This is a genomic window from Maribacter flavus (genome assembly GCF_008386635.1).
GTDB classification, from domain to species: domain Bacteria; phylum Bacteroidota; class Bacteroidia; order Flavobacteriales; family Flavobacteriaceae; genus Maribacter; species Maribacter flavus.
Genome location: NZ_VUOE01000002.1, coordinates 403,701 through 461,371, shown reverse-complemented (window position 1 = coordinate 461,371; position 57,671 = coordinate 403,701). Strand labels below are relative to the sequence as shown.

Sequence of the window (57,671 nt, the reverse complement as noted above, 5' to 3'; positions counted from 1 at the left end):
GCGAAAAGTGCACAAAACTATTTTAAGAACCCACCCGAACGTACAGTTAGGTACAGGCGGGGTCAGTGGCTTGTGAAACGGTTACCGTTGTTGGTAAACGTATTTATTTTATTTGAAATCAGGAAAGGTCTCCATTATTAATATTTCTTCACAACCCTTCATAAGCTCCTTAATTTCCTTCTCATCATATAGAAGCTGATGTTCTCTTGGAACTAATTCGTTAATAATATCAATTGCTGGGCTAAGTTCTTCATGAAAGTAATTTTCAACTAAAACATTTTTTAATGTGTCTTTCTTTTTGTAGGTGAACAACTTTATATCCCCATCTAGCACACATTGATTTGAATAGACTGCTTTTAGATTGTCGAAATCGATTTGAGAAAGCCTTTTTAAGTTCTTAGTTGGAATATCAATTGATGTAAATAAAATTCTATCCGATTCATTTTCTAATTCACCTTTGAAAACAACCTTCATTCCTTCATTTGATATTGAATATACTTTTGAGTAGGCCGAAGCGTAATTAAAATCTTGAAGTGACAATTCAAATGGCTCTATCGGTTCTGAATTGCAGCTCCATAATAATAGACAAACACTTAATAATGCTGAAAGTCTCATGTAATATGTTTGCTAACGGTTTGGGTATGTCCAGTGTCCCGAAGGGTATTGCGTATAGGTGTTGTTGGCATTTCGTTATTTTAAGAATAAACCCCAAAGTTCTCTTTCAGATGAAGAGGGAACTTCCTCCGTACTTGTTCCCTGACGATGGTAAAACTTTCCATTAAGTTTCAATGGATCATCTTTCGATTCAATTTTCAAAATCATTACTGATTTATCTCGGTAGGTAAATAAATCAATGTTTTTCAGAATCTGCGATTTATAGTATTCTGGTTGAATATCACTTGACCTAACTAGTTGCTCAAACTTAGTCCGGTATTCGTCCAGACTTTTATATCTTTTTTGGCATTCAGCATCAATTCCATTTATGAAAAAGTCATTGAATTGCAGTGATTTTTCGCCATAATACTTTTCAAATTGACTTGCCATGTGTTTGGTGTCAGCCACTCCAATAACTACATATCCAACTGCATTTCTTCCAAGGTTGACGAATGAGCAAAGAGTTCTTAAAACCTTTTCTTTAATGTTCTTATTCTCCTTGTCCATCTGATAAAACCCTTGTTTAAAGTCATAGGATGAGTTTTCTGTTTTTGATGCGGATAACAAGCTTTCTAGTTTAACAACTCCATTAGACAATGCAGGGTCAGTTTCTTCCCTTTTTGAGAAGTGTTTGCGAAGAACACCTGAAATGGAATCTATTACTCTCTTCCTTGCCGCTCTATGTCTAATTTCTTCAATATGTGGAGTGATGTATTTGTCACCAATTCCATTAAGTTCTTTGTTTAATTCTCTATAGTTATCAATTTTCAATTGCTCTTTAACCAAAAGGTTATGGAAGGACAAAAATATTGCCTGAAATGCATTATTCATGTATTTGCTAGGCTCACGAAATAGTAGTGTTCTGAAATTGAATTTGTATGCGTCCAAAGTGTTCTGAATTTCTTGAAATATTGATTCAAACTGGAGTTTTATAAACTCTGGCCCACCATATCTTTTAATTAGCTCTGAAGTATCGATGTTCTCCTCGTTGTCATCGCTTAAGCCATAAGCTCTATCTAGTGATGTAGAACTAATATTGATGTCATAATCCAATAACATCGCAATTACTAAATGAGCAATTATTTCTTCATCCCGAGATGCTCGAATATTGTTTTCTGTTAGAATACTTTGTTTGTGCCAAAAGACATCCCTAAGGTCTATGCCATATTTTAAACCTCGATTACTAAGGCTTATTCTCCGCATGTTGCCAAGAAGAATTTTATCTGAAGGCGATACATCTTTTCTTATATTCTCGGCTAAATCTCTAACTATTTGAGTAAAAGTTCCAGTTGATCCGGCCTGTCTTAGTTCATGGCTGGATAAAGTTTTTCCGTAAGAGTTAATACGCCTAAAAATTTCTTCAATATCAGCCTCCTTGTCATATGATGATATAGAAAATGGTAATTGATATGAGGTTATTTCAAGACACTCTTCAATTGAAAGTTTCGGCTCTTTCTGTTCGATTTTCCCTTTGTCTTTTAGAGCTTTTGTTAATGCTAGGGTTTCAAGATTAAAGTATTTTCCTCCTAAGTGGACTTCATTTTGAATAAATGAAACAATTGCATTTAATCTTTGCATGCCATCAATTATCTCGTAGACAGTACTGTCTTTATATTTGGTAACTGCTACTAATATTAAAGGGATGGGTAATCCATTGTAAATGCTATCAATAAATTTCTCTTTCTCATCGATTCCCCAAACCAGTTTTCTCTGATATTTCCTATTGACAAGGAGCATTTTCTTTCTGTAGTAGCCGTAAATCGATTCAACGGATTCAGGTCTGATATCTAGCTTTCTTAGTATTGCCATAGTTTATTTTTAATGAATGCCAACAAATGTATATAGTAACAAGTTGATATATTTCTAATTTAGAGGGATTACCCTAAAAATCCTACAAATTATTGGTTTTGGCAAGAGAAAGGTAAATATGTAGCGTTTTGTTTGAAATGAACGGGGAGGATCGGTCAATAAAGAGATGCTTCTTCCTCGCTACGCTCGTCATCAGAATGACAAGAAAATGGGAGGAATAGGAATAGAATTAAAGTTCCTTCACCATGTACACGGAACTGGAAGGGCATATTTCAGAGAATTCGGTAGTTCCAAGGATGGCCGTAGGAGCGGTGGACCGTTCCGTTACAGCAAAACCATAACGTTTAAAATAGGCATCTGCCGTAGTGGTCAGAAGGTGCAATCGTTGTATACCTTTTTGCCTACTGGTTTCACAAAGTTCGTCCAATAACTCCTTACCCACCCCTCTTCCTTTATGGGCATCGTCTACCGCCAAGGAACGCAGCAAACCATCCATTTCGTATGTTTCGATGCCAATACATCCAATAAGTTCGCCATTTTTTTCCTTGGTCAAAAAGGCCACTTTGGATTCTACCAAATCTTCAAAGGGCAGGTCGTTCGCTTTCAAAAGTTCCTGTATAGACTTTAGGTTGGTCACTGGGTTCATAGTACGCGTTTAAAAGTGGTAAGTTTGTAGTTGTTCATTCATTATGGCACCAAACCCAGGACTTGATGGTATTTTAATAGATTCTTCTTCTTGGCCATGCGCGTGATCAGAATAACTTACTTGTACGTTATATGGCCAGCCTACTTCACCTGCCCGATCAAAACCTCAATGGATTTTTCCAATTGCTGATCACGGCCTTTGGCGATGACCTCGGGTTGGTTTTTGACAAGGATATCTGGGTCGGTCTCATTGTTCTCCATCCACTCCCCTGCCTTGTTCTTGGCACTAACGGGCACCACGCCCCAAACGCCTCCGTTTGGCAAACGCTCCCAACCTGCGAAGCTACAGGTCCCTGGAACCGGCATCCCCACCGTAGTCCCAATTTTCAATTCGGTATAACCGCTGGCAAAGCAGGAACCGTCACTGTACATGGACTCGTTGTATAGGGCCAACGTTGGTTTGGTCCAGCGCGAAGTGGGCTCCCCTCCTACCACCCGATCTTCTGTCTCGTAGGATAAAAAGGCCTCGCCGGTAAAGAACATGGCCAGATCGGCCACCAGGTCGCCCCCACCATTAAATCGGGTATCCACAATAACCCCTTTTTTGTCGAAAAACTTGCCCATCATTTCCTCGTAAATGGAGCGGTAGGGTCCGTCGCTCATTCCTGGAATGTGTACGTAGCCCAAAGTACCTTTACTTTTTTCAAGTACTTCCTTTTCATTGGTTTCCACCCACCGATTATATAACAAATCGCCCTCGGCATCCAAGGAAATGGGCTTAACGGTAATTTGCTTTTGGGTTTTGTTCTCACCGATGATATCCAACAACAAAAATTCGCCTTCCTTGCGGTTCAAATAACTGGCTACATCACGATCGGACAGTAGGGTTTCCCCATTTATTTTTTCGATGATCATCCCCGGCTTTAAATTGAAGCCGGCCTTGTCCAAAGGCCCGCCTTTGATGATCTCAGCGATTTTGATTCCGTTGCCTGTATGGGCATAGTCCATAAAAATGCCCAAGGATGCAGTTTCATCGCCATTATCGATAGTGTCGTTATACCTGCCTCCGGCATGTGAAACATTCAACTCACCTAATAGTTCCGATATCATTTCCGCGAACTCATAATTATTCCCAATGAAGGGCAGGTATTTTTCGTATTCGGTACGCATAGCGGTCCAATCGATACCGTGAAAGTTGCTGTGATAGAAAATACCATTGGTTCGCAACCAAATATGGTCGAACATATACCGGCGTTCGGCATCAGCATCCAAGACCATTTCCGATTTCAATTTTACAGGTTCCTTCTTCCCGGCTTTTACATCGATTTTGGATATGCTGCCATCAGCCAACAAAAAGAGGTTTTCCTGCTTTTTATCCCATTGCAAACCTCCTGATTTTGCGCCTAGGGACAGTAATTTTTTGGTCTCCTTGGTACGGATTTCCGTTTCCCAAAGGTCCAGATCCTCCTCAAAACGCGTGAGATAATACAGTTTTTCACCGTCCTTGGACAACACGGCATCGCTCAATTTTGAGGAGTGGATGGTGAGTCGGCTTTTCCTATCCTCGGTGCCCTCCAAATCGAACTTCAGGGGTTTTACGGGTTCCTCCTTAGTGTCTTCGTCCTTCTTCTTTTTCTTTTTTTCGTCCTTATTTTCTTCTTTGTCCTCTTCCTTTTTATCGCCTTCCTCGATCAATTTCATCAAATCGTATTCGTCCTTGGACAGATTGAACTTGTCCCACGCATCCTTGGTAAGGAACATGGTATAGACATCGAATTCCGACTGCCCACTGGTGGCATAGCTTTTTAAGCCGTGTCTGTTGGAGAACCAAATGATCTGGTTGCCTTCACCAATCCACTTGGGCTGCATGTCATAGTAGCCACTTTCGGTAAGGTTCTTACGGGTCTTGCCATCGGCAGAAATCAAAAGGATTTCATTGTTGCTCAAAGTAACGCCCCAATCCACCAACAACCATTTGCTATCCGGGCTCCATTGATAGTATTGGTCCCCATCGGAGAAATGGTACAAATCCTTTGGCGTTAGTAAGATAACGGTCTCCTTTGTTTTTAAATTTTTGACTTTCAAGGTTCTACGCCCTTCCACATAAGCGACTAGATTACCGTCTGGCGAGAATTCAGGCAAATAGACATCGGTACTATCGGTTACCAAGGTATCCTCCTTTACCAAGGTGGAAGCAAAAAAATAGGTTTCCTCGGTACGCTGTTTTACGGTCTTGAAAATAGACCATTTACCGTTTCGCTCGCTGGAATAGGCGATGGCCTTGCCATCTGGCATATATTTTAAAAAACGTTCCTGCTCCGGCGTATTGGTCAATCGCTTCGTCATGGTGCCATCTACCGAAGTGGCAAATACCTCGCCCCGACTAATAAAGGCGATTTCCTTCCCATTGGGCGAAATGTCCATTTCCCTGACTCCGCCATTGACGGAAACGTATTCCACCGCATTGGAGGCCGATTGTGTGCGGATGATCACATCCACCCTCTGAGGTTCGCCACCTTCCTCAAAAGTATAGAGCTCCCCATCATAACTGAAGGCCATAATCCCGTTCCCGATGCTTAAAAACCGAACGGGATGGGTCTTGAAGGAGGTCAATTGCTCCTTATTTTCGGGATTTTCCAGATTCAATGTATGGACGTTGAAAGACCCGCTTTCCTCACTGAGGTAGTAGAGGGAATTACCATCGTCACTGAAAACAGGATTACGGTCCTCCCCGTTAAAACTGGTTAGCTTGGTATGTGTGCCGGTCGCTACATCGTATTTCCAAATATCGCGCGTAATGGCAGATGTATGGTGTTTTCTGAACGTATTTTCATAACCTTTTTTATCGTGATAGACCATCAAAGTGCCCTCGGAATTTACCTGTACATCTTCCGCAGGGACGGTCAATACCTGGTTAACCCGACCACCAATGACGGGAACACTATACAGCTCCGGTTGTTGTCCCATGGGATACTGCCGATGTTTCACATCATCCTGACGTGCAGCTCCAAAAATGACGCTTGTATCATCCGCCGAAAACGAGTAGGGCGTCTCATCGTTGCTGTGGAAGGTCAATCGGGTCGCTTCGCCCCCTTTGGCGTTCATTACGTAGATATCAAAATTCCCGAATCGGTTGGAGGCAAAAGCCAGCGAGTCCCCATCCTTGCTCCATACGACCTGATAATCGTGCGCCTTGTGGAAGGTCAATTGCTGCGCAACACCCCCTTCTTTGGGAACCCGGTAAATATCTCCCTTATAGGTAAAGGCGACGGTGGAACCATCAGGGGAGATAGCCGGATACCGAAGCCATTTGGGGTCTTCCTGGGAGAATACACTATTAAAAAGAATGATGGAAAAGAAAAGCAAATACAGGTAATTTCTCATGTTTGGTCCGCTTGATTTTAATCCGCCGAAGATAGGTAAATTGTGTATAAATGGACACCGAATTTGTATGATCTGCACCCACAGCGGCATGGCTATCAAAAATGTCCTTATTTTCGTCTTTCTAAGCACGCCGCTATGGACGACAAAACCTATTGGACCCAACGATACGAGGCCGGTACCACGGGCTGGAACATTGGCTACCCTTCCACCCCCATCAAGGAATACGCGGACCAATTGACGGACAAAAACCTAAAAATCCTGATACCCGGTGCCGGTAATGGATATGAGGCCGAATATCTTTTTGAAATCGGCTTTAAAAATGTGCACGTACTGGATGTTGCCGAAATTCCGTTGACCGAGTTCAAAAAACGCAACCCGCATTTTCCCGAAGCCCAAGTGATTCATGCCGATTTCTTTGCGCATGAAGGAAGCTACGACCTAATTCTGGAGCAGACCTTTTTCTGTTCCATAGTACCTACGGATGCCAATAGGAGCGCATACTTTAAGCAGATGCGCCGGTTGCTCAAGCCTGATGGCATCCTTGCAGGGCTCTGGTTCGATTTTCCCCTGACGGAAGATATGGAAAAAAGGCCCTTTGGCGGCAACAAGGAACTTTATTTGGGCTATCTGGACCCCTATTTTACCGTTCGTACATTTGCACGGTGTTACAATTCCATCCCGCCCAGAAAGGGAAACGAACTGTTCGGGATTTTTGAGCGAAAATAACCAAGTGCCCCAAAACTTCGGGCCTTAAAAACTTAGGGGGACTTTTAAGTAGGCCTTACATTTCATTTACCGTATCTTTAGGCACATTGGTTTTTAGCCGATATGTTCACATTCAAAAAAATCAATCCCATGAAACGAACACTATTAAAATGTATGCCTGTAAAAGGTTTAGCCCTGGTTGCTTCTATTACCATGATTGCATGGAGCTGCAAGGAAACTCCCAAAGAAAACCCGGACGCTGCCATCACTAAAACGGTGAAATCCTATACCATTGAGCAAATGATGGACAACGAGGCCATTGGCGGTGGTAGTTTTTCGCCGGATAATAGCAAGCTCTTGATTTCAAGTAATAGGTCCGGCATCTACAATATGTACACAATTTCAACAGAAGGTGGTGAGATGATGCCCGTAACGGAATCGGACAGTTCCTCGGTGTTTGCCATTTCCTATTTTCCCAAGGACGAGCGTATGCTCTTTAGGATGGACGGAAACGGCGACGAAATCTACCATATCTATATAAGAAACCTCAATGGCAGCATTACGGATTTGACCCCTGAGGAGGGCGCAAGGGCGAGTTTCCATGCGTGGGCAGCCGATAAAAAGAGCTTCTTTTTCACGTCCAACAAACGGGATGCCCGCTATATGGACCTCTATCAAATGGATTTCTTGGATTACAGACCCCAACTCATATATCAAAACAATGAAGGTTATGACATTGGGCCTATAAGCAAGGACCAAAAATACCTGGCCCTCTCCAAATCCCTGAATACGAATGATGCCAATCTCTTCCTTCAGAATTTGGAAACGGGTGAAAAGACACAGATCAACGAAGCGCAGAGCGCCAATAGCGGTCAGGATTTTACTCCGGACAGCGGTGCGTTGTATTACACGACCGATTTGGGTAACGAATTTTCCTATGTAATGAAATACGATATACAATCTGGCGAACGCAGCAAGGTCATGGAGCGCGATTGGGATATTATGGGCAGTTATTTCACCGAGAACGGCACCTATCAGGTAACCTATATCAACGAGGACGCAAAGAACGTTATTGCCGTTACGGAGACCGCAACGGGAACGAATATCGACCTTCCCTCCCTACCCAATATGGACATCACCAATGTAGGTTTTTCGGATGACGAAAAACTAATGAGTCTCTACGCAGGCGGGTCGCAAACACCCAGTAATATATATGTGTATGACTTAGAGACCAAAGAGCTGAAACAGCTTACCAATGTACTGAACCCGGAAATAGAACCAAGCGATTTGGTCTCGGCGGAGGTGATCCGGTATAAATCCTTTGATGGATTGGAAATTCCTGCCATTTATTACAAACCCCATCAAGCTTCCGAAACCAACAAGGTGCCGGCTTTGGTTTGGGTACACGGTGGTCCAGGCGGACAATCCAGGCAGAATTTCAGTTCCTTCATTCAATACTTGGTGAATCATGGGTATGCCGTGTTGGCGGTGAACAACCGGGGAAGCAGCGGTTATGGCAAGTCGTTCTACAAAATGGACGACCTCAACCATGGCGACAAGGATTTAAAGGATTGTGTGGAGGGCAAGAATTGGTTGGCCACCCAACCAGAAATCGATGGCGACAAAATCGGGATTATTGGAGGTTCCTACGGAGGATATATGACCATGGCGGCCTTGACCTATACACCCGAAGAGTTTGCCGTGGGCGTCAACTTATTTGGGGTAACGAACTGGATCAGGACCTTACGAAGTATTCCACCTTGGTGGGAATCCTTTAAGGATGCCCTGTATTTGGAGCTGGGAGACCCCAACAGTGCGGATTCCGTTCGGCTTAAGGCCATTTCCCCGCTTTTTCATACCGATAAGGTTACCAAACCCCTGATCGTGCTACAAGGTTCCAAAGATCCTAGGGTGCTTCAGGTGGAATCGGACGAAATCGTGGCCGGCGTCAAGAAAAATGGCGTTCCCGTGGAATACGTGCTCTTTGAGGATGAAGGCCATGGATTTGTAAAAAAGGAAAACCAGATCGAGGCCTACAGCAGGGTACTACAATTTTTGGATGTCTATCTCAAAGGCGACGCAGGCACGCCCATTGAGGACGGTGAATCCATGGAAAGCGATATTTAATCAAAGGTCTAATTTCAAGACTTGAATTTTTAAATACAGAATTAGGCATATTTATGAGGAGATTACTAGTTGTTGTATTGGGTATTGTTGTGAATTCGGCCTTGGGCCAAGAGATTGGGGAAGACAAACTGGGAAGCTGGCACATGTATTTTGGCACCAATCAGATTGCGGAGAAGTGGAGCATCCATACAGAAGCACAACTTCGATATTTTGAACAGGCAAAAAACTTCAATCAATTGTTACTTAGGACAGGTCTCAATTATCACATTGATGACAATGCCATTGCTACTGTGGGGTACGCCTATATAAAAACGGATCCAACTTATTTTGAGGCGGCCCTGATTGATTTGGATGAACCAGCTTCCGATAATATTTCGGAAAACCGAATTTTTGAACAGTTCATTTTGAAGAATAAAGTATGGGAACTTTTATTTGAACATCGCTATCGATTGGAACAACGTTTTATAACTCTTGAAAATGAAAATAGTCCATTTTTTGATGAAAGAGTTGAACACCGTGCCCGCTATCGGTTACAGATGACAGTACCCCTAACGGACATTTTCTTTTTGAATTTCTATGATGAAATTTTTATCAATCTACAGAACGAGGCCTTTGACCAAAACCGATTGTATGCAGCAGTGGGACTTAATGTGACCCATAATCTAAGTGTACAGGCCGGTTATCTTAAAAATCATTTCAGAACCGTGAATTATGACAGGCTACAGGTGGCTGTATTCTATAATCCAGATTTACGTGGGCTTTTCAATAAAAAATAGGATTGCCGGTATTTTCCTTCGCAGCTCCATCAAATTTCCCAATCCTGTTAAAATGATTGGGATATGAGTTCATATAGCGCACGAAATTTCGTAATTTTAACAAACTCAAATTTTAAAACCAGAAAAAATGAAACCCTCATTGAGGGATTTGTTATGGTGAGTTAAATACCTCTACAAAAGGAAATATTTAAGAATCAAGCTATTAATTTAATTTTAAACGTATGAAAAAAGTAATAAAATTACCACTGGCCGCATTGGCTCTTTTTGCAGTCTTTAGTTGTAAAGAAGTTAAAAAGGAAACCAACGATGCTGCAAATGAAGTGGAAGAAACCATGGAAGAAATGACCATGGAAGAGGAAGAAGTGGAATCCGTTAAATTTATGATGGAGCCAAAAAGTGATAGTGGCGTTCAGGGCGAGGTCACCTTTACCGAAGAAAACGGAGAGGTAAAAATGATGGCGTCCTTCACAGGACTCTCCGAAGGCGAGCATGCCATACACATACACGAAAAGGCAGATTGCTCCGCGGATGATGGAACTTCTACGGGAGGCCATTGGAACCCTACCAACGAACCCCATGGAAAATGGGGTGCCAGTGAAGGCTATCACAAAGGGGATATTGGCAACTTTATGGCCGATGCAGACGGTAACGGAATGGTCGAATTTTCAACGGCTGAATGGTGTATTGGTTGTGACGACCCCAATAAAAATATTGTGGGCAAGGCGGTAATCGTACACCAAGGTACGGATGATTTCACCAGTCAACCGAGCGGTGCGGCCGGTGCCAGAGTAAGTTGTACCGGAATTATCCAATAGGATTAAAAAATAATATGATAAAAGCCACCTGATAGGGTGGCTTTTTCTATTTTTAATAGCTAAATTCAGCCCTATGCAATTGGAACAACTGGTTGAGAGATTTCGGGAGAAGGATGTTTCCGCCTTCGAGACACTTTATGGCATGTATTCCGAAAATATCTGCGGGGTAATCAACACCATTGTCAAAAACGAAGTGCGCTCCCAAGAAATCTGTCAGGATGTATTCGTCAAAATATGGGACAATGCGGACAGTTATAATGCATCCAAAGGCCGATTTTTTACCTGGATCTTGAACATTGCGAGAAATGCGGCCATCGATGAAATACGTAGTAAGTCGTATAAAAATGAAAAAAAGAACCTTTCCGCAGATTACTTCGTACGTATTTTGGAAAGTAAGGAAGAGGAAGTTGTTGCTACAGTAGAAACCGAAGGACTCTTTAAGTTAGTCCGGAGTCTAAAGAAAAAGTGTATACAACTAATTGAAATGCTTTACTTTAGAGGGTATACACAAAAGGAAGCGGCCGAAGAACTGGCCATTCCCGTTGGAACCGTTAAAACTAGAAATAGAAGCTGTATTTCCAAGCTCAGGGAAAACATGGAGATAAAATAAATGGATGTTCAAGAATACATAGCGTCTGGAATTTTGGAACTGTACGTCGCAGGGGTCCTTTCGGAGAAAGAAAACCTGGAAATACATAGATATGCACAGGAATATCCAGAAATAAAGGCAGAAATTGTGGCTATAGAGGCGGCCATCCTAGAGATTTCACAAAAAGCGAATACCGTAACCCCTGTCGGTTTTGAAACCCTAAGATCACAATTGAATGCTGGGGATACATCGAAGGTTGTTCCACTGACCAAAGAATCAAGGCCTTGGACGCAATACCTGGGTTGGGCGGCTTCCATACTTTTGGCCATTGGACTTTTTTGGGTCTATAATCAAAATAAGGAATTGAAATCCCAGTTGGAATTGGTAGAAAGTCAAAACCAACAGTTAGAACAACAAATAGCCGAGTCTAATTCCTCCTTGGAAAAATCGCGGGAGCTCCTCAATACGCTGAGGGACCAAAATATTTTGGTAATCCCTTTAGGTGGGCAACAAGTTTCTCCGGATTCCTACGCAAAGGCGTATTGGAACAAACAAGAGGAAAAAGTGTTTATTGACGCGAAGGGTCTTCCGGAACCACCGGATGGTTTTGTTTATCAAGTTTGGTCCTTAAAATTATCGCCCTTAACCCCTACGAGCATGGGTCTTTTAGAAGATTTTACCGAGGATGAAAACAAGGTGTTTGCGCTGAACAATCCAAATAATTCCGAAGCCTTTGGGATAACTTTGGAACCTGCCGGAGGTAGTGAGACACCCACATTGGAGCAACTCTATGCACTTGGAGCGGTTGCATCCTCCTAAATTATTTGAATCCCACTATAGATTGCTTACTGGAAAAATTAGTATTTTTCGACCATGGATATAAAGAAACTCTTTGGTACCATTCTCACCCTGTTAGGAATTGGGGGGTTGGTCTACGCCGCCATATTATTTGGCAATAGTACAGGAACAACAAAGGCCTTGATCGTATATGCCGTTCTGGGCGGTATATTTTTCTTCTCGGGAATCGGGCTTTTGAGAACAACAAAAAGTTAAATGATCTACTGGATTTAGATATCCTTGGAGACCTTATGAAATCGCAATGTTCGTACCATCCATTTAGGTAATGGTTTATGCGGATTTCGTTTTTTTAAATCAAGGTAGATACCCAATGGTTTTAAAATAGGTACTTTATGGGTTTCCACGAATTCTATTAAGGTTCCATCTGGGTCTTCCACATAACTAAAATGGCCCGCCGCGTCGCCCATATCAAAACTTTGGGCGCTATCTACGGTAAATGGATAGTTTAAGGAGGCTGCACGGTTCCTTAATTTTTCCATCCCTTGTACATCAAAACATACGTGGATATATCCTAAATCACCCCATAACCTATCCTCGAATATTCTATTTGGTTTTCTATCCAATGCTTGCAGTAATTCTATTTGGGTTGGTCCCAACAACTCCCCAAAACCACCAAAATTAGGTCGGGAATGCGCTAGTACCACTTTCCTGAATAAACCAAAATTTGTATCAGGTGTGTTGTTAAGGGGCAATTCTAAAGTTTGGTCCGATACCAAAATACTATAGCCCAACAAATCACTGTAGAACCGTATCGATTCCGATATTTGTGAAACCCCTATCACGACTCCCAGCACGCCACCCGTGCTCAAACTTGTCTTATTAAAAAAGTATCTATCCTGTACAACTTCGACCAGATTGTCCCAGGGGTCCTGAAAATAGAAAGAAATTCCATTCTTCACAGTTTTATTTATACCTGTCAAATATTTTAATTCCAGCCCCCTCAACGAATCATAACTCTTCTGAATATCGTTGCTCCGTATTTTCATAGCATTTATCCCTAAATCACCAAGAATTATTGGGAATTTGGGTTTTTGGGGAGTTCTGCTCAAAAACTGCCAGATTTCCAAACCACCCCCTCCCAGCATATTTAAGGACAAATAAGCATTTCTATGGCATATCTCACCACTTGTATACCTTTTCATGAGTGCTGCCGGCGCTTCGTCCTTGAAAACAAGAATATCAAAACCCAAGTGCTTTCTATACCAATTAAAAACTGCCTTGGTGTCCGACACTCCTATACCTACTTGTTGTATGCCATTTATGATGTCAGGTGTTGTAGGGCGTTCTGATGAGTTTGTCATGAATCGTTTTTAGTTTTTTACTTGGATATCCCAACCTAAACAGGATTACAAGCAAGAGGTTGGAAAGGTTCACCCGTAGATAGGAGTTGGCTTCGTACTTTCTAGCAGATACTATCAAATCGTTTTTTATGATCTTGTAGCGTATCCCATTCTTTTTCATGCGCTCAAAAAACTCGAAGTCCTCCATCAAAACCTGGGTTTCCTTAAAACAGCCCAAGGTTTCAAAAACTTGTCTTATTATAAACAAGCATTGATCACCACCACCTGTAAATATGCCGTCCTTAGCCGTGAAATATGAATTGATCTTCAATGGCAAACTTTCCCTATCGAACCTGTATGAAAAGAATCCGGCGTCAAATCCACTCTTTATAGTCTTCTGGATATCGAACAAGAAGGAGTCCGGTGGTTTTACATCGGCGTGCAAAAAAGCCAAGACCTCCCCTTTTGCCAATTTGGCCGCTTCGTTCATCTGGCATGCCCTACCCTTCTTAGTGCACCTTATAATATCGGCCTTATCCAGGGTTTCCCTTTTAAAATCCATTTCGCTCTCAGGTGAAAGTGCCACTAGTATTTCAAAGGGAACTTGCGAGGAAAAGCTTGACAATCTACCGACCAATAGGTCGATATTTACGGTTTCTTTATGCGATGGAATTATAATACTGATCATAGCAACAAATAGGTCGTTCCCCAAGTCCGTAACTTTAATTTTCAGGGGATTTTCTAAATCTACGGAATTAGCACCATAAGGGTTTTAAAATCGTCACTATAATTCTTTAGATTCTACTGAAAGTTCAAAAATAATTTACGACAAAGATTAAAACAGCAAAGGATATACTGTGGTAATCCCAACAATAATTAAGGTAGTCTATAGGTTATCAAAATAAAACCATTTACGGATTCGTACGTAGGTACTAAAAACAAAACACATGAAGCGTTCAAAATATATAGCAGACTACTTTGGGGCAAGCCTACGGTGCATTCACCAAAAACAATCCTTTAATTTAAAGGCAGGCCTCCGAGAATTCTACCACTTGGCGGTGCCAATCAACTTACTTTTTATCCTATTGATAGGCACTTGGAACGGTTTTGGCCAAAGCACATCCAAGTCCGAAACTATTGACTTCAACAAGCTTTCGGTAGAATTCCTGGTCAAAATCAAGAACCAAGAAAATACCCAAAAAATCCAGGATACCTTTTCGAATGTCACCATTAAGGAATTGGAAGATGCCCTTGACACGAACCAAAAGAAATTGGCTTTTTGGGTCAATATTTACAATGCCTATATCCAGGTAATACTGGGGAACAACCCAGATTTGTATAAGGATCGAAGCAAGTTTTTTAAGGCGGACCAGATTTCTTTTGCCGGGGAAATGATTTCCTTTGAATTGATTGAGCATGGCATCATAAGGGGGTCTCAATGGGAATATGGTTTGGGGTTTATCGGTAAACTATTTCCTGGGGAATTCGAAAAAAGATTACGGGTAGAAGAGCCCGACTATCGAATCCATTTTGCCCTCAATTGCGGCGCAAAGGACTGTCCTCCCGTAGCCATTTACGAGTGGAAAAGGTTGGATGAACAGTTCGCCAAAAGTACCAGCAATTACCTGAAGCGGACCACGGAGTACGATGCAGGCAAAAAAGAGGCAAGGGTAACATCCTTGTTCAGTTGGTTCAGGGGAGATTTTGGCGGTACGGACGGTATAAAGGAGATATTGAAGCAGGAAGGCGTGATTCCGACCACCAAGGGCATTGATCTTGAGTACAAAAATTATGATTGGACCTTGGAATTGGATAATTTTGCGACCCTTTAATGGAAGAGTCGCAAAATGAACTACCTTTCCCAAGTAAAAAAAATCTGTATATTTCTTTTTGTAATACTGGGTCTATACTCGGCTACCTTACTTCCCTATCTTAGATTTTCATTTGATTTTAGTCAGTTTTTTCCCGAAGAAGATCCAGATCTGGAGTTTTATCAAGATTTTGTGGCCGAATTTGGTACCGATGATAATTTTCTGCTCATCGCCGTTGAAAACGAACCTACCGTTTTCGATCAAGAATTTTTGAAGCGATTCCATGCTTTTTCGGAAGACAGCAAGGACTTTGATTTTGTTGAGGAGCGTTCATCCTTAACGACATTATCCTATCCACTTAAAACTAGCTTTGGTTATACCCAGTTGCCCATAATCCATTTGGATGACCCTTCGGCCTATGAAAAGGACTGGGAAAAAATTAAGCAGGACAAGCTTTTTACCAATTTCCTAATAGATCAAAAAGCTACCTCTACGGTTGTTGCCCTACGCACACAGGACGATATCGATTACCAACAGGCGGAGCTTTTGCTTTCCCAGGTACGGGCGTCCTTAAAGAAACATCAATTGGAGGAATACCACATCTTGGGGAGGGCCTTCTTTTTGGAAGCCATTGTGGACATGCAAAAAAGCGAAGTCCTAAAGACCAGCATCATAGCCGCTATTTTAGTCCTGATTATTTTATTATTGGTGTACCGAAGTCTGCCCTTGGTCCTTATTTCAATGGTGTCCATAAGTGTTTCTCTTTTACTTTTTTTAGGCATTTTGGCACTTTGGGGAAAAGAACTGAACGCTATGGCTGCCTTTTACCCTGTTTTGATGCTCATTGTAGGTACTTCGGATGTGATACACGTATCGGACAGTTTTATACGCAAAATCCAGTCGGGAATTCCTAGATACAAAGCCATCCGTTCCTCGCTTCGTGAAGTGGGACTCACTACCTTACTGACCTCGGTCACGACGGCGGTGGGCTTTATGACGCTGTTATCCTCCAGGTTGGCCAGCATTCAGGAATTTGGCATCAACGCAGCTATTGGGGTCATGGTGGCTTACATCACCATTATCTTCTTTACAGGATCGCTGTTGATAAGTCTTCCCGAAAGGATGCTGTTGGGAAGAAAAAGCGTCTCAAAGAAATGGGTGGACCTACTTCAAGGAGTGAACACTTTCACCAAAGATTATCCAAGACCCATTCTGTTAGGTACAACGGTGTTCACGATTTTATGCTTATGGGGTATCAGTCTGATAAGTACCAATTATGAGTTTAAAAGAACGTTGCCCAATAGAAGTGAAATTGCGGCTGATTTTGAATATTTTCAAAATAACTATGCCGGCTTCCGGCCCTTGGAAATCGCGGTCATGTCCAAAAACGACTATTCAGTCTTGGACTACTCCGTAGCATTGGAAATTAAAAAATTGATGAATTATTTGGCCGAAATTCCTTCTATAGGCAACCTCCAATCCTCCAATTTACCATTCCAAGTGTTGCACAAGGCACATAATCTAAATAAATCCGAATTTCTGACCTTACCCGATGATGCGGCCACTTTTGAAAAATACAAGAAGGATATCCAAAAATTGGGAAGGCAGCAATTGGAACGGTTCGTAAACAAGGATGCCTCCATGGCACGTATCAATGGAAGATTACAGGATATAGGCACGGATAGCTTAAAACTGGTATATGAGAAGATTGAAAATTATGCTGACACTAAACTGGATACCACACAAATAAAGGTCAAAGTAACCGGAAAAAGCATGCTCTTGGATAAAAACGCGGAATACATTCGAAGCAGTCTGCTAGAAGGGCTGTTCTTTGGCCTGCTACTCATTGGCGTCATAATGGTCTTGGTGTTCAGGAACTTAAAATTATTTATCATTTCACTGATTCCCAACATGTTGCCGATTCTTTTTGCCGGTAGCGTACTGGGCTATTTGAATATCCCATTGGAAGCCTCCCTTTCGGTGGTATTTGCCATTGTATTTGGTATAGCCGTGGATGATACCATACATTTTTTAGGGAAGTACAAACTTGGTATCACCCAAGGACTCACTCAGGAACAGGCCCTAGAAAAGACATTTGCACATACAGGAAGGGCGTTGGTGATTACGACCCTTATCCTCTTTTTTGGGTTTTTGGTGCTCTTGTTTTCAATACACCAACCCAGCATTACGATAGGCATCATAATTAGCGTAACCCTAGTAACCGCTTTGATTTTGGATATACTATTGTTGCCCGTGTTAATCCGTAAAATGATAAAGGAAGCGTAATTTATTTTCTATCCAAAAGTTTTTTTAGTGAACGATGGGCCAGAATTGTTTTTCCTAACAATAGTACCATAAGAGCAATCCACAAAGAAAAGAGTAGGTATTCCATAACACGTGAATTTTAAAGTTTCGGTTTGGTTAAATTCATATCCTATTTAAAAGTCTTGGGGCTTATAAATAGATTTAAATATGCATTTCACCGTTAAATATATGTATTTCATCCTGTCCATTGTTAAAAATCGGTAACTTTTCGATGAAATGCATCCTGATAAAACGCCATGACCAAAAGGTCATGGCGCAAACAACAAAACAATCCAACCTAAAACAAACCGGTAATGAAAAAATAGTACTCCAATTACAGTTCTTGAATTTGCCTTTCCATTAACGGGCCCAATTCATACACTGCACCAATAAGTTCCTTTTTCAAATCCTTTACTCTTTCCGCATCGTTATTGGCCTTATAGACTTCGGCAGCATGGTACAGAAGGGCAGGTTCATACGTTTTATGAAGTACATAATTATCCATCAATTCCTTGGCCTTTTCTATATTGCCCATCTTTAGGTGGCTATACGCCAACCAGCTATAAGACTCTGGCGTAGGTCTGTTGAAAACCTCCTCCTTTGCCAGTTCCAATGCCTTTTCATACTGCCCGGTTTCATCAATAAACAATCCTACATTGTAGGCGTTGTACATATCGCCATAGGATGGGTTATCCACTTTTTGGAAATATTCGTTTAAGTTTTTGAGGCGTATCAGGTCATTGTCCATGTAATCGGCTATTTCCGCCTTAAGCAAATAGTAATCGGGAGCTTGATAGTTCTTTGTTACAGAATCCAGTATTCTAAGGGCCTCCTCCGGATTTTTATCATTGGAAAACACAATCCAGGCAATGCCCTTTTTCGCATAGGCATAATTGGAATCCAGTTCCAAAGCCATTAAGTAGTGGGCATAGGAATCCTGTAGTCTTCCCGCATGACCATAATAATCGGCCAAATTGGTGATACTCCACAAGATTAGTGCCTCGTTTTTGGAAGAAATAGCAATAGCCTTAGCCTTCTCCATAAAGTTGATGGTCGTATCCAAATCGCCCTTGTAGTCGTTCCATTTTGCCAACCGGATCAAGTATCCAAAGTCCTTCATATTCTTTATGCTGTCCAAATACTTTTCTGCAGTATCGTAGTTTCCCAACTCCATATGAACATCAAAAAGTAGGTACCGATTTTCCCTGGGATCCGAACCAATTTCCCGTGCCTCTTCCGCCAAGACCAACGCTTCCTTAAACCTATGCTGTGATATGTAGTTTCTGGCCAAGGACCTTCTATACCCTGCCCTGCCTACGGCAGCTATTTTTACGGCTCTTTGGAGACTTTTCTCCGCTTTTTTTAAATACTCAATATCACCTGTCTCCTTAAAAAAACGATTGTACTCACCCCCTACTATCCCAAAACTAGTCAGTTGCATACTGTCTGCCCTGATCTTGGAATTCCATAGTTCAAAATATTTGGAGGTTGTTTTTGGGGTCTCTACCATTAAATATTTATTGTAATCATTTGCATTGGCCACCTCGTACTGTTTCTTTTCTGAACAAGAAAGTAGTACGGTAATTAGTGCCAAAAAGTATAAATAGCGTTTCATAATCTGTTTATTTGGATTGTCATTTAGAATTTTAAAATAAGGGGGAGGTTTTAAACTCCCCCTCGCTCCTCTTTTTCATAGTCTTTATTCAGGAGCTCCCAAATAAGGGAATGTTGTAGCTATGTCCGCGGTTAGGCCAACCCCGTCCGAGGTCAATCTTGGCAAATCTGGTGTTCCGTCCATATCAATGTCCTGACCACTAAAGCGATCGCCTTCCATACCACCGAACAATAAAATCAGGGAAACATCGATTACATCATCCTGAGGCCTTCTACCGGTCAATGCAACTTCGTCACCATCTGGCACCAAAATTCTTCCATCCATATCATTATCGGTTCCTGGATCAAAGTAGGTCGTTGGCAGATCCGGAGCTACTTCCAACACATCGGCAGCCAAATATCCGGTAAGCGTGGCCGCATCCAAACCAAGGATATTGGGTTCATAGTTAACATCATCTGGGTTAGCTCCCAAAAGATTGGCGTACACGTCATGATAGGCTTCCAATCTAGCCTCAAAACCAGCTTGGAACATGGCGCCCATTTGAGAAGGTATGGCCATGTTGTGCGCATTTTTTGTTTCGTCATCAGCGCTCAACACTGTATTAATCCCCGGCCTTCCCATAAAGTCTATCTGCACGTAGGTTCCTGAGAAATCTGGCATCATAGGACCCATTCCATCTTCGCAAGGTGTGCAGGAACCCCCGCAATCAACAGCCGTTTCATCTCCGTTCATGATACCATCATCGCACGTTGCATTGGCCATTGGAGGAGTAAAATCATCATCGTTGTTACAGGCTACCAGTGTTAAAACGGTACAGACCGTAAGGAACAAGAACTTTATTTTATTTAGTTTCATCTTTTTATTTTTTTAGCGTTCGTTATTACTGTTTTGCATTGGTAGTCACCCAAGTCTTGTAAACCGTTAAGCCCAAGGCATTTGTTGCCGTTGTTTCCCCCAACATGGTGTTGGGAATTTCTACTACGATGGACATGGTATTGGCCCCATCAAAGGTATCGACCGCTGTAGTGTCATCATCTTCAGTTGAATTGGGGTCTCCGGCAGGCTTAAATCCTTCAGGTGCCATTCCACCTATGACCGCATTGAATTGAAAAAAGTCAAAAAAGAAGGCATCCTGCCTTGGCCCTGCAAATAGGGAAACACCACTGGAAGTCGTTTCCACGATGGCCGTATCAGTAGAAATATCAACGGAACCCAAAGGACTATCGACCATTACCTGACCGCTAGTTCCTGTGGTAGTTGGGGCAACAGGACCAAAGAAATACATTTTTCCGTCCCTAGGAATCGCTTGTATAACCAAGTCTTCAACTAAATCCCCATTAGTATCGATATTGATTTCGGTCAACACATTTTCATCGAAGGTACCATAGGCCAAATCAGGCAGTACATTCGACTGAAGGTCTACGGCAAACACCGTGTTGTCCGAGCCCAAGGATGGCTCAAAAGCGTAATAATCGGCAATATCAGCACTGGTTCCCATAGAATCCGGAGCATCGATGTGGTCCGCAGCTACTAAGAGAGCCGCAATGAGGGACAATACCCCAAGACCGGTAATAAGATTTTTGTTTTTCATAATTAAAGTTTTTAGATTAAATCAACCTTACCTACGGAACTGAATATTAGAAGTTTGCTTTTAAATGTTAAAGTATTCTTAATATATTCCCGATATCAATCTCTTAAAAGGAACAGAAGCAATTTGATTTATTATTTTCTGGGTTAGCCCATAGAACAAATTGTGTAACAATTTTGACGAAGGAACAGAATTGGTAATTTGCTAACTTTGCCACCTCGCAATAAAAACAAAATGAACCCATCGGCAAACGGCTGGATAGATAAGTTTGGCTCTCTGGTAAAATACCACGATGGGAGATACACCAGTTTTGATATTTTATTCGAGGACCTAAATAGTTGGGGCTTTGCGTATGGCATCAACACGGGTTTCCCAGATTTCATTACCCCGGAGCATGAGTTTTCAGAGGATGAAAAGGCCAAGATTAATTTGTTGACCGCGCTCTATTTCACCTTAAAAATTGCACAGCCACAAACCGATTTTCAAGATTTTCTTGAAAAGATATTTCGGTTTTACGAGACCTTGGAAGTCAATAAAGTTTCTTTTTTGGGAAAACTCTTCTCCGGAAGCAAAACCTCCTCAAAACTTGAGAAAATTCTGGATTCAAGGGTGTATCTTGAGGATAATATTATCAGCAAAACCTTCAATAGTTCCATTACGAATTCCCTCCTATTCATTGATTTGCTGCTATTTAAAAGGTATCTAATACATGCAAAGGGTATTAAAAAACATGCACAACGGCTGGAATATCTTGCCATCAACATTACTTATCATGCCCTGACTTCCAAGCGGAAGAACAAAAAGGATAAAAAGCTGGCGCAATTATTGGCCTCGTCATTGACCTTTATCGATGGTGATTCACAAAAGTTTGATAACTCTTATAGAAACCAGTTGCTTACAAATGATGACCTATGGGAAAAAAGGTATCTTTTGAAACTGGCATGTTTAACGGTTTGGGAAGATGGATCCCTGGAATTTATGGAGTCCGAGTTCATAAAGATCCTAGGAAAGGACCTCCAATTAGATGCCCACACCATAAAAAATTCCTTGGCGCATGTTTCCAATTTTATAAATTCCAACAAGGAAACCATTCCCTTTTTGCAGGACCATAATATGGCCATAAAGTTCTACGACAGTATGTCCAGACTGGTCAACCGTTTAATTCTAAGGAACAAAAAGCGATTACTCAAGGAACTTTCCGGAAGTGCCGAGTTGGTGTCCTTGCTTTCAAAATCCACCGTAAGGGACCTTACGAAAGAGGAAAAGAAAAAGGTGCAAACCCAATTGCTGGATATTTTTAAGAGTATACCGTCCCTGGCCATCTTCCTGCTTCCTGGGGGCGCTATCCTTTTACCTATTTTTATTAAGCTGATTCCTACCCTATTACCCTCTGCATTTGATGAGAACCGGGTGGAGAATGAGGAGTGACAGTTGGCAGTTGTCAGTTGGCAGTAACAGTTGGCAGTAAGCGTTAAGCAAAAAATCACTTTTAATTTTTCACTTTGAACTTTTCACTTTCCACTCACTCCAACCACAGCTTAAAATCCTTTACGCGTTCCCGGCTTACAATGATTTCCTGCTCCGAAAAGGAATTGAGTTTGATTTGTAAGCGCGAATTGGTGTAGGAAATAATGTCCTTTATATAGTTTATGTTCACGTAAAATTTGCGGCTCACCCTAAAGAAAGTATCGGGTTTGAGTTCCTCCTCCAGATTTTCCAAGGTGGTGTCCAGTAGATAGTTCCTACCATCTGAAGTGGCAGCATATGTACCTTTATTCTCACTGTAGAAGCATTCTACCTCATCGGCATTTATAATCTTTAAATGCTGACCAACCCTGGCAGTAAAACGCTTTTTGTACTCACGCTCCAACGGATTTACCAGTAGCTTTTTGATATCCTCAAAATCCAAACTTAATTTCTTGGCTTCGGGTTTTAGGTTTCGGTATTTTTTTACGGCGCTCTCCAGTTCCTCATCGTCAATGGGCTTTAGCAAGTAATCTATACTATTGAGCTTAAAGGCCTGAAGGGCGTATTCATCGTAGGCCGTTGTAAAGATGATGGCACTTTTTACATCCACTGCATCAAAAATTTCAAAGGAAAGACCATCGGACAATTGAATATCCAAAAAAATAAGATCGGGATGCTCGTTTTCTTGAAACCAAGCAATGGATTCCTCCACCGAATGTAACATTGTGGAAACGGCCACATCCAGCTCCCCTAGTAACCGGCCAAGTCTTCTGGCAGCCGGTTTTTCGTCCTCGATAATAATTACGTTCATACGAGTGTTAATTCAAAAATTTATAGTTCAAAAAAATAACTCTTACTCTCTCATTGAACCTTTCTCTTCCTCTTCTCTCAAAAATTTTTCCATTTGCCTTTTCTCCCAATTCTTGATGAATGTAGGCTTTAGTTCCTCCCATGATTTCGATTTAAACCTAAAAACATAGAGTGCGTGGGCCAATAAACCTATTCCCCAGAGTATGGGAGTTCCTATAACGTTCCAACTTACCCAACCACTAAAGTTTGGGTCCTGCATCCAATCATATTCACCTTTGAACCAATTAAATAGGTTCAATTTAACGATTATCAAAAGAGCATTTATAATGATATACACTCTTAGATGACTGTAGAATTTTTTGATCTGCTGCACCTGTCGTTGCGCCTTTTTATATTTCTCCGATTGTTTTAGACTACCTTCCATGCCTACCGAATTTTTCAGCTTCACGCTTATCCTCTTCCATAAATTTCTGAATCTGTCGTTTCTCCCATTCCTTTGAAAATAGCGGGTTATAGGAAAACACTTTCATCCCATGGAAAAATAGGCCTATGCCCCAAAAAAACCAGATAGAAAAACTTCCAAAATCCAGGACATCCCAAAAATCCGCCCCGCTTCCCATCCTACCAATGATGGTGGAAATGGTAATAAATGTGTTCACTCCAATATATGCAGCCAAATGCCAGTAGAAACCCTTTAGTTCCTTAAGCCGTTCTTTAGCCCTTTCAATTTTGTTTTGATCTCTTTCCATTACTTCCATTTTGTTTGTTCCTCCTCTTCCCGCATCAGTTCGTTAATTTTACGTTCTTCCCAATTCTTTCCTAGAATCGGGTTAAATCCAAAAGCTTTTACTCCTTGGAAAACCAGCCCTATGCCCCACCCGAAAGCGGCCCACAAAAACCACGGATAATTCCATTCGTTCAGCCAATAATTTAGTCCGGCCAAAAAGCCAATGAAGATTACATAGGATAGTGCACTTGTATAAAACTTTTTTATGTTTTCAACCCGTTCCTTGGCCCTAAAGTATTTTGATTCTTGATCTCTGTTATTCATGACGTTACGTTTGTTGATTCTTCGGTTACCTTAAAGATACCGTTTTCCTTAAAGTTCGTCGTTCTTCATAAACTCTTCCAATTTTCTTCGTTCCCAGTCCTTTCCAAAAAATGGGTTATAGTCAAAGGCATTGGCCGCATGGCCCAACAAACCCAAGCCCCAACCAAAAGCGGGAAAGAAGGCCCAGGGAAAACTGGTAGTTTGATAGTTGATATATATCAAAAACGGAATGACGAGGCAATACGCCAGTAAATTGCCATAAAAACCTTTGATTTCGGCCACTTTTTCCTTGGCCCTTCGGTATCTGTAATCGCTTGTATTTTCCATAATTTTTTCATTTTTAGGAATGTATTTCTTCCGGTTATTTTTTATTGATATATCAAATTTCAGGGATTATCAGGGGTTTTGAAAAAGTGGTTTACCCAATTGTACAATTTGAAGGATAAACTGTCATCCGGAACGGTAGGGATGGAAAACGATGTCTGTAAATAAGAATTTTCCATGGAAGTATGAAGGTATCCATCAAGGAAAGCATCAGAAATCATCCTTGTCCATAAGCTCCTTGAGCTTGCGCTCCTCCCAACGTTTCCCCCAAATAGGGTGATAGCCAAAAACCTCCATACCGTGGGTCAACAGACCAAAACCCCATCCAACAACCGGAAATATCACCCAAGGAAAGCTTGTGGTCTTATGGTTCAAATAGACCATAAATGGAATAACGATACAATAGGCTATAAGGTTCCCGTAGAAGCCTTTGATATTTTCCACTTTCTCCTTTGCCTTCTGATAGCGCTTGTCCTCGATGAATTCCTCTTGGGTCTCCACAATGGAAACTTTTTGGGTCAACATTGGAAGTTCTACGGTGAAATTACCGTCGGTTTTATGGATTTCCATTTTTCGGTGGCTCAAAAGTTCATAGCGCTGCTGAATATTCTGTAGGCCAACACCACTGCTTTTCTTGACCACCTGTTTTTCCTGAAGGTTATTTGTTACCTTTAAATTCCCGTCTTCCTCGAAAATCCTTATATGCAAAGGTTTTGAAGCGTTTACTATGTTGTGCTTTACGGCGTTTTCAAGTAATAGTTGCAGGGAGAGCGGAACGATTTTTGCCTCTGGATTGGAGGCATTTTCCGGAATATCCAGAACGATACTGTCCTCGAAACGCATTTTCAATAGCTTAACATAAGTTTTGGCGAACTGTAACTCCTCATCTACGGAAACCAAATCCTTGTTTTTTTGTTCCAATACATATCGATAGACCTTGGAAAGCGACGTGGTGAACTTTTGGGCCTGGTCCGGGTCCTCCTCGATCAAACTTGTAAGAACGTTCAAACTATTGAATAGAAAATGGGGGTCCAACTGGTTCTTCAAGGCATCGAACTTCGCCGATGCCGTCCCAGCTATTACCTTTTGCTCCTTAACTTTGCTGTCCTGTAAGGCCTTATAAAAATAAAAGGCATGTAATATCGCCGATACCAAAATAGCGATGAGCAAGGTATAGAAATAGGTTGCATAGTCTTCGTTCCTCAAAAATTCCTGAAAACTATTCCCAAAATAACCTACTTCTACAAAGATCCTTGCAAGGCCATAGGAAAGTACCGTAAGGAGTATAGATCCCACAGCTCCAAACCATAGCCGTTTTTGCGTTTGGGTTTCCCAACTGAATTTTTCGGAAAGGAAGTCATTATAAAGGATATTGCATGCGGTAATTGTGAAGGCATATACGAAGGTAATCGCCACATCCTGCAATTCATGCTTCCATACAATACCATTCTGCAGGGCGAAAATGATATTGATTGCAGAAATACCTAGCGTAATATACAAGCTTATCCTTAAAACCTTCCTGATGGTTTCAATAGAAAACTTACTCTCCTGTCCCAAATCTTTTGATGCTTCCATCGCACAACATTATCCATTACAACTTTCATGGGTTTGCTTCGCCCTGTCCTCCCCCCAATTGGGATAAAAAGGACCTTTAGGCTTAAAGTTAGCAAAAAGTTCCAAGGACCTTTCCACATCCTTACAAAATGGGGCGGTATCCTGACCAAAATAAGCTGCGGATCCCATGTCCCACTCCGCCTTTGAAAACACCACCCTAGGGTTATCCGGCGCAATGCGTAAAGCTTCATTGTATAGGGAGACAACCTTGGCAGAATGGGTCATTCCATAGGTAGCCCCATCAAAGGCGATCCATGCCGTATAAAGCATGGCCTGTTGGACCATAATCTCTGGGTTATTGGGCGAAATCCGCTTGGCGATGTCCAAAAACTGTTGGGCCTTTTCCAATTGCTGTTTCAATTTACTTTCGTCCTTTTCGCCAAAGGAGTTGATGGTATTGATTTGTGCTACATAATAATAGGGCAGCCAATTATCTTGCTCCGCATTGCTTATTCTTTCAAAAAGATTGGAAGCTTCCATGGACTTGCCCTCGCCCCAAAGCGTAAAGGCCTTTTCCATTCCTTTGGTAAATTGATCTTGGCACCAGGCACTAGTAGTAAGCACTACTAGCAGCAGTGTGATAATTTTTTTCATTTTGAACAGCTTTTAGTGAATTTGAATTGAATGTTTCAATGTTCCGCCCAATAGCTGAAATTTTGCGTCCCGCCATCTTGGGGGACCAAATCTTGAAGGTGCGTTGTTGGAAGCTCCAAAACGTTCAGTAGGCAGTCCAAAAAGCCGGTTTAGCTTTCCGTCGTTGTCCTTGTCGTGAAACACGGAAATGGCATAAACCCCTTCTGGAATATCCCTAAAAATAACTGTGGTGACCCCATTAGCTATTTTTCCGAAAGCGCCCTTAAATGGCTTTAGCAACCAACCCTCCTCAGAATTGTAAAGTCCCACCAACATCTGCCCTTCGTCGTTTTCCATCCCAGTAATTTCCAGTTCTATGGTGCCCATGGTGGCGGTTTGCGCCATCCCTAAGCTCAACCAAAAAATACAGATGATGGTAATAAGACATTTCATTGGGTAAACATTAATTTGCTGTTCAAATTTCCATGAACGATACCGCAATTTATAAAAAGAAATACCCAATTGTAGATTTTCCATGATGGATTGTAAACTTTACAATTTTCTTAAGATTCCAAAAACCATAGGAATTATAACTAATTGTTAAGAAAATGTAAACTCCGGTAATTTGATTAGCGCCCCGCCCTGTTTTGCCGACTCATGTGCCAAAATACCGACACATGTGATATTGGCCGATTGCTTGGCATTTGGATAGGGCGACCTATCTTGAATCAGAGCCTCGACAAATTCATGCACCAAATGCGGATGTGACCCCCCGTGGCCTGCGCCTTGGGTAAAGGATAGATGTTCATTCTCCTCGGAATCGTAAACTCCTTGGGTGGTAAAATGTTGGATTTCCTTGGGCAATAGCTTGGCATAATCCGGACTTTCAACCTCTTCCGGAATTTCTGGTTCCGGTTTTTTTGCGGTATGCACGACCAAGGGTTTTCCCTCTATCAAGGGCCATTCCACAGATTTTTTGGAACCATAGACTTCAAAACTTTCCCGATACTGCCTAGCTACATCGAATAACGACCGATACACTTGTGCACTTAAATCGGAATCCTTGAATTTAATATGGGTGGTTTCCACGGCATAGGGCGAATTGTATTCTTTGATCAATTCCTCCCTTATAGTACCAGAGCCGAAGCAGGAAACATATTCAGCCTCACCTTGGGTCAACGCCAATACAGGTCCCACACAATGCGTTGCATAATGCATAGGTGGCAATCCAGGCCAGTAATTAGGCCATCCATCCATATCCTGTTGGTGACTTGCCTTTAAAAATTGAACCTTGCCCAACTCCCCATTTTCATAAAGTTCTTTCATATATAAGAATTCCCGGGCATAGACCACCGTTTCCATCATCATGTAGGTAAGTCCAGTTGCTTGTGTCAATTTTACGATTTCTTCGCATTCCTCAACCGTGGTGGCCATGGGTACCGTACAGGCCACATGCTTGCCGGCTTTTAAGGCCTTAATCGATTGCTCCCCATGATTGGGTATGGGTGTATTGATATGCACGGCATCAATTTCCGGATCTTTCAGCAGCTCCTCATATGAGGTATATCTTTTGTCGATGCCGAAGGCGTCCGCCAAATCGTTCAACTTGGCCTCGTTTCGTTGGCAGAGAGCCACTAAATTCGCATTGGGATGCTTTTGATATATGGGAATAAATTCTGCACCAAAACCTAAACCGATAATGGCTACGTTCACTTTCTTTGTACTCATATTTTTCAATTTTACTTAAACGTATTCTTTAAAAATTTCAAACCTTTTTTTGCAAACTCATCTTGGTCGTTCGCCAGCTTTTTCCAAATATTTACGGCTGCGGCCAATTCGGGAATTTCTGGAGTGAAGCTTTCAATTACTATGGCCCCAGAATAATTCACGTCCTGTAATCCTTTTGCAAATTCGGCCCAAGGTGTCAAACCCGTACCGGGAATCCCCCGGTGGTTTTCCGAAACCTGAACATGAATCAATCTATCACCGGCCAAATTAATGGCTTTACGAATATCCTGTTCTTCTATGGTCATGTGAAATCCGTCCAGAATAATTTTCATGTTATCCTTTTCGATTTCATCCAATAATCTGACTACATCCGAAGTCGTATTGATCAAATCAGATTCAAACCTATTCAAGGGCTCCAATGCAATATCCAAACCGTATACCGCGGCAATATCTGACAGTACCCTTAAGTTCTTAACGGACCTCTTCCATTCCTTCTTCTTAACATCCTCGGGTGCCAAACGTGCCTTTCCCACAGCGGCATAGAGCGGTCCGGCGACAAAATTTGCACCAAGCGCGGAAGCTAGGGAAAAACATTTTTCCGCATGTTCAAAACAATTTTTGTGTAAAGTCTCGTCTTGAGAGGTCAAATCCTTATCATCGCCAAAAACAATACAAATCGTTGGTTGTAGTCCATGGACATCCAATGCATCCTTTACAACTTTAACATCAATTAAAGTCGGGTCTTCTACGGGAATTTCCACAACGTCAAAACCCATGGCCTTGATTTTTGGAAAAAGCTTTATTGTTTCCGTTGTAAAGGGCGATTGCCAAAGCCAAGTGCTTACACCAAAATTTATCTTGTTCTTCATGATTCTCTTCCTAAATTTTGGATATTATTTTACGACCATTACCCCTTGCATAATTCTCCAGTGACCAGGGAAGGTACATATAAATGGGTATTCACCGGGGGTTGTTGGTGCCGTGAATTTCAATGAATAGCTGTCGTTCGGGTTTAATAACGGAGTTGCAAATAATACATCATCAGTCTGAGGAATATAAAAGAGTTCCGCCGCATCTGGGTCCGCTGCCATTTTATCCGCCGCGGCACCTACCGCTTCCTTTTTACCAGGCTTGGTAATAATGAGGTTATGCTGCATAAAATCAGGGTTTTCCAATATCAATTCTACCTGTTCTCCAGCTTTCACTTCAAACTTGGTAACATCATATTTCATCTCGTTCGTTATTGTTTTTATAACGATCTTTTTCGCATTGGAAAAATCTTCATCAGTCATATCAGAAGAGACACCATCTTCATTGCCATAATTCTTTATAAGCAGTACGGCAAAATCCGCTTCTGTATATGTTTTTGCAATTTTATCAGTATAATTCTTTTCCACTTTATACTTCCATGGTCCGGCCAATGAGTATCTTTCCTCACCCACCCTGATGTTCATGGACCAACTTCTACCATAAATTCCGCCTTCACCCCCCGTATCATCAACACGTACGGTAATTACATTTTTCCCTGCTCTTAGAACACCTTTTGGAATATCATATCTTCGCATGGATTTATAGCTGGCCGCCATGCTTCCAACTTCGATTCCATTGATATATGTTACATCAGAATCATCAACGGGTCCTAAGGAAATTGTACCTACTTTATCCGAGGCCGATGAAGGTAAAGAGATTTCCTTCCTAAACCAGATAACTCCGTCTATATCCAATCCTGCGTCCTCTATATACTGTGGTAATTCCATACTCTCCCAATCCGCATCATTGTATCCCATGGCCGCCATATCATTGGTAGTTGCCTGAGGCATTTTGTAATTAGGGTTTTGCTGTTTAAAGGCGTTTAAAAACCCATCACTGTGTTTAGCGGATGCAGCATATATTCCTTTGAACATCCACTCGTCGTTTAAAACAGCTTCGTTCTTACCCAAATCATAGAGCAAAGAACCTATCTTTTGTGAGGAGGGCCTTTCTGAAAAATAAAGCAGTGCCTCCAGTTGTACATTCGGATCACGATCGTTGAGGGTATTCGCCTTGAACAAGGCATCGTCAGAATCGTCATTTCGGGGCAATAACTGGATGGCCGCTTTGCGAACGCCTGCAGCCTTATGGTACAGTGCTCCTTTCACCACTCCAAGGGCATTACTGTCCGATTCCAAAGCACCCAGGCCATCAATCGTCCAAAGTGCATGTAACGCGGCATTATTCAAGCCTTCGCTGTCAACCTCTTTTGTATTCGCCAATTTATACAGGTCATTTAAAACATCGGTTTCTCCTCGTTCCACCAAAAGACGTTGAGCGGTCAATCTCCAAAATTGATTGTCGTTGCTCAAGGCATCTACCAATTTATCCGGATCATCCTTAGACAGTGTTATGGGTTCGTAGGAATAGTCATATTTTGGAACTATTCTATAAATCCTGCCGTGGGACTTATCACGTAAGGGATTCACATAGGCATTTCCATCCCCGTTTTCTGCATCATATCCGCCCCTATCCTTATTTGGGGTGGGATTGTGCTGTACGATAAAATTATACCAGTCCGCGACCCAGACTACACCATCCGGACCCACTTTGGCTTCCACTGGGGAAGACCATTCATCGGCTGACGCAAAAAGATTACCGGCATCTTCCTCTACATATCCTGCGCCATCCTTTACGATTCTTGCTTGGTGGACCAAACCACCTGTAGGCTCGCAGACAAATGCAATCTTGTTCCAATACTTTTCCGGGTAAGCCCTAGCGGTATAGAAATGATGTCCTGCAGCGGCCGTAAAGCCACCAAAAACATCAACTTGTCTGTAATTTGGTGTAATAGGTTGCATCTCATAGTGACCGTCTATTTTGGCACTTCCATCCGTTCCAATTCCTTTTACATGGGTGAAATTGGCATTGGGTATACCTACAAAAACGCTGTGCGTGTTGTTTGCCGTAGATGCGAAGATTGAATTATCCTCTGTCAATCCCAATCCCCATGTATTATTGGAGGTGTTAGTCACTACTTCAAAGGTGCTTTTCTTAGGATTGAACCGGTATACGTTTTGGTTAAACTTAAAATCCTCTCCAAAAATCTGGCCCTCAAATCCGGAGTAGCCAACTACACCATATAGTTGATTATCTATACCATATTGCAAATTGGAAGGACCTGCATGCGTGTCAAAGGTACCCCAGCCTTCAATCAGGGTCTCCCGAACGTCTGCCTTGTCATCACCGTCCGTATCCTTTAAAAAGATGAATTCCGGTGCTTGGGAGACTACGATACCGCCATCGTAAAAAGCAAAACTGGTAGGGATATTCAATTTATCCGCAAATACAGTCACCTTATCGGCCTTGCCATCACCATCGGTATCTTCTAAAATTTTTACTTTATCATCACCTATACTATCATCATTTCTCACGGTATTGGGATAATCCACCGTTTCAATCACCCAAAGACGGCCTTTTTCATCCCAGTTCATCGCGATAGGATTTATGATATCCGGTTCAGACGCAAATAATTGGACTTCAAAGCCTGCCGGCACCTGAATGAACTTCTGGGATTGTTCGGGGGATAAAGGTAATTGATACTTTGGGGCGGGATCCCTTTGCTCGTAATTAGGAATATTATCCCTATCCTCATATTTCAAGGTAGGAATATCGGTAGTGAAAGCCAACCAATTCTCTTTTGCCTTTTCTGGAACGGCCCAAAGAATTCCCTCCTTGACCAAATTTTGGAAACCAGGGTTGTTCCAAGTGCGCTCATCGTGTCCGTATGCCGTGTAGAACACTTTTCCTTCCCCATAATTCTTAACCCAGGTCCATGGCTCCCTATGGTCACCCTCCACACGTTCCATTAAAACGTGAATATCATCTGCAATTTTATCATGTACGTAGGTTTCGTCCCATGTTTCAAAAGGTTTTAAATCCTTTGTGATCGGATGCTCCTTATCTACAACTTCAGCCGTGAAGGTACTGGTCTCGTGACTCATGAACTGCGCCCCTACCAAATCTATGTATTCTGGTGAATTTTTAAAACAAAAACTGGCCGAATGAATAGGAATAAAGGCGTGGCCTTCACGAACATAATCCAATAAGGCTTTTTCCTGCGCGTCCGTTATTTCTTCGTGATTGGCGTAGACTATAAGTCCGTCATACAACGAAAGTTTTTCTGGATTTAGGTCATCCACATCCTCCGTATACGTAATGTTTATGCCGTCCTTTGTTAAGGCCGTGGCCAATATGGGAAAGTACTCCCCAGAATTGTGGTGCTCAATGGAGTGCCCTAAGAACAGAAGTTCAATGCGGCGAGGAACATCATCTTTCCAAGTGGTTTCATTTTTTTGTTCCGACTTACAGCCTGAAAATAGAAGGAGTGCACTAAAAACGACTGCAGATATCCTATAAAAAGTCTTCATAAAATGACAGATGTTGATTTAAGTACCAATTTTAATTATAATTTGACAATAAAAATCCCTGTGATTTATCCTATCCTGACTGTATTTTGTCATATATCCGATTAAATTGTTAAATTTAAAGGCAAATAAGTGTTTTATTCTTAGCATATCATTGATTTTTTAAAATTCCAAATATTGAAATTAGCCTTAGAAAAATCCCCGATACCTAAGTCCCATGCCTTGGTTACCAAGGCTCTAAAACAGCCCATCTTCGACCCAAATTGGCATTTCCATCCAGAGTATCAATTGTTCATGGTATTAAAAGGAAGGGGCACTCAGTTTATTGGAGATAGCATTAGACCCTACAAGGAAGGGGAAATTACGTTTACGGGACCTAATCTGCCCCATCTTTGGCGGAGCGATATTGAAATAGGAAAAACCACAAAAGAAAATTTCTCAAAGGGTATCGTGGTTTATTTCAATCAAAATATATTGGGTGAAAACCTGTTGCAGAAAGAGGAAGGCCTAAAACTAAAACATCTGCTCAAAAGAAGTCTCAGAGGTCTATTAGTTACGGGTGTGACGGCCGAAAAAATCAAAACGCTGATGCAAAACCTAGTACATCAGGAGGGATTGGAGAAAGTGGTTGGCCTCTTGGAAATTTTGCACTTATTAAGCCAGACCGATGACTTGGAAGTTCTTGCCAGTCCTGGATATATCAATTCCCTAAAACAAGGGGATACAGAGCGCATGAACATTGTATATGCCTACGTAATGCAAAATTTCAGAAGTAAGATAGGATTGGAGGAATTGGCCGAGCTCACCAATATGACCCCTACATCGTTCAGCCGTTATTTTAAGGTCCACGCCAACAAGACCTTTTCAGAATTTGTAAGCGAAATACGGATTGGGCATGCATGCAAGTTGCTTCTGGAAGAAAAAATGAACGCTTCCCAGGCCTGTTATTCAAGCGGTTTCCAAACCCTTTCCAATTTCAACAAGCAATTTAAGGCCATCACCCGTAGAACACCATCGGCCTATAAAAAGGAGTTTGGCCCACTTTAAGTATCCGTTTCTTTAAAGTAATTTTACCATCATGATGAGAAACATTCAGTTGCGGGTTAGTTTGGAGGAGGCTGGGGATGAAAATATACTGGAACTAAAAATAGCCCGCCACTTGGGGATATCCACCGGTGAATTTACCTTTAAGGTCCTTCGAAAATCCATTGACGCCCGTAAGCCCACCATCTACTTTAATTATAAGTTGGCGGTATATACCAAGGGTGAAACCTTGGATAAAACCGAATATACATTTGAGTATAAAGATGTTTCAAAGGCCAAGCCTATTCACATCATAGGATTTGGTCCCGCAGGAATGTGGGCGGGCTTGAGATGTCTTGAACTTGGGTATAAGCCGATTGTTTTTGAACGTGGTAAAAATGTACAGGACCGCAGGCGTGACCTTAAGGCCATTAATCAGGAACATATCGTAGGTGAGGATTCCAATTACTGCTTTGGTGAAGGTGGAGCGGGGACCTATTCGGACGGAAAGCTCTACACCCGTAGCTTAAAACGCGGCGATGTAAGACGTATATTCGAAAGTCTAGTCCATCACGGTGCGAAGGAAGATATCCTCATTGATGCCCATCCGCATATCGGTACGAACAAATTGCCCAAAATCGTGCAGAACATGCGGGAAGCTATTCTGAAATATGGTGGTGAAGTACATTTTAATACTAGGGTGACCGACTTTAACATTGAGGACAACAGATTAAAGTCCATCGTATTACAAAACGAAAGTGAAGTAACGGTGGAACGGGTCATACTGGCCACCGGGCATTCGGCTCGAGATATTTTTGAACTACTCCACAAAAAGAAAGTTGCTTTGGAGGCTAAGAGCTATGCGATGGGTGTACGGGTGGAACATCCCCAAGAAATCATCGACAGTATTCAATACCACTGTTCCGGTCAAAGAAATGAGTTGTTACCAGCTGCTTCCTACAGTTTGGTGGAACAGGTGAAAGGCCGTGGAGTGTATTCATTCTGTATGTGTCCCGGTGGCTTCATAGTACCGGCTGCAACCGCCCCGGGTGAAGTTGTGGTGAATGGAATGTCCCCCTCCAAACGTAACAACCTCTTTGCGAATTCGGGCATTGTGGTGGAAATAAATGTGGACGAGGACATTCCCAAGTACGAACACTTGGGGGCATTAAAAGGACTTGAGTATCAAAAAGATTTGGAGCGTTTAGCTTTTACTTCAGGAGGAAGGTCGCAAACAGCTCCTGCACAACGATTAACGGATTTCGTAGAAGGTCGGCTTTCCGCCGACTTAAACCCAACTTCCTACCAGCCTGGTTTGAAATCGGCCCCCTTGCATTCACTACTACCCAAACTCATTGGGAGTCGCCTACGAACGGGGTTCAAGGCCTTCGGTGAAAAAATGCATGGCTATTATACCGCAGAGGCAAATATCGTGGGTGTTGAATCCAGAACTTCTTCCCCGGTCACCATTCCAAGAACCAAAACCTTGGAACATGTTCAAATAAAGGGTCTATTTCCATGTGGAGAGGGCGGTGGTTTTGCAGGGGGGATCGTTTCAGCGGCCATGGACGGGGAACGTTGCGCCGAAGCAGCCGTTGTGGGGCTTTGAAGGGAAGTTTAAGTTCGGAGTACAAAGTCCAACCGCAAGTTCAAACTCAAGTTAAAGTTCAGAATTTAAATTAAATTGTTTGAATCCCCCAAACCAACATCAATCAACAAGCAACCAACAACGAATAACCAATAACGAACAACCAGCCATCACACTAACACAAATAACCCTACCTTTGCCACTTATTTAAAATAAATGACATTTAAAGAACTTGGCCTTGCAGAACCTATTTTGGAGGCCTTACAAAAAGAAGGGTACACCCACCCTACTCCCATTCAAGAACAAGCCATTCCCATTTTACTTAAAAAGAAAGACTTACTAGGAGTTGCCCAAACCGGTACCGGGAAGACGGCAGCCTTTAGTATTCCCATTTTGCATCATCTTTATGAGGGTATAAGCCTACGGGACAACCGGAGAAAGGTCAAGGCCTTGATCGTGACCCCAACACGGGAATTGGCTATACAGATTGGGGAAAGCATTACGGCCTACGGCAAATACACCGGACTCAAAAACACCGTGATTTTTGGTGGGGTCAAACAAGGTAAACAAGTAAATGCGCTAAAAAGCGGCGTGGACATTCTTGTTGCTACACCCGGTAGGCTATTGGACTTAATGAACCAGGGGTATATCACATTTAAGGATCTTGAGTTCGTTGTATTGGACGAAGCGGACCAGATGTTGGATATGGGTTTCATCCATGATGTAAAAAAGATCATCGCCAAATTACCCCCAAAAAGGCAATCGCTATTCTTTTCTGCAACGATGCCCCAGGATATAGTGGAACTTTCCAGGGCCATGTTAGGCGATTTTGAACGTGTAACCATCAAACCTCAACAGGCCACAGCTGAAAAGGTTGATCAAGGTGTCTATTTTGTGAGTAAAAAGAATAAGCCAAAACTGTTGATACATCTGCTCCAGGAACGCCCTAAAGATTCGGTATTGGTATTTTCAAGGACAAAGCATGGTGCCAATAAAATCGTAAAAAAATTATCGCAGGCCGGTATCAAATCGGCTGCCATACATGGGAACAAATCCCAAACTGCAAGACAAAAGGCCTTGGGGGATTTTAAGGAAGGTAAATTAATGGTTTTGATTGCTACCGATATTGCGGCAAGGGGTATTGATGTGGACGAACTTTCAATGGTCATAAATTATGACCTTCCCAATGTTTCCGAAACCTACGTACACAGAATAGGAAGAACCGGAAGGGCCAATGCCAGTGGAATTGCATTATCGTTTTGTGACAAGGAGGAACGCCCCTATCTTCGGGATATAGAAAAACTAATCAAACAGGCCGTTCCCCGTATGCCGGAGCATCAGTTTATAGATGATGATTCAGAGACCGAAGAGGACGTAAAGCCCAAACATCAGAAACCGAACAAAAATTCGCATCCAAATAAGAATAAAAACAGGAACCGAAATAGAAACCGAAATCGGAGCAAAAATCGGAACCAACAACAAAACAAATCCGGAAAGCCCAGGTTCAAGGGAAGTGCTCCAAAAAAGGACAATTCCTAAAAGCTGGGACCGTCAAGCTCTCGCATAGAAAATTGCAAAAAGGTATCTTTAACCTTTTAATAATAAAAGATGCAACGACAATTACTTGTTTATGGTAGTGGCCGCCATACAGTTCCATTTTTGGATTATATGGCCAAAGCCACAGGAAAGAATAAACCTAACCTTTGTTTTATTCCCACGGCCAGCGGAGAGGATCCAGAGTATATAAAGTCCTTTTATGAGGTCTGTTCCCAAATTGATGTAGTACCCCATGTAATGAGTGTTTGGATTAATTCCTACGACCAGAAAGAAAGCTTTGAGGAAATCATCCTAAGAATGGATGCCATTGTGGTTGGCGGTGGCAACACCCTGAACATGTTGGCTATCTGGAAGGCCCAAGGTATAGATGTAGCCCTAAAAAAGGCCTATGATAATGGGGTAGTCATGGGTGGTGGCAGTGCGGGCTCGCTCTGTTGGTTCAATGCAGGAACAACGGATTCGAGACCTAAGGAACTTAGTATCGTTAATGGCATGTCTTTCATTGACAAAAGCCATTGTCCGCATTATAATTCGGAAACTTCAAGACGTCCTTTGTACCACAAAAATATTCTCTCGGGCAAGCTGAGCGACGGCTATGCCTGTGACGACCGATCGGCAATACACTTCCTCGACGAGGAAGTACATACCTCTGTTTCTTTGGATGAAAACAACCATTCCTATTATGTCCGTAAAAAGGAGGGAAAAATTATGGAAGACAGATTGGATTCAACTATACTTTAACAGTTCCTAGTGGAGGTTGATATTTTGTTTTTGTAGATATAAGTTTTAAAATATCAGTTCAATTGATGTAAGTACAAAGGTCAACGGATTTATTTATTACTTTTAGAAGTAACCACTTGAAAGTTATCCTTCAATCCATGAAAACCAATTACAGTGCCATCCTTGTCCTTGCTTTTCTAATTACCTGCTGCAAACAAAAACCATCACAAAAGGAAACTCCTACCTTTGTCCATAACATAACTGATGGACCCACCCCCTGGACCAGTGCCATTTTTGAGCCCACGGAAGACGACTTTACCTTTGCCATAATTTCCGATTTGAACGGGGGCGAACGCGACGGGGTGTACAGTGCTGCCGTAGAACAATTAAATGCCTTGGACCCGACCTTTGTCCTGAGTGTGGGCGACCTCATCGATGGCGGAACGGAGGATACGCTGCAATTGGCGAAAGAATGGGATTCCTTTGAAAACAGGACATCAAAATTAAAAATGCCCTTTTTCCATCTTGGTGGCAACCATGACCTCACAAACCCTACGATGCGAAGCATTTGGAAGCAACGCTTTGGCCCAAGATACTATCATTTTCTGTACGATGATGTACTCTTTCTTATGATGGATTCTGAGGATTACGAGGAACAGCGCATGGTGGAAATCTATGAGGCACGTGCGAAAGCCCTAAAAGTCATCGCGGGGGAAATAGAAGGCGTGTATGAAGAAACGGAATACTATAATATGCCGGAGCGTCAACTAGGGGGTATGAGCTTGGAACAATTTGAATATTTTAAGAAGGTTCTGGAAAAAAATCCTGATGTTGCATGGACTTTTGTGCTTATGCATAAACCGCTATGGCAACGGGAAGATGATAAAGGTTTAAATCCCTTGGAAAATCTTATGGCTGACCGGCCCTACACCGTAATCAATGGACATATCCACTCCTTTTCCCATAGGATAAGGAACAACCGGGATTACATTATTTTGGGAACTACGGGTGGTGGGCAGTCTGCCCAAGATTCTATGGCCTTTGATCATATCTCCCTGGTGCGCATGGCCAAGGAGCCCGTAATCACCCACTTAAAAATGGAGGGTATTTTGGACAAAAAAGGGGAACTGCCAAAAAGTGGTTCGCTGATACATTAGGTAAAACATGATAAAATTCCTCCGTAAAATTCGTCAAAACCTTTTAGAAGAGGGCAAAATCAGTAAATACTTGAAATATGCTATTGGCGAAATTGCATTGGTAATGATTGGAATCCTATTGGCCCTTCAGGTGAACAATTGGAACCAAGATCGTCTCAACAAGGATTTAGAATTTCAATACTATGAGCGTCTTTTAGATGATGTTAGGGAAGAAAAATTAATTATTGAAGCCACTTTAAACTATTCCAAACAGGTTGGTGAACATGCCAAATCTGCTGTCGCCGTTTTTGAAAATTCTTCCAATTCTAACCCTGATCCTGTTGCCAATCTCGTAGATATGTATCAGGCTAGCCAGCTTCTAGACCCTTATTCTGCGTCATCAACCTATCAGGAGTTAATTGCTTCAGGTCAAATCAACCTCATCCAAAACGATAGTATAAAGACCGCATTAATTAGATATTATGATATTGAGTGGTCAGAATCTGGCGTTGCTGTACTTGAAAACACCTATAGAAAGAATCTAAGAGGAAAAATGCCTGATGACGTTCAGGCAAAGATTAGATCAGCCTGTGGAGATACTTATGTGAAAACCGGAAATAGTTACTTCCCCAAGCTACCAAAGGAATGTAATATACAACTGGACCATAATTACGCCAAATCGGTTGTTGAAGCATTGCTTAAAGATGAAAGTTTAAAAAATGACTTGCGCTATTTAATTGGTAATGAAGAAGGTAAACAAAATGATTTAATGTCCACAATGGTACAACTTGAGAATCTAAATATGTTATTAGAAGGAATAAACAATGATTAAATTCTTCCGTAAAATTCGTCAAAACCTTCTAGATGAAGGCAAAACATTAAAATATTTCAAATATGCTGTTGGCGAGATTGTGCTGGTTGTCATTGGTATCCTGATTGCCTTACAGGTCAACAACTGGAATGAAAACAGGAAAGTTGATGGTGAAATCGTGAAAATTCTTACCGAAATACGCAGTAATCTCATTAGCGATAGTCTTAACATTGAGAAAACCTACAGCGAAAAATTAGAAGATATCAATATACAATACACCGTAATCAATAAGCTCGAGGCAGGTGATATTCCTTATGATTCCATTAATTATCACCTAGGACGTGTTATGTTGGCCAGGCGTATCGTGTTAGTAGATAATGGCTACCAATTGATAAAGAAATTAGGAATAGAACTCCTACAAGATCAAAATCTTCGTAATAAGTTGACTAGTTATTATACCACTACCATAATAGAAATCAATGATGATACCAATGACGACGATTTTGAGTTTCGCACCGTGTTACTCCCTTATGCCCGCAACCATTTTAGAGATTATACTTGGGGCACAGAAGCTATCCCCGCAGATTATGAACAACTCAAATCGGATCTTTACTTTCTCACTTCCCTGAAGATAAATATTGGAAACGAGGAAGGTACCCTTCTTGACTTACGGGAAGGAAATCGGGCCATCCAGGAACTGCTACCCATACTTGACAAAACCCTGTCCTCCTATCAAAAAGGAAACTAATACTATCGCATCATGATTAAAATTTTTAGAAAAATTCGGCAGAATCTCATCATGGAAAACAGAACCTCCAAATATTTTAGATATGCCATTGGCGAGATTGTACTTGTAGTCATCGGTATTTTAATCGCGTTACAAATAAATAACTGGAACGAAGAACGACTTGAGAATAACCGGGAAAAAATCACCATGCAAAATCTAAACACTGAATTCCAAGAAAATTTAAGGGACTTGGATTCCATAAATACCATTTTGCAACGCACCATTTTGGCTACGGAAACCATTTTTGGAAAGTTTAAAGAAGAAAACCTACAAGAAACAGAACCAATAGACAGCCTTTTGCACCATGCCATAGAAAGTCCTTCCTGGAAGCCCAGTGAATTTGTTTTGAACGACCTGCAGAACTCTGGCGGACTCTCAAAATTGAACAATACGGAGCTTAAAATTCTATTGTTCAATTGGTCCCGATTTTTTAAGGAATTACAGGAAACGATGGATCAAACCGAAAAAACGAATATCAATTTGATCGAATATATTCGGGAACATGGTTCGCTTAGAAACATCGATACACAATCCGATGCATTTCCATACGAACCTTCACAGCTTCAAATGGACAATGCACTTTTGCTACAAAAAATTCAATTTGAAAACTATATCGATGACAAACTTTATGTCCTTAAAGAGTCTGAAATTGCCTATACGCAAGCCAAAATATTAATACAGAAAATCTTGAAGGAAACAACCATAGAGTAAAAAGCCCCTGAAATAGAAAAAAACCAATCAAGCCCATGAAAAACTTTCCAAATGCCTTTGTCATTATCATTGGTGGAATCCTTCTGGCTTGGGCTCTTACCTACATCATTCCCCAGGGTAGCTATGAACGCATAGAAGATTTGGAGACCGATACTACAACGGTAGTTGCCAACTCCTACGAACAAATACAGGGCGAACGACTATCGGCCTTTGACATGATGCTGACCATTCCACGGGGCATTGCCGAAACGGCAGATGTCGTTATTCTCATTTTACTGCTGGGCGGATGCTTTTACGTAATTGAAAGGACGGGCGCACTCTCGCAAGGACTAAATAAATTGGTGCAACTGCTCAAGGGCAAGGAGATACTTTCCTTGGTAATTGTGTCCTTATTGTTTACGGCCGCCGGAGTAACTATTGGGATGCAGGAGGAAGTCATTGCCATGACCCCCGTTTTGCTCATTTTTGGTAAAAGTATGGGCTTCAATAGCTTTACCACAGTTTCTATGAGTTATGGCTCAACGGTCATTGGCAGTACCTTTAGCCCTTTCAACCCATTTGGGGTCATCGTCGCGCAACAGGAAGCCGACCTTCCGTTACTATCCGGTAGTGGTTTTCGACTGTTAGTCTTAAGCATCGCCTTTTTGATTTGGATCATGTACTTAATACGCTATTCAAAAAAACATAGGAGCGAGAAGGAGGAAACAATAGTTTTAGATGGGCAAATAGGTATACATTCAAAAATTATCCTATCCTTGCTTTGCCTCGTTTTTGTAATCGTTACTTATGGATTATTGCAATGGAACTGGGGATACATGGAAATTTCCGCCGCCTTCTTTGCTTTAGGTATTATTTCTGGACTTTTAGGAAAACTGGGGGCGAACGGTACGGGCGAAGCATTTATCTCCGGATTCAAGGAAATGATTTTTGCCGCCATGATAATAGGTTTGGCCAATAGTATCTCTATGGTGCTGAAAGAGGGACTGATTATCGATACCATTGTATACGGACTTTTTGGTCCTTTAAAATATGTATCCGCTTCCGTTTCTGGGGTACTCATGATGGTTTCACAAGCTATACTGCACCTTCCCATTCCCAGTTATACGAGTCAGGCTATACTTACCATGCCCATTTTGGTACCCCTGTCCGATTTGATCGGCCTGTCCAGACAGACCTGTGTTCTGGCCTATCAATATGGGGCCATTATTAGCGATATGTTCGTTCCTACCAACGGCGCGCTGATGGCCATTTTGGCTATTAGTGGAATTCCCTATAACAAGTGGTTGGGATTTGCCTGGAAACCGACGGTCATCATGCTGCTGGTAGGGGCCATCAGTATTTTAATTTCCGTTTATACCGGATATAACTAAAGGCTGTGCCTATCCTTTAAGCTCCAAGGGATTTATAGGCCCTCAACACATTCTCGATCTTGGCTTCAGTGTCCGGGTCGATCCATTGCCGTTCCGGTTTTTCTTGTAGCCATTTTAAGGTACGTTTGATGCCTTCGGAATAGGGAATGGTCGCCTTGAAGCCGGGCACGAAGGTCTTTATTTTGGTATTGTCAAAAATCACGCTTTCGGATTTATCGGCCAACAAACTTCCGGTAAAGGAAGGCTCAATTTTACAGATAAAATCCGATGCAATATGAACGATGTTCGCCTCTTTGCCCAGGGCTTCGGCCGTAATTTTATAGATCATATTCCAGCTCAACACCTCATCGGATGTTATATGAAAGGCGTGTCCAATGGCCGTAGTCAATCCCAAAAGTCCTACAAAACCCTTGGCAAAATCATCGGCATGGGTCACCGTCCATAAGGAAGTACCATCGCCATGTACAATGATTTCCTTTCCTTTTAGAATACGGTCAATGGTGTTGTACTTATCGAACCCACCCATGGCCAACGGCGTCATGGTGTTGTAGGTATGCGAGGGCCGTATGATGGTCATGGGAAATCCCTGCTCTTGGTAGGCCTTGGTCAACAGTTCCTCACATCTAATTTTGTTATTGGAATAGTCCCACAGGTTATTGCGAAGCGGAGTGGATTCCGTGATAATGGGATAAGTCAATGGAGTCTGGTAACAGGACGCCGAACTTATAAAAATATACTGTTTCGTTTTTCCTGAGAACAGGTCCAGATCACGCGCAATATCGCCCGGGGTAAAAGCGATCCAATTGACCACCACGTCCCATTCGTGCTTTTTTAATTCGGTAAGTTCCTCGGGTTTGTTTATATCCCCGATGATGGAATGGGCGCCCTCAATGTCCAATTCAGACTTGCCCCTGTTCAGCAGGTACAGGTCCATTCCCCTGGCTACTGCCAACCGACTAGACGGAGTACTAATATTTCCCGTACCTCCAATAAACAATACTTTCATTTTAATAATTTTCTGTTTAAATACTGATTACAAATCAGTTATATAATAAAATTAAACTTTTTGTTCAACTTAAAATCAATTTCCCAAAAAATCGTCAGTTCTCGTTTTCCTGTCAGGCTGCGCATAGTCGAAGCCCAGAAATTTTCAAGAACAAATTCAACCCGCTATTATTGATTCTCGATGCATTTTGACAGGACTGCATCTGGTCAAAACACTCGAGTTGACAAATTCCTTAAAGGCTGCTTTTATCTGATTAAAAATTATGAACTCGAAATATCCCGATAGAACGTTAGCCCGTTTCTAAACGGGTCATAAAAGGCAAATTCCTTGGTACCCCAGGCAGTTTCACGCAACAAGGTGTGTGAATTGAATACATCCTTGTCGGCAAATTCGTCGTACAATCCTTCAATATTTTGGGTGACGATGCGTAGCATGGGTCGGTCAATTTCCAAGTTCCATTCCTTTTTATCGTGCCATTGCAAGTGTATCTCTATTTCATCGCGAATGACCCCGGCATACTTCGGGTTCTTGGAATCGTCCGCAAAGGCGATGCGAAAGCCCAATCGGTTTACATAAAAGTCTAGCGCATCCAAGACGTCCCACACGGGCAGGACAGGATGGATTTGGTGTAGGTGAATTTTTGGGTTCATATTTTGAAGGTATGAAATAAATAGGAGATGGGGTTGGTTGTTGGCAATTAGCAGTTAGCAGTTAGCAGTTAGCAGTTAGCAGTTAGCAGTTAGCAGTTAGCAGTTAGCAGTTAGCAGTTAGCAGTTAGCAGTTAGCAGTTAGCAGTTAGCAGTTAGCAGTTAGCAGTTAGCAAAAAAACACTTTTCATTTTTCACTTTTAGTTTTTCAGTTAAAACTTATAACCAGTCCCTTAAAACTTTTCACTATGAAATCCTTACATTGAGGCTTCAAACTAAATGAGAACGACACTATGAAAAATTGCATCGGCGTAATCGCCCTTCTCCTCTGTGTAACGACCGTATCGGCGCAGACCAAAACCAACCTCGAACTCACGGATATCTTTGAATACGAATTTGTATCAGATCCCCAGATATCGCCCGATGGCTCTAAAATCATCTACGTGCGCAACTTTAAGGATATCATGACGGACAAAAACCTGTCCAACCTCTGGATCGTGAATTTTGATGGGAGCCAAAACCGACCCTTAACGACCGGAAACCAGAACGATTACTATCCCCGTTGGTCGCATGATGGTAAAAAGATCATCTTTAAGTCCAATAGGGCCGATGATAAAATGAAACTCTATCTCATGTGGCTGGATACCAAGGAAACGGCCCCTCTGACCAATACGCCAAAGGCGCCCGGAGCGGTAAGCTGGTCGCACGATGACCGCTATGTGGCGTTCAATATGTTCGTACCTGCAACGGACGTATCCCTCATTAAAATGCCCGCAAAACCGGAAGGTGCCAAATGGAACACCCCGCCTACCTATATCGATAAAATGAATTATCGGGGGGACGGTCAGGGCTATTTAAAAGCCGGCAACGACCAACTGTTCATCCTTTCCATCAACGGCGGTACCCCAAAGCAGTTGACCTCCTCCGAATTTGATCATGGTGCACCAGTATGGTCCAAGGATGGCAAAAGCCTGTATTTCTCCGCGAATTTCCACCCCGAGGAAGCCTTTGAACCGGCCAACTCCGAGGTCTATAAATTAGATCTTAGCGATAATAGCGTAACCGCGCTAACTAACCGCTTTGGTCCCGACGGTTCCCCAACCCTTTCTCCAGACGGTTCACTGATTGCCTACACGGGGAACGACGATACCTTTCAAGGCTATGAATTGACCCAATTGTACGTAATGAATACTGATGGTAGCAATTCCCGATTGCTTTCGGCCGATTTTGACCGGGACATTGGCAATGTGCAATGGGCAGCGGACGGAAAAGGGCTGTATTTTCAGTATGATTCCGAAGGAGATTCCAAAATTGGACACATCACGTTGGATGGCAAAGTCACCACCATCGCAGAAGGCCTTGGGGGACTTTCCTTGGGAAGACCTTATAATCAGGCCGACTTTACCGTGTCCAACAAAGGTACCTTTGCCTATACCTTGGGTAGCACGCAACACCCGTCCGATTTGGCCGTAGCCGATAAAAAAGGAACAAAACGGCTTACCTATTTGAACGATGATTTATTTTCCTTCCGCAATGTGGGCGAAGTGGAGGAAATCTGGTGGAACTCCTCCTTCGATGACCGAAAAATTCAAGGGTGGATCGTAACCCCACCCAACTTTGACCCGAACAAAAAATATCCCTTTATCCTAGAAATACATGGTGGACCCTTCCAAAGCTATGGTTCCGTCTATAGTGCCGAGATTCAGGCCTATTCCGCAGCAGGCTACGTGGTGTTGTATTCTAATCCGCGTGGGAGTACCAGTTACGGGGCGGAATTCGGGAACCTCATCCACCACGATTATCCCAACCATGATTATGAGGATTTAATGAGCGGTGTGGACGCTGTTATCGCCAAAGGCTATGTGGATACCAATAACCTGTTTGTGACCGGTGGTAGCGGTGGCGGCGTATTGACGGCGTGGATCGTGGGCAAAACGGACCGCTTTAAGGCCGCCGTGGTAGCCAAGCCCGTCATCAACTGGACGAGTTTTGTACTCTATGCGGACAGTCCTGCTTTCTTCTCAAAATACTGGTTCGGGAAGAAACCTTGGGAAGACCCGGAAAACTATTTTAGACGCTCACCGCTAAATTATGTCGGGAATGTGACCACCCCAACCATGTTGCTGACGGGAGAGGAAGACTATAGAACCCCCATTGCGGAATCGGAGCAATTCTATACGGCATTAAAGTTGGAAGGTGTTGAAACCGCCATGGTACGTATTCCCGGTTCCGGACATGGCATTGCGAACCGACCCAGCAATTTGGTCGCGAAAATAGCCTCGGTATTGGCATGGTTCAACAAATACAAAACAGATTAGTCTTGCGACAATGATGAGAAATATATTTTTTGTGGTTTTTACGGTATGTATGGCTGTAGTTGGACAGGCACAGGAATTCAAAGTGATGTCCTACAACATCAAGTATGACAACGTCAACGATACCGTAAACAACTGGAATTTTAGAAAGGAGGCTATGGTGCGGCTTTTGCAACACTATGGCCCCCAATTTGTAGGCATGCAGGAGGTTTTGCTTAACCAGTTGGACTATCTGGACGAGCACCTACCGGATTACAGTTATATTGGCGTAGGCCGGGACGATGGCAAACAAAAGGGCGAGTACTCCCCTATTTTGTACAATAGTCAACATTTTGAACTGATAAGCGCCAATACCTTTTGGCTCTCCCCCACCCCGGAAAAAGTTTCTAAAGGTTGGGATGCCGCCTTGGAGCGTATCTGTACTTACGGAAGGTTCAAGGACATACAAAGCGGGAAGGAACTCTATGTATTCAATACCCATTTTGACCATGTAGGCACCGAAGCCCGAAAGCAGAGCGTGAACCTCATCTTACAAAAGATCAAGGCGGTCAATACCCAAAACTTGCCCGTGGTGGTGACGGGGGATTTTAATTTGGAGCCGGACTCCGAACCCATACAATTAATGCAACGGGAGCTTACGGACGGGCAGCAAGCCACCCAAGCGCCTTTTTATGGCCCTACAGGTACCTTTAACGGCTTTGACCCGGATATGGTCTTGGACCGGCGTATTGACTATATTTTTGTGGAAAATTTAGAGGTGCAACGCTACCTCCATATTGATGACCGAATGGAAAACAACAAACATATCTCGGATCATTTACCGGTGTTGGCGGAGTTGGGGATGGAATGAATTTAGATATAAAATTGAGGATTTTAAAAACAAAGTTTTAGGTGCAACTATCGGTTAGAAATTAAAACCAACCCCTAAATTTATGTAACTATATTCAGGTTCAACAAAGTTAAACCCTCCTCCTGTATCCAAAGCAAAATTACCAAAAACGAAAGTTACCCCAGTTTCTACGCTGGCCTCATTCCAAAGAGGATTATAACCTGAGCCAAGATAACCACGTAATTTGTTAGTAATAGATTTAACGACGCCAGCATTTAGAAATGCATCGCCATCCACCGTTTCAAAATCATATGTTGCACTTACATAAAATCCCCAAGATTTACAATATGAATACTTAATGCCATATGGACTATATGGAATATGGGAATAATACATCAAAGTATTTTTGAATTCTGGATACCCTTTTCCTTTGCTTGAGGTTTTGCTCGATTTTCCATTATCATTTAATTGAGAGAATAGAAGTGTTGGTATGGACACAAATAGCAATAGAAAAAAAATCTTTTTCATGATTTCGTTTTTTTAATTTTTATCGCCTTAATTCTAATGTTTTTGAAAAAATTTGAGGTCTGTTTTACACCGAACTGTCTCGTAAAACCTTTAGTGACCGGTTAATATGAGTTAATTTTCGGTTTGGCAAAAACTTTAGATTTTCCGAGTGGATTCGGAAGTAGTCGAAAACGGCGTAATTGTGGTTATACATTGTTGTAAAACGTTTTTTAATTATCCTAAATATGTCCATAAAACAAAAAATACAATTGCAATAATTATATGAGTTAAAGGCAATAGAAATCCATATTTTCTTCTTCTAATAAATGGTAAAAGAGATAATATGTAGGAAATAGGGTATAACGAACTTGACCAAAGGAATCCGTTGACTACAAATAACTTAAATTCAGATGTTTTGCTTGGAAAACCTGCAGCACTCATTACGTTAGCTAATAAAATAAACGGGTAAATTATTAGTGGTAAACCAAGTAAAATATAAACTATAGTTTTTTTGTTTTTCATAAAATTCGGTTGTTCGGTTAATGCACTCCAAAACCCTCAAACATCAATAGACTTAAAGCTGTGTCTTTATATTTTGAACCTTCGTAGACTTGAGTTATCTCAAACTTTAGTTTGGTTTCTTTATTTAATGGAAATGTTAGATCACCAATATCGATAGTTTGAATTTCAAACGAATCTAAAAGATTTAGAATTGCATAGGGTTTGTCATTCAGAAATAGTTTCAGCTGTTTAATTCTTGAATTATTTTGCCAAGTTTCAAGGCTTTTTTTATATCCGTTAGCTATTAATAATTTATTAATTCCTAATGTTGTATTGTAACCTTCTTTGCCACTGAAATAAAAAGTGTATTCTATATATTCTCCAATTCCGTAGTCAGGTTTTCCTTCAATCCAAGCCGTATTTTTATTAAAATCGTGAGCGTTTTTAGCAGAGTAATTTATATCGTTAGATTTCTTTAATTCAGATGATGCTGTTATGGACTTTACAGAGCCACCGCATTACCAATTACAACCTTTTAAAAACAAGAGTTTTCCAATTGGTCTTTCATTTTCATCGTAGTCCTCATTCTCAAAAAATTGAGTGTCTTTATTTTGGGTAGCTTCAATGATTTTTACTTCCTGAGAGAAAGCCTCAAGACAAAACAATAAAAGAAATATTGTCAATTGTGTTTTCATAAATTATTTAAGTGCTTATTTATGACTATTTGGATAAGATATTAGGCAACGTTATTTGTTTCAGTTCCTATTTGGTGGCTCAGGTGGCGGATTTCGAATAGAGTCTTTTAAAAGTTCTGTAAGATTTACGACTTCAAGGCCGTCTATAAGTAAATTACCGTCTTTTGCATAGCGCAATAAAATGCTCAATTCTATATTTTCTTTTATATCTACCAATCGATAGATAATAAACAAAGGATTATTCTTTTCGGGTTTATCGCCAAAAGGGATAACCGTTATTTCTAATTTTTGAGGATATTTTTTTGCAATCTGATTTAATTCGTTTAGGTTTTTGGTAAGTCTTTCATTTATTTTTCCTTCGTACCATTTTGTCAAGTCATCAGATTCTGGATGGTTCTTAATAAATTCAATAAATGCAAATGAATTTGAATTAAAGTCATTAAACCCTAATAATCTTGTCTCATTTTGACAAAAACTTTTAGAAGTTGTTAAAAATAAAATGCTGGTTATTAAAATAAATTTATTCATAATTCTGTCAAAATGTTTTACAACAATTGTATAAACTTACCTAACTACGTTTATTTCTATTTTAGAGGGAAGTACTTTAAAAGTCTTATAAAAAAATGATTTGGGCAAGGAAAAGGGGAAATATGTGCCTTCGGCTCCCCTTCGACTTTAGTTTATCTTGAGTATAACTGAAAGGCTCAGGGAGGGCTACTCGGTCACCTATTTGTAATCATCTTTTTAAGCAAGGAAATTTGACCAAGATGGTAATAGCAATGCTCGATCAGGCCTTCAATGTTTCTGGCATACGTACCGTATTTTTCGTCTACAAAAACTGCATCCAGTTGGGTCTCAGGGAGATTGGAAACCGCTTCCACAAAGGCCTTTGAATTTGTAATGAACTCGGTTGTCATTCGTTCCCAATCGACTTGGGATTCTAATTTAGGAAGCTGAAAACTGAATTTGTCACGGATTTCAAGTGAACCTCCTTTCAAGACAGGCAGCATACCGCCTATATAATAATTCACATGATAGGTAAGCGCGGCAATCGAATTCAGTCCCCCTATTTTTTGAGTTGCCTGTTTCCAGGTCAGATTCTCCAATAGCTCCTTGTAATTGGTATTTGCAACCCATCGGCCGCTTAGAAGCACTTCTGCTAGCCTATCGGCCAATTCCTTATTCCTCGCCATGTTATGATTATTAGCTATTCCTATTGAGTGTGTTGCCTTCATTTCATAAAACAAACTTTCGGGCAGCACCTCTTCGCTAAAATTCGAATAAATTATTTACCTCGGCAAGGAAAAGGGCGAATAGATGGGTCAATCTCCGCTAGGTATTCGGCAATCTATATCTACAGTAAGGCTTTGAATATAATGCGTTAATCGCTATTAATTGGCGTACAGATTTCAATAAGAAATCCGTTATTGTCTCGTACATACCCTACCTTTTGCCCCCAAGGTTTTTCAATAATTGGTTCATATTCCGTTGCTCCTGATGCTAGCGCATTTTTAAAATCCTCCTCAATTGTTTCCGTAGTAAACACCAACTCCGCACCCATGGGCTTTTTGTCTTTCACTATCTTTTGAAATCCATTTTTAAAATTGGAATTACCAAGTTCCTCTGAAGCAAAGGCGATGGTGGTTTCGCCGGAAATCAATTCACCATAATCATGTTCAGGTGTTACAAATTTACGGGCAAAGCCAAAGGCGCTTTCATAGAATTCAAGGGTTTTGGAAACGTTCTTAACATAAAGTATCGTATAGGCGTATTTCATGTGTTTTTGTTTAACCAGTATGGGCCACATTAAAATTAGTGGTCTCCTACGGGAATCTTCTAAAATTCTACAAAAAAATGATTTGGTCAAGAAAAAGGGGGACTATGTGTCTTCAACTCCATTTCGACCTTTGTTTACCTAAGCTTTGTCGAAAGGCCCTAGATGAGCTGCTTAGTAACCTGATAAGTTAATGAATTTTAGTATGGGCTGATTGGGCATTCTGCTCATTTATCAATTAATATAACAACTGCAAAAATTTAATTAATATGGATTGTTATTCCTTTGAGTATTCCAACAGGTCCCCAGGTTGGCAATCCAAAGCCTCACAAACGGCTTCCAATGTGCTAAACCTAATGGCCTTGACTTTCCCTGTTTTAAGTTTGGATAGATTCGCCAAGGTAATATTGACCGTTTCGGACAATTCATTAAGCGACATTTTACGCTTTGCCATCATTACATCCAAGTTTACAATAATTGCCATAGTCTATACCGTTTCTTCCAGTTCTTCTTGATACTCCACTCCTTTGGAAAATATTGTTCCAATAATATAAATAACGGCCGCCATCAATATGAATGCCTGACTGTCTGCCCAAAACGGATCCAACTGATTCAATGTAAAACCATTGTGTCCCAAATCCATTGCCAACTTCCTCGCAATAAAACTTAATAATCCAACGGAGAGCGTATAGTAGCTTATCTTAAGAATTTGCTTGGAAACCCAGCTATTGAAGGGTTTGGGCAGGTCAATTTTAGTTACCAATAAAACAACCTGGTAGAATAGGACGGCCTTTAATATGGATACGGTAAGAACAAACCCGTACATTCCAAAAAAAGCCAACTTACTACTTTGATATAACTGACTCATATCCAGTTTCTGATAAAGGTTCTGGATAAATTCTGGACGGAGAAGACTAAAAATAAAATTGACGATTAGGCCACCTGCTTCCACCGAGAGCCCCACAAAAATTATCCAAGAAATGATTTTCAAACCTTTAAATATGAGATTTTTTGCTTTAACCCGTGTTTTCATGATTAATAGTATTAGATGGAATAAAAGTAACTAATTATTTATTGATAAACAATAAATATTTTTCACTTTATGATAAATACTAGTAATGATATTCTTTTAGGCTTGGCTTGGTTATTGGCATGAAAATGAGGAAATATGTGCCTTTGAGTCCCCTTCGACTTTAGTTTACCTTGAGCATTGGGTGAAAAGAAAATATACTTTCTTTGAACGCAACTTACGAAGTAAAACGAAAGGCTCAAATACTCTTTGGGGGCAGGCTGTTTAGGACGAACCGCACAGTAAAAAAAATAAAAGCTGCGGCTAATTGGTTTTTTGAAGTTTATGAAAGGACACGTAAGAGGCGATCAGTATTCCCAAAATTATTAGAGGGAAAAAGGATTGGAAATCCATACCGTCCACGGCAAAATGGCTGATACTGGCAAATATAAAGTCGAAAGCAAATCCAGCATAGGCCCATTCCTTGATTCGTGCAGGGACTTGGGGAATGATCAAGGTAAGTGCTCCCAATACCTTAAATACGACCAAAGCGTTCCCAAAATATTCCGGGTAGCCCAAATGTCGTATACCCTCCTTGGCGAGCTCGGTTTGGGAAGTCAGTGCGGGCATGACCCCTTCCATTAAAAAAATAATAATGGTGGTGGTCCAGAAGATGATTTTGTTGGTTTTTGTGGTTGCCATTTGGATGGTTTTAGGTTGATTCCAAATATAATTCAGATTTTGATTCGTTAGATCCGAATTTTAGAAACGATAATATGAAAATAACACCGCTAGTTGAAAAGGTATTTCCCCATTCCATTTTGGAAATGAGGATTTAGTATTCAGCAGCACTCGATATGAATATGGTAGAGGTAAATTGATATGGAGACGAAGAGATTAAAAATACCAAAGGCGGACAAATCACATAGTACATAAATCGATTCTATTCCAATTGTCTATTCTGCTCTTAGTCCCATATTAGGGGCCTATCAACATTCATGGCCCTTAAATAGGATAAAAATTGACCGGCATGGACAGCTTCGTGGTATCCAATCCGTAAGATATATTTTCCGAGGGCTTTTCTTTCCCCGTTTCCCGGATGCACTACCTGGAATTCGCTTAATTCGGTATCCGAAAATTGCCGTACACTTTTTAAAAATTGATTTCTATAAGGTTCGGCAAAAGTTAGCTCTTCCGCAAGGCTAGTGAAGGGGCGTTGCTTCCAAGGTGTTTCATAATGTGCCATGGAGCCATTGTTGATTATTATGTTCCACCCATAATCGGCTTCCAAAACATGTCTTACCATTTCTATTGCGGTCATCGCGCTTTCGTCAGGTTTCCAACGGTAATACTGTTCAGGAAGTGCTTTCCAAAGCTTTATGCTTCTTCTCCGGATTTCCGTAAGGTTTAAAATTATAAGTTCAGCCTGAGTCATTTTCTTGCCGTATCCCATGTTGTTAAACCAATTTTTGTTTTCACAACATTTCCTGCCAAAATATAGGGACAAAGTTCCAAAATCCCCAAAATTTTATTTTTTGCAAGTGATAATTTGAATGTGTTACAACGCTCTATGGAAAGGGTTTGTTATCCTAAAATAAGGACCATCATTTTCGTTACCAAAGTCGATTTTCACAAGGCCTGTTAAAAAGTATATTGGAGCGGCACAACTATTTTTTTCGGTGATGATGTTTCAGTAAACCTCTAGTTTATTGGGAGTTTAAGGACCAATAAAGTTTTAATTTGGTAGCACATAAGTCAGGCTTTAACACCGTCCAAAACCTTTTTCTTCCTTTTGTAGGTTCGCCCATACCACAACAAAGCACCGGTTACAGGTAAACTAGCGGTCAATAGGCTTATTAAAAAGGCAATAATTTTTCCAACAATCCCACCAATCGCGCCAATATGGATATCATAATTCATGCGTAAGATTTTTTCGGCAACCCCTGCATTTTCATATTTTCCATAGATACTAGGGGTTTCTATCTCCTCCAAGGTGTTCTGGTCAAAAAATCTATAATCCGCATCGTAATAAAGACCTTTACTATGGGATACCTCCACATAAATACTTTCCTCCGATGTATGAGGATAATGAAGCTCAAAACTTTCCGCATCGGGATTTTCGATAGAAAGTTTCGTTATCAAATAATCCATTGGTAAAACATCTTCCTTTTCGTCCGCTTTACGGATGTTTTCCGGTATCATGAAAACAGGTTCCTTTTCGCCACCTACGGACTTATATACTGCATATTTAAGCCAGTTATAAGACATCAATGAGCCCGTAAAGGCCAGTACCAATGAAAATGCACAAATATAAAAGCCAATAACCGTATGTAGATCAAAGTTTTTACGTTTCCATCTTGTAGTACTTTTCCAATCAAATTTTAAGCGCTGCCTTAAGTTTTTACGTTTTTTGGGCAACCATAATATGAAACCTGAAATAATTATGAAAATGAAAATCAAAATTGAAACGCCAACTATCTGCTCGCCAATATTTTTTGGTAACCAAAGTCGCATGTGCCCTTTTAAAACAAATGCAAAAAAACCCGATAGATGGTCATCCACCTGGATAACCTCGCCAGAGTATGGGTTTAAAAAAACGCTTTGATAAAATTCAGGTTCGGCATCGTAAAATATTACTTCAATGGCATCGTCCTTTTTTTTGAACAAAGTTCCATGAACCGTGTTATCGGGAAAAATTTGCTTCGCGAGATCCTTTGCCTTGGTTGGTGTTAGTATGGGACGGTTTTCCGGAACAACCTTTTTGTAATCGTCATATAGACTCTCAATTTCTTCTTTAAAGGCCCAACCACATCCCGTGATGGCAACGATGAACACCACTAGTCCGGTCGAAAGCCCCAATATCTTGTGAAGTTGAAATATGATTTTTTTAAATGTCATCCTTAGTAAACTTAAAAAGGACAAAAGCGTTTTATCGCCTTTGCCCTTTCTTAAAATTATGTTTAGAATCTGTACGAAAAATTTGCCAACAATGCCCTTGGTTGTTGTGGGTTTATGGTTGTCCAACCTTTATAATATTCCTTATTGAACGCGTTGTTCAGTTTTAGCCCAATTCTATAATTTACGGATTGGTAATAAAGGGATGCATTGGCAATGGTATAACTTGGCAAAATAAATTCTCCGGTAGATTCATAATTTATGGCAAAGCGTTCGCTTGCCCCATTGAACCCCAATCCCATTCCAAAACCGTTCAAAGCTCCCTCTTGAAACTCATAGTTTGCCCAAAAGTTATATAACGTTTCGGGACCTGCCTCAAGAGGTCTTCTGTTCAAAATTTGAGCATTGTCAGATTTGGTAGTTTCACTGTCATTATTGCTAAATCCGGCCCTAATATCCAAACCATTTACAGGGCTGGCGTTTATTTCTATTTCAAATCCACTACTTACTACTTCACCACCCTGAATTCTATTGAAAGGCGAAGAAGGGTCTGTGATGACGCGATCAATAACCTTGATATCATAGTAACTAACGGTAGCATTCAGTCGGTTATCGAAAAGATTGGTTTTGAAACCGAATTCAATCTGGTTTGCCTGTTCGGGGTCAAAGGTTTTCAAAGTTTGAGGTCCTTCATTGGGATCTCCTACCAACTGGGGAGCTACGTTGGTAAAGCCATTTTGGTAGTTTCCAAAAATGGATAACCTGTCCTTGATGGGCTGGTACAATAAGCCGAATTTTGGTGAAAGTGTGGTCTGGTCAAAATCATCGCCCTGGTTCTGTAAATTACCTTCATTGTCAAAATGATCCACCCTTAGACCGATCATCGCCGAAAGGTTATCCGTAAAATTGATTACATCCGAAGCATACAAACTGTAAATATGATATTTGGATTTCACATTGCTGACCCCCTGCGAAGCGAGCGCGGCATCAACTCCTGAAGTGGAAAGAGGAAAAAGGTCATCTTCTACCTCCTGTGTAAATGGGTCGTCCCCGTTTGAACCTCCATTAGGGGTAATATTGCCATAGAATGCGTAACCTGTACTATTGTTGGTCTGTGTTTCGTTGAAATAATCAATACCTATCACCATTCGATTCCTTAAGGAAGCCAGTTTAAAGTCTCCAATGAAGTTTTGCTGAATATCGGTTGTTTGTGTATTTGCGTTTTGTTTATTGATAAATCGGGTATAGGTATTTCCCTCCAAGATACCATAATCAAAGAGATACGAGTAATAACCTTTTGTAGAAGTAGAACTTTTGGAAAGGAGCGTTTGCGATTGCCAGGAATCGGAAAGCTTATAATCCATTTCAATACGGTAGTTCTGCGTTGGGTTCTGTAAGGATAGATCATTGCTGGTAAATGATAACTTGTTATTATATCCCAGTTCCTCTAGATTGGATGCCACTGTAGGTGCGCTTCTGTTTAAAAATAAGAAGGTGGGATTTGTCTGCTCTGCCTGGGTAATTTCACCATAAAAAGAAAATGAGAGTCTATTGTTTACTTTGTATGATAAGGACGGAGCAATAAAAAAGGACTTTCTAAAACCTGCATCCTGAAAACTCTCCTCGGTCGTGTAAGCGGTATTCAACCTAAAATATAAATTGTCCGCCTTACTCAGGGGGGTATTGAAATCTCCTACAATTTGATTTAGGCCATAGGTACCGGAAGTAAACGACAGCTCCCCTCCTGTACCCACATAGGGTTTTTTGGTAACTACATTGATAAGTCCTCCATAAGAACTAACTGCATTGCCAAACAACGTTGCGGAAGGGCCCTTTAATACTTCAATCCGTTCTATGTTTGCAGGATTGATGGTACCATTTGTCAGTCCGGGCAGTCCATTCACCAATTGCGGTTGAATGGAAAAACCGCGAAGCGAATAATATCCTGCACCGTCCCCGCCCCTACCGGTAGAAGTCCAAAGTTGCTCAACGCCCGTTGCATTTTTTAATGCATCATCAAAATTTGTAACTATTTGCGATTTTAAAATTTCGTTGGTAACGGTACTATATACTTGAGTATTTTCAATGTCCTTTAAAGGAAGCTTTGCGACATAAGCCGTTTTCTTTCTAGAAAACTTATTGGTACGCCCCTGTACGGTAACTTCACTTAGTATTTCATTGCCTTCGTACAAGATAATATCAAGATCGACAGTTTTATTATTTGATATTGAAATGGGAATTTCGCGAGTTCTATAACCCAAGTAGGAAACGGAAAGTATATAGTCGCCATTGGCAATATTGGAGATTTCAAAAGCACCGGCTTCATTAGTCTGTGCACCTTTTGGAGTATTTACCAGCGACACGTTTACACCCCAAAGTGGTAATTGGTCATTGTCTTTTACCGTTCCTGAAATTGCTCCATTTTGGGCAAGGGTTACCCTTGAAATGAACAATAAGGTCAGGATACAAAAAAGTTTTTTCATTTGGTTTTATTTAGACTTAATATAAATTATAAGAACAAGACAAAAATATAAGTGCGTTCTGACATGCGCAACTTATTTATATTAAATCTAAATAAATATTCTTAATGGTCTGATTATGTGATGCTGGTGATAAGCAAATTTTATAGCGTGAAGCACAATTTCAGGAATATATAGTATGTTTCCTAATCCATATTGTAGGATTAAATAATTCCAATGGCCTGTTGGCTTGACCATATTCTAACCCGATTATGGCAATTCCCTAAAAGCAAACAATTTATTCCTTGTTATTTTTGTCCAATCCCTTTTTAGCAACGAATACACCGCTAATCAATATAACCCCAAATACAATTCCCGAATAGGAATTAAATTTGTTGACCTCCGAA

The 57,671-nt window shown here is 41.3% G+C and carries 55 protein-coding genes and 1 pseudogene (1 of these 56 only partly in view); 21 read left to right on the top strand and 35 right to left on the bottom strand.

The window, feature by feature from the left end; translation table 11 throughout:
• Window positions 1-108: 108 nt before the first annotated feature.
• The 4 genes from F0361_RS12315 to F0361_RS12300 all read right to left on the bottom strand — a co-directional run bounded on the left by F0361_RS12315 (window position 109) and on the right by F0361_RS12300 (window position 6,492).
• The gene (locus F0361_RS12315; RefSeq protein ID WP_154918891.1) at window positions 109-615 is read right to left on the bottom strand and encodes a hypothetical protein; all 507 of its coding nucleotides are present in this window, start codon (window positions 613-615) and stop codon (window positions 109-111) included.
• A 75-nt stretch (window positions 616-690) separates the two neighbouring features.
• Window positions 691-2,463 carry a GmrSD restriction endonuclease domain-containing protein gene (locus F0361_RS12310; protein ID WP_154918890.1) on the bottom strand — a complete coding sequence of 591 codons (1,773 nt, stop codon included), beginning with the start codon at window positions 2,461-2,463 and terminating at the stop codon, window positions 691-693.
• Window positions 2,464-2,692: 229 nt separating this feature from the next.
• Window positions 2,693-3,109 (bottom strand): arsenic resistance N-acetyltransferase ArsN2, encoded by a 417-nt coding sequence (gene arsN2 / locus F0361_RS12305; protein WP_154918889.1) that lies wholly within the window; start codon window positions 3,107-3,109, stop codon window positions 2,693-2,695.
• A 140-nt stretch (window positions 3,110-3,249) separates the two neighbouring features.
• Window positions 3,250-6,492, bottom strand: a complete 3,243-nt coding sequence (locus F0361_RS12300) for a S41 family peptidase (protein WP_154918888.1) — start codon at window positions 6,490-6,492, stop codon at window positions 3,250-3,252.
• Window positions 6,493-6,627: 135 nt separating this feature from the next.
• Between F0361_RS12300 and F0361_RS12295 the strand changes: the two genes are divergently transcribed.
• From F0361_RS12295 to F0361_RS12265, 7 genes are all read left to right on the top strand, one after another.
• On the top strand, window positions 6,628-7,218 hold the full coding sequence (locus F0361_RS12295) for a methyltransferase domain-containing protein (protein ID WP_154918887.1): 591 nt from the start codon (window positions 6,628-6,630) through the stop codon (window positions 7,216-7,218).
• A gap of 129 nt (window positions 7,219-7,347) precedes the next feature.
• Window positions 7,348-9,324: a S9 family peptidase gene (locus tag F0361_RS12290; protein ID WP_246160882.1), complete on the top strand. Its 1,977-nt coding sequence runs from the start codon at window positions 7,348-7,350 to the stop codon at window positions 9,322-9,324.
• Between the two features lie 53 nt (window positions 9,325-9,377).
• On the top strand, window positions 9,378-10,100 hold the full coding sequence (locus tag F0361_RS12285; protein ID WP_154918885.1) for a DUF2490 domain-containing protein: 723 nt from the start codon (window positions 9,378-9,380) through the stop codon (window positions 10,098-10,100).
• A gap of 221 nt (window positions 10,101-10,321) precedes the next feature.
• A complete protein-coding gene (locus F0361_RS12280) occupies window positions 10,322-10,915 on the top strand; it encodes a superoxide dismutase family protein (protein WP_154918884.1) in 594 nt (197 codons plus the stop codon).
• Between the two features lie 73 nt (window positions 10,916-10,988).
• Window positions 10,989-11,525, top strand: a complete 537-nt coding sequence (locus F0361_RS12275) for an RNA polymerase sigma factor (protein WP_154918883.1) — start codon at window positions 10,989-10,991, stop codon at window positions 11,523-11,525.
• A complete protein-coding gene (locus F0361_RS12270; protein ID WP_154918882.1) occupies window positions 11,526-12,323 on the top strand; it encodes an anti-sigma factor in 798 nt (265 codons plus the stop codon).
• A 54-nt stretch (window positions 12,324-12,377) separates the two neighbouring features.
• A complete protein-coding gene (locus F0361_RS12265) occupies window positions 12,378-12,557 on the top strand; it encodes a hypothetical protein (RefSeq protein WP_154918881.1) in 180 nt (59 codons plus the stop codon).
• 14 nt (window positions 12,558-12,571) lie between these two features.
• On the opposite strand, the gene F0361_RS12260 is transcribed toward F0361_RS12265, so the two are convergent.
• Both F0361_RS12260 and F0361_RS12255 read right to left on the bottom strand, forming a co-directional pair.
• Window positions 12,572-13,663: a VOC family protein gene (locus F0361_RS12260; RefSeq protein ID WP_154918880.1), complete on the bottom strand. Its 1,092-nt coding sequence runs from the start codon at window positions 13,661-13,663 to the stop codon at window positions 12,572-12,574.
• Window positions 13,629-14,330: a glycosyltransferase gene (locus F0361_RS12255; protein ID WP_154918879.1), complete on the bottom strand. Its 702-nt coding sequence runs from the start codon at window positions 14,328-14,330 to the stop codon at window positions 13,629-13,631. The genes F0361_RS12260 and F0361_RS12255 overlap by 35 nt, the downstream gene beginning before the upstream one ends.
• A 259-nt stretch (window positions 14,331-14,589) precedes the next feature.
• On the opposite strand from F0361_RS12255, the gene F0361_RS12250 reads away from it, so the two are divergent.
• Both F0361_RS12250 and F0361_RS12245 read left to right on the top strand, forming a co-directional pair.
• On the top strand, window positions 14,590-15,474 hold the full coding sequence (locus tag F0361_RS12250) for a DUF547 domain-containing protein (protein WP_154918878.1): 885 nt from the start codon (window positions 14,590-14,592) through the stop codon (window positions 15,472-15,474).
• 15 nt (window positions 15,475-15,489) lie between these two features.
• Window positions 15,490-17,739 (top strand): efflux RND transporter permease subunit, encoded by a 2,250-nt coding sequence (locus F0361_RS12245; RefSeq protein ID WP_154918877.1) that lies wholly within the window; start codon window positions 15,490-15,492, stop codon window positions 17,737-17,739.
• A 352-nt stretch (window positions 17,740-18,091) separates the two neighbouring features.
• Here the strand turns inward: F0361_RS12245 and F0361_RS12240 are convergent, their stop codons facing one another.
• The 3 genes from F0361_RS12240 to F0361_RS12230 all read right to left on the bottom strand — a co-directional run bounded on the left by F0361_RS12240 (window position 18,092) and on the right by F0361_RS12230 (window position 20,963).
• A complete protein-coding gene (locus F0361_RS12240; RefSeq protein ID WP_154918876.1) occupies window positions 18,092-19,372 on the bottom strand; it encodes a tetratricopeptide repeat protein in 1,281 nt (426 codons plus the stop codon).
• Between the two features lie 84 nt (window positions 19,373-19,456).
• The gene (locus tag F0361_RS12235) at window positions 19,457-20,227 is read right to left on the bottom strand and encodes a DUF4331 family protein (RefSeq protein WP_154918875.1); all 771 of its coding nucleotides are present in this window, start codon (window positions 20,225-20,227) and stop codon (window positions 19,457-19,459) included.
• A 25-nt stretch (window positions 20,228-20,252) separates the two neighbouring features.
• Window positions 20,253-20,963: a DUF4331 family protein gene (locus F0361_RS12230; protein ID WP_154918874.1), complete on the bottom strand. Its 711-nt coding sequence runs from the start codon at window positions 20,961-20,963 to the stop codon at window positions 20,253-20,255.
• A 231-nt stretch (window positions 20,964-21,194) separates the two neighbouring features.
• On the opposite strand from F0361_RS12230, the gene F0361_RS12225 reads away from it, so the two are divergent.
• Window positions 21,195-22,388, top strand: coding sequence for an LETM1-related biofilm-associated protein (locus F0361_RS12225; RefSeq protein WP_154918873.1), 1,194 nt, complete (start codon window positions 21,195-21,197; stop codon window positions 22,386-22,388).
• A 94-nt stretch (window positions 22,389-22,482) separates the two neighbouring features.
• On the opposite strand, the gene F0361_RS12220 is transcribed toward F0361_RS12225, so the two are convergent.
• The 11 genes from F0361_RS12220 to F0361_RS12170 all read right to left on the bottom strand — a co-directional run bounded on the left by F0361_RS12220 (window position 22,483) and on the right by F0361_RS12170 (window position 32,927).
• Complete coding sequence (locus F0361_RS12220) at window positions 22,483-23,238, bottom strand: LytR/AlgR family response regulator transcription factor (protein WP_154918872.1); 756 nt, start codon at window positions 23,236-23,238, stop codon at window positions 22,483-22,485.
• Window positions 23,239-23,280: 42 nt separating this feature from the next.
• Window positions 23,281-23,661 carry a 2TM domain-containing protein gene (locus F0361_RS12215; RefSeq protein WP_138259741.1) on the bottom strand — a complete coding sequence of 127 codons (381 nt, stop codon included), beginning with the start codon at window positions 23,659-23,661 and terminating at the stop codon, window positions 23,281-23,283.
• A complete protein-coding gene (locus tag F0361_RS12210) occupies window positions 23,651-23,986 on the bottom strand; it encodes a 2TM domain-containing protein (protein ID WP_246160881.1) in 336 nt (111 codons plus the stop codon). Before F0361_RS12210 ends, F0361_RS12215 begins: the two co-directional genes overlap by 11 nt.
• Window positions 23,986-24,288 carry a 2TM domain-containing protein gene (locus F0361_RS12205; protein ID WP_154918870.1) on the bottom strand — a complete coding sequence of 101 codons (303 nt, stop codon included), beginning with the start codon at window positions 24,286-24,288 and terminating at the stop codon, window positions 23,986-23,988. The genes F0361_RS12210 and F0361_RS12205 overlap by 1 nt, the downstream gene beginning before the upstream one ends.
• 48 nt (window positions 24,289-24,336) lie before the next feature.
• Complete coding sequence (locus F0361_RS12200) at window positions 24,337-24,615, bottom strand: 2TM domain-containing protein (protein WP_154918869.1); 279 nt, start codon at window positions 24,613-24,615, stop codon at window positions 24,337-24,339.
• A 207-nt stretch (window positions 24,616-24,822) separates the two neighbouring features.
• On the bottom strand, window positions 24,823-26,187 hold the full coding sequence (locus tag F0361_RS12195; RefSeq protein ID WP_154918868.1) for a 2TM domain-containing protein: 1,365 nt from the start codon (window positions 26,185-26,187) through the stop codon (window positions 24,823-24,825).
• Between the two features lie 9 nt (window positions 26,188-26,196).
• Window positions 26,197-26,820 (bottom strand): tetratricopeptide repeat protein, encoded by a 624-nt coding sequence (locus tag F0361_RS12190; protein WP_154918867.1) that lies wholly within the window; start codon window positions 26,818-26,820, stop codon window positions 26,197-26,199.
• 12 nt (window positions 26,821-26,832) lie between these two features.
• Window positions 26,833-27,252 (bottom strand): DUF2141 domain-containing protein, encoded by a 420-nt coding sequence (locus F0361_RS12185; RefSeq protein ID WP_138259747.1) that lies wholly within the window; start codon window positions 27,250-27,252, stop codon window positions 26,833-26,835.
• A 147-nt stretch (window positions 27,253-27,399) separates the two neighbouring features.
• A complete protein-coding gene (locus tag F0361_RS12180; protein ID WP_154918865.1) occupies window positions 27,400-28,527 on the bottom strand; it encodes a Gfo/Idh/MocA family oxidoreductase in 1,128 nt (375 codons plus the stop codon).
• An 11-nt stretch (window positions 28,528-28,538) separates the two neighbouring features.
• The gene (locus F0361_RS12175) at window positions 28,539-29,396 is read right to left on the bottom strand and encodes a sugar phosphate isomerase/epimerase family protein (protein ID WP_154918864.1); all 858 of its coding nucleotides are present in this window, start codon (window positions 29,394-29,396) and stop codon (window positions 28,539-28,541) included.
• 24 nt (window positions 29,397-29,420) lie between these two features.
• Window positions 29,421-32,927, bottom strand: a complete 3,507-nt coding sequence (locus tag F0361_RS12170) for a PVC-type heme-binding CxxCH protein (RefSeq protein WP_154918863.1) — start codon at window positions 32,925-32,927, stop codon at window positions 29,421-29,423.
• Window positions 32,928-33,101: 174 nt separating this feature from the next.
• On the opposite strand from F0361_RS12170, the gene F0361_RS12165 reads away from it, so the two are divergent.
• From F0361_RS12165 to F0361_RS12125, 9 genes are all read left to right on the top strand, one after another.
• A complete protein-coding gene (locus F0361_RS12165) occupies window positions 33,102-33,971 on the top strand; it encodes an AraC family transcriptional regulator (protein WP_154918862.1) in 870 nt (289 codons plus the stop codon).
• A 31-nt stretch (window positions 33,972-34,002) separates the two neighbouring features.
• Window positions 34,003-35,556, top strand: a complete 1,554-nt coding sequence (locus F0361_RS12160; RefSeq protein ID WP_154918861.1) for an NAD(P)/FAD-dependent oxidoreductase — start codon at window positions 34,003-34,005, stop codon at window positions 35,554-35,556.
• A 195-nt stretch (window positions 35,557-35,751) separates the two neighbouring features.
• A complete protein-coding gene (locus F0361_RS12155; protein ID WP_154918860.1) occupies window positions 35,752-37,074 on the top strand; it encodes a DEAD/DEAH box helicase in 1,323 nt (440 codons plus the stop codon).
• Between the two features lie 69 nt (window positions 37,075-37,143).
• The gene (locus F0361_RS12150; protein WP_154918859.1) at window positions 37,144-37,833 is read left to right on the top strand and encodes a Type 1 glutamine amidotransferase-like domain-containing protein; all 690 of its coding nucleotides are present in this window, start codon (window positions 37,144-37,146) and stop codon (window positions 37,831-37,833) included.
• Window positions 37,834-37,970: 137 nt separating this feature from the next.
• Entirely contained in the window at window positions 37,971-38,969 is a 999-nt protein-coding gene (locus F0361_RS12145) for a metallophosphoesterase family protein (protein ID WP_154918858.1), read from the top strand.
• 7 nt (window positions 38,970-38,976) lie between these two features.
• Window positions 38,977-39,780, top strand: coding sequence for a hypothetical protein (locus F0361_RS12140; protein ID WP_154918857.1), 804 nt, complete (start codon window positions 38,977-38,979; stop codon window positions 39,778-39,780).
• Entirely contained in the window at window positions 39,773-40,507 is a 735-nt protein-coding gene (locus tag F0361_RS12135) for a DUF6090 family protein (protein WP_154918856.1), read from the top strand. The genes F0361_RS12140 and F0361_RS12135 overlap by 8 nt, the downstream gene beginning before the upstream one ends.
• 12 nt (window positions 40,508-40,519) lie before the next feature.
• Window positions 40,520-41,257, top strand: a complete 738-nt coding sequence (locus F0361_RS12130; protein ID WP_154918855.1) for a DUF6090 family protein — start codon at window positions 40,520-40,522, stop codon at window positions 41,255-41,257.
• Between the two features lie 35 nt (window positions 41,258-41,292).
• Window positions 41,293-42,627, top strand: coding sequence for a YfcC family protein (locus tag F0361_RS12125; RefSeq protein ID WP_154918854.1), 1,335 nt, complete (start codon window positions 41,293-41,295; stop codon window positions 42,625-42,627).
• Window positions 42,628-42,643: 16 nt separating this feature from the next.
• On the opposite strand, the gene F0361_RS12120 is transcribed toward F0361_RS12125, so the two are convergent.
• Both F0361_RS12120 and F0361_RS12115 read right to left on the bottom strand, forming a co-directional pair.
• Window positions 42,644-43,633 (bottom strand): SDR family oxidoreductase, encoded by a 990-nt coding sequence (locus F0361_RS12120; protein WP_154918853.1) that lies wholly within the window; start codon window positions 43,631-43,633, stop codon window positions 42,644-42,646.
• A 260-nt stretch (window positions 43,634-43,893) separates the two neighbouring features.
• The gene (locus F0361_RS12115; RefSeq protein WP_154918852.1) at window positions 43,894-44,283 is read right to left on the bottom strand and encodes a glyoxalase superfamily protein; all 390 of its coding nucleotides are present in this window, start codon (window positions 44,281-44,283) and stop codon (window positions 43,894-43,896) included.
• A 290-nt stretch (window positions 44,284-44,573) separates the two neighbouring features.
• Between F0361_RS12115 and F0361_RS12110 the strand changes: the two genes are divergently transcribed.
• Window positions 44,574-46,598, top strand: coding sequence for a S9 family peptidase (locus F0361_RS12110; protein ID WP_154918851.1), 2,025 nt, complete (start codon window positions 44,574-44,576; stop codon window positions 46,596-46,598).
• Between the two features lie 10 nt (window positions 46,599-46,608).
• Window positions 46,609-47,445, top strand: coding sequence for an endonuclease/exonuclease/phosphatase family protein (locus F0361_RS12105; RefSeq protein ID WP_246160880.1), 837 nt, complete (start codon window positions 46,609-46,611; stop codon window positions 47,443-47,445).
• Between the two features lie 54 nt (window positions 47,446-47,499).
• Here the strand turns inward: F0361_RS12105 and F0361_RS12100 are convergent, their stop codons facing one another.
• The 13 genes and pseudogenes from F0361_RS12100 to F0361_RS12050 all read right to left on the bottom strand — a co-directional run.
• Window positions 47,500-47,952 (bottom strand): hypothetical protein, encoded by a 453-nt coding sequence (locus tag F0361_RS12100; protein WP_154918850.1) that lies wholly within the window; start codon window positions 47,950-47,952, stop codon window positions 47,500-47,502.
• Between the two features lie 518 nt (window positions 47,953-48,470).
• Window positions 48,471-48,938: pseudogene (locus F0361_RS18965) on the bottom strand (NADase-type glycan-binding domain-containing protein); the annotation flags it as partial.
• 12 nt (window positions 48,939-48,950) lie between these two features.
• Window positions 48,951-49,127 carry a hypothetical protein gene (locus F0361_RS18725; RefSeq protein WP_161598236.1) on the bottom strand — a complete coding sequence of 59 codons (177 nt, stop codon included), beginning with the start codon at window positions 49,125-49,127 and terminating at the stop codon, window positions 48,951-48,953.
• Between the two features lie 60 nt (window positions 49,128-49,187).
• On the bottom strand, window positions 49,188-49,655 hold the full coding sequence (locus F0361_RS12095) for a hypothetical protein (protein WP_154918849.1): 468 nt from the start codon (window positions 49,653-49,655) through the stop codon (window positions 49,188-49,190).
• A gap of 194 nt (window positions 49,656-49,849) precedes the next feature.
• Window positions 49,850-50,320, bottom strand: coding sequence for a DinB family protein (locus tag F0361_RS12090; protein WP_154918848.1), 471 nt, complete (start codon window positions 50,318-50,320; stop codon window positions 49,850-49,852).
• 188 nt (window positions 50,321-50,508) lie between these two features.
• Window positions 50,509-50,904 carry a VOC family protein gene (locus F0361_RS12085; RefSeq protein WP_154918847.1) on the bottom strand — a complete coding sequence of 132 codons (396 nt, stop codon included), beginning with the start codon at window positions 50,902-50,904 and terminating at the stop codon, window positions 50,509-50,511.
• A gap of 274 nt (window positions 50,905-51,178) precedes the next feature.
• On the bottom strand, window positions 51,179-51,385 hold the full coding sequence (locus F0361_RS12080; RefSeq protein ID WP_138258485.1) for a helix-turn-helix domain-containing protein: 207 nt from the start codon (window positions 51,383-51,385) through the stop codon (window positions 51,179-51,181).
• A 3-nt stretch (window positions 51,386-51,388) separates the two neighbouring features.
• Complete coding sequence (locus F0361_RS12075; protein WP_154918846.1) at window positions 51,389-51,934, bottom strand: DUF2975 domain-containing protein; 546 nt, start codon at window positions 51,932-51,934, stop codon at window positions 51,389-51,391.
• Between the two features lie 300 nt (window positions 51,935-52,234).
• Window positions 52,235-52,612 (bottom strand): DoxX family protein, encoded by a 378-nt coding sequence (locus F0361_RS12070; RefSeq protein WP_154918845.1) that lies wholly within the window; start codon window positions 52,610-52,612, stop codon window positions 52,235-52,237.
• A 265-nt stretch (window positions 52,613-52,877) separates the two neighbouring features.
• Window positions 52,878-53,363, bottom strand: coding sequence for a DinB family protein (locus F0361_RS12065; protein ID WP_246160879.1), 486 nt, complete (start codon window positions 53,361-53,363; stop codon window positions 52,878-52,880).
• Window positions 53,364-53,665: 302 nt separating this feature from the next.
• The gene (locus tag F0361_RS12060) at window positions 53,666-54,808 is read right to left on the bottom strand and encodes a PepSY-associated TM helix domain-containing protein (RefSeq protein WP_154918844.1); all 1,143 of its coding nucleotides are present in this window, start codon (window positions 54,806-54,808) and stop codon (window positions 53,666-53,668) included.
• Window positions 54,809-54,870: 62 nt separating this feature from the next.
• A complete protein-coding gene (locus tag F0361_RS12055) occupies window positions 54,871-57,288 on the bottom strand; it encodes a TonB-dependent receptor (RefSeq protein ID WP_154918843.1) in 2,418 nt (805 codons plus the stop codon).
• Window positions 57,289-57,562: 274 nt separating this feature from the next.
• On the bottom strand, window positions 57,563-57,671 hold the 3' portion of the coding sequence (locus tag F0361_RS12050) for a hypothetical protein (protein ID WP_154918842.1). 74 nt of this gene lie beyond the right edge of the window; 109 of the gene's 183 nt are visible here — the last part of the coding sequence; its start codon lies beyond the right edge, outside the window; it ends in the stop codon at window positions 57,563-57,565.

Excerpts from the sequence above, each read along its gene's own strand:
- F0361_RS12275 (WP_154918883.1), top strand. The coding sequence starts at position 10,989 with ATGCAATTGGAACAACTGGTTGAGAGATTTCGGGAGAAGGATGTTTCC.
- F0361_RS12310 (WP_154918890.1), bottom strand. The coding sequence starts at position 2,463 with ATGGCAATACTAAGAAAGCTAGATATCAGACCTGAATCCGTTGAATCG.
- F0361_RS12195 (WP_154918868.1), bottom strand. The coding sequence starts at position 26,187 with ATGGAAGCATCAAAAGATTTGGGACAGGAGAGTAAGTTTTCTATTGAA.
- F0361_RS12145 (WP_154918858.1), top strand. The coding sequence starts at position 37,971 with ATGAAAACCAATTACAGTGCCATCCTTGTCCTTGCTTTTCTAATTACC.
- F0361_RS12170 (WP_154918863.1), bottom strand. The coding sequence starts at position 32,927 with ATGAAGACTTTTTATAGGATATCTGCAGTCGTTTTTAGTGCACTCCTT.
- F0361_RS12185 (WP_138259747.1), bottom strand. The coding sequence starts at position 27,252 with ATGAAATGTCTTATTACCATCATCTGTATTTTTTGGTTGAGCTTAGGG.
- F0361_RS12100 (WP_154918850.1), bottom strand. The coding sequence starts at position 47,952 with ATGAAAAAGATTTTTTTTCTATTGCTATTTGTGTCCATACCAACACTT.
- F0361_RS12300 (WP_154918888.1), bottom strand. The coding sequence starts at position 6,492 with ATGAGAAATTACCTGTATTTGCTTTTCTTTTCCATCATTCTTTTTAAT.
- F0361_RS12295 (WP_154918887.1), top strand. The coding sequence starts at position 6,628 with ATGGACGACAAAACCTATTGGACCCAACGATACGAGGCCGGTACCACG.
- F0361_RS18725 (WP_161598236.1), bottom strand. The coding sequence starts at position 49,127 with ATGAAAACACAATTGACAATATTTCTTTTATTGTTTTGTCTTGAGGCT.
- F0361_RS12210 (WP_246160881.1), bottom strand. The coding sequence starts at position 23,986 with ATGGAAAGAGATCAAAACAAAATTGAAAGGGCTAAAGAACGGCTTAAG.
- F0361_RS12290 (WP_246160882.1), top strand. The coding sequence starts at position 7,348 with ATGAAACGAACACTATTAAAATGTATGCCTGTAAAAGGTTTAGCCCTG.
- F0361_RS12205 (WP_154918870.1), bottom strand. The coding sequence starts at position 24,288 with ATGAATAACAGAGATCAAGAATCAAAATACTTTAGGGCCAAGGAACGG.
- F0361_RS12095 (WP_154918849.1), bottom strand. The coding sequence starts at position 49,655 with ATGAATAAATTTATTTTAATAACCAGCATTTTATTTTTAACAACTTCT.
- F0361_RS12115 (WP_154918852.1), bottom strand. The coding sequence starts at position 44,283 with ATGAACCCAAAAATTCACCTACACCAAATCCATCCTGTCCTGCCCGTG.
- F0361_RS12135 (WP_154918856.1), top strand. The coding sequence starts at position 39,773 with ATGATTAAATTCTTCCGTAAAATTCGTCAAAACCTTCTAGATGAAGGC.
- F0361_RS12250 (WP_154918878.1), top strand. The coding sequence starts at position 14,590 with ATGAAGCGTTCAAAATATATAGCAGACTACTTTGGGGCAAGCCTACGG.
- F0361_RS12065 (WP_246160879.1), bottom strand. The coding sequence starts at position 53,363 with ATGGGATACGGCAAGAAAATGACTCAGGCTGAACTTATAATTTTAAAC.
- F0361_RS12255 (WP_154918879.1), bottom strand. The coding sequence starts at position 14,330 with ATGATCAGTATTATAATTCCATCGCATAAAGAAACCGTAAATATCGAC.
- F0361_RS12080 (WP_138258485.1), bottom strand. The coding sequence starts at position 51,385 with ATGGCAATTATTGTAAACTTGGATGTAATGATGGCAAAGCGTAAAATG.
- F0361_RS12105 (WP_246160880.1), top strand. The coding sequence starts at position 46,609 with ATGATGAGAAATATATTTTTTGTGGTTTTTACGGTATGTATGGCTGTA.
- F0361_RS12215 (WP_138259741.1), bottom strand. The coding sequence starts at position 23,661 with ATGGAAGGTAGTCTAAAACAATCGGAGAAATATAAAAAGGCGCAACGA.
- F0361_RS12160 (WP_154918861.1), top strand. The coding sequence starts at position 34,003 with ATGATGAGAAACATTCAGTTGCGGGTTAGTTTGGAGGAGGCTGGGGAT.
- F0361_RS12175 (WP_154918864.1), bottom strand. The coding sequence starts at position 29,396 with ATGAAGAACAAGATAAATTTTGGTGTAAGCACTTGGCTTTGGCAATCG.
- F0361_RS12235 (WP_154918875.1), bottom strand. The coding sequence starts at position 20,227 with ATGAAACTAAATAAAATAAAGTTCTTGTTCCTTACGGTCTGTACCGTT.
- F0361_RS12060 (WP_154918844.1), bottom strand. The coding sequence starts at position 54,808 with ATGACATTTAAAAAAATCATATTTCAACTTCACAAGATATTGGGGCTT.
- F0361_RS12125 (WP_154918854.1), top strand. The coding sequence starts at position 41,293 with ATGAAAAACTTTCCAAATGCCTTTGTCATTATCATTGGTGGAATCCTT.
- F0361_RS12265 (WP_154918881.1), top strand. The coding sequence starts at position 12,378 with ATGGATATAAAGAAACTCTTTGGTACCATTCTCACCCTGTTAGGAATT.
- F0361_RS12055 (WP_154918843.1), bottom strand. The coding sequence starts at position 57,288 with ATGAAAAAACTTTTTTGTATCCTGACCTTATTGTTCATTTCAAGGGTA.
- F0361_RS12240 (WP_154918876.1), bottom strand. The coding sequence starts at position 19,372 with ATGAAACGCTATTTATACTTTTTGGCACTAATTACCGTACTACTTTCT.
- F0361_RS12085 (WP_154918847.1), bottom strand. The coding sequence starts at position 50,904 with ATGAAATACGCCTATACGATACTTTATGTTAAGAACGTTTCCAAAACC.
- F0361_RS12110 (WP_154918851.1), top strand. The coding sequence starts at position 44,574 with ATGAAAAATTGCATCGGCGTAATCGCCCTTCTCCTCTGTGTAACGACC.
- F0361_RS12270 (WP_154918882.1), top strand. The coding sequence starts at position 11,526 with ATGGATGTTCAAGAATACATAGCGTCTGGAATTTTGGAACTGTACGTC.
- F0361_RS12140 (WP_154918857.1), top strand. The coding sequence starts at position 38,977 with ATGATAAAATTCCTCCGTAAAATTCGTCAAAACCTTTTAGAAGAGGGC.
- F0361_RS12070 (WP_154918845.1), bottom strand. The coding sequence starts at position 52,612 with ATGGCAACCACAAAAACCAACAAAATCATCTTCTGGACCACCACCATT.
- F0361_RS12220 (WP_154918872.1), bottom strand. The coding sequence starts at position 23,238 with ATGAACGTAATTATTATCGAGGACGAAAAACCGGCTGCCAGAAGACTT.
- F0361_RS12075 (WP_154918846.1), bottom strand. The coding sequence starts at position 51,934 with ATGAAAACACGGGTTAAAGCAAAAAATCTCATATTTAAAGGTTTGAAA.
- F0361_RS12200 (WP_154918869.1), bottom strand. The coding sequence starts at position 24,615 with ATGGAAAATACAAGCGATTACAGATACCGAAGGGCCAAGGAAAAAGTG.
- F0361_RS12280 (WP_154918884.1), top strand. The coding sequence starts at position 10,322 with ATGAAAAAAGTAATAAAATTACCACTGGCCGCATTGGCTCTTTTTGCA.
- F0361_RS12130 (WP_154918855.1), top strand. The coding sequence starts at position 40,520 with ATGATTAAAATTTTTAGAAAAATTCGGCAGAATCTCATCATGGAAAAC.
- F0361_RS12155 (WP_154918860.1), top strand. The coding sequence starts at position 35,752 with ATGACATTTAAAGAACTTGGCCTTGCAGAACCTATTTTGGAGGCCTTA.
- F0361_RS12180 (WP_154918865.1), bottom strand. The coding sequence starts at position 28,527 with ATGAGTACAAAGAAAGTGAACGTAGCCATTATCGGTTTAGGTTTTGGT.
- F0361_RS12225 (WP_154918873.1), top strand. The coding sequence starts at position 21,195 with ATGAACCCATCGGCAAACGGCTGGATAGATAAGTTTGGCTCTCTGGTA.
- arsN2 (WP_154918889.1), bottom strand. The coding sequence starts at position 3,109 with ATGAACCCAGTGACCAACCTAAAGTCTATACAGGAACTTTTGAAAGCG.
- F0361_RS12260 (WP_154918880.1), bottom strand. The coding sequence starts at position 13,663 with ATGACAAACTCATCAGAACGCCCTACAACACCTGACATCATAAATGGC.
- F0361_RS12285 (WP_154918885.1), top strand. The coding sequence starts at position 9,378 with ATGAGGAGATTACTAGTTGTTGTATTGGGTATTGTTGTGAATTCGGCC.
- F0361_RS12150 (WP_154918859.1), top strand. The coding sequence starts at position 37,144 with ATGCAACGACAATTACTTGTTTATGGTAGTGGCCGCCATACAGTTCCA.
- F0361_RS12090 (WP_154918848.1), bottom strand. The coding sequence starts at position 50,320 with ATGGCGAGGAATAAGGAATTGGCCGATAGGCTAGCAGAAGTGCTTCTA.
- F0361_RS12315 (WP_154918891.1), bottom strand. The coding sequence starts at position 615 with ATGAGACTTTCAGCATTATTAAGTGTTTGTCTATTATTATGGAGCTGC.
- F0361_RS12190 (WP_154918867.1), bottom strand. The coding sequence starts at position 26,820 with ATGAAAAAAATTATCACACTGCTGCTAGTAGTGCTTACTACTAGTGCC.
- F0361_RS12120 (WP_154918853.1), bottom strand. The coding sequence starts at position 43,633 with ATGAAAGTATTGTTTATTGGAGGTACGGGAAATATTAGTACTCCGTCT.
- F0361_RS12230 (WP_154918874.1), bottom strand. The coding sequence starts at position 20,963 with ATGAAAAACAAAAATCTTATTACCGGTCTTGGGGTATTGTCCCTCATT.
- F0361_RS12245 (WP_154918877.1), top strand. The coding sequence starts at position 15,490 with ATGAACTACCTTTCCCAAGTAAAAAAAATCTGTATATTTCTTTTTGTA.